The organism is Curtobacterium sp. MCBA15_013, assembly GCF_001865095.1.
In the GTDB taxonomy this organism is placed as follows: Bacteria; Actinomycetota; Actinomycetes; order Actinomycetales; family Microbacteriaceae; genus Curtobacterium.
In genome coordinates this window covers 2311-45245 of record NZ_MJGQ01000018.1, presented here as the reverse complement: position 1 = coordinate 45245, position 42935 = coordinate 2311, and the positions used below count along the sequence as shown (strand labels likewise).

The 42935-nt window shown below is 72.4% G+C and carries 39 protein-coding genes; 22 read left to right on the top strand and 17 right to left on the bottom strand.

Annotated elements, in window-relative coordinates:
* Positions 1 to 60: 60 nt before the first annotated feature.
* The 4 genes from BIV01_RS11715 (at position 61) to gap (ending at position 4062) form a co-directional block, all read left to right on the top strand.
* Positions 61 to 1251: a type III polyketide synthase gene (locus BIV01_RS11715; RefSeq protein ID WP_071302957.1), complete on the top strand. Its 1191-nt coding sequence runs from the start codon at positions 61 to 63 to the stop codon at positions 1249 to 1251.
* On the top strand, positions 1248 to 1970 hold the full coding sequence (locus BIV01_RS11710) for a methyltransferase domain-containing protein (RefSeq protein WP_083295014.1): 723 nt from the start codon (positions 1248 to 1250) through the stop codon (positions 1968 to 1970). The genes BIV01_RS11715 and BIV01_RS11710 overlap by 4 nt, the downstream gene beginning before the upstream one ends.
* A 28-nt stretch (positions 1971 to 1998) precedes the next feature.
* Positions 1999 to 2949, top strand: a complete 951-nt coding sequence (locus BIV01_RS11705; protein ID WP_071302956.1) for a GlxA family transcriptional regulator — start codon at positions 1999 to 2001, stop codon at positions 2947 to 2949.
* A 108-nt stretch (positions 2950 to 3057) separates the two neighbouring features.
* Positions 3058 to 4062: a type I glyceraldehyde-3-phosphate dehydrogenase gene (gene gap, locus BIV01_RS11700; protein ID WP_071295010.1), complete on the top strand. Its 1005-nt coding sequence runs from the start codon at positions 3058 to 3060 to the stop codon at positions 4060 to 4062.
* Between the two features lie 415 nt (positions 4063 to 4477).
* On the opposite strand, the gene BIV01_RS11695 is transcribed toward gap, so the two are convergent.
* The 7 genes from BIV01_RS11695 to BIV01_RS11665 form a co-directional block, all read right to left on the bottom strand.
* The gene (locus tag BIV01_RS11695; protein WP_254791825.1) at positions 4478 to 5578 is read right to left on the bottom strand and encodes an N-acetylglucosamine kinase; all 1101 of its coding nucleotides are present in this window, start codon (positions 5576 to 5578) and stop codon (positions 4478 to 4480) included.
* Positions 5566 to 6870: a 6-phospho-beta-glucosidase gene (locus BIV01_RS11690; RefSeq protein ID WP_071302955.1), complete on the bottom strand. Its 1305-nt coding sequence runs from the start codon at positions 6868 to 6870 to the stop codon at positions 5566 to 5568. Before BIV01_RS11690 ends, BIV01_RS11695 begins: the two co-directional genes overlap by 13 nt.
* A gap of 7 nt (positions 6871 to 6877) precedes the next feature.
* On the bottom strand, positions 6878 to 7771 hold the full coding sequence (locus BIV01_RS11685) for a carbohydrate ABC transporter permease (protein ID WP_071295012.1): 894 nt from the start codon (positions 7769 to 7771) through the stop codon (positions 6878 to 6880).
* Positions 7771 to 8817, bottom strand: a complete 1047-nt coding sequence (locus BIV01_RS11680) for a carbohydrate ABC transporter permease (protein ID WP_217637349.1) — start codon at positions 8815 to 8817, stop codon at positions 7771 to 7773. The genes BIV01_RS11685 and BIV01_RS11680 overlap by 1 nt, the downstream gene beginning before the upstream one ends.
* A 2-nt stretch (positions 8818 to 8819) precedes the next feature.
* Positions 8820 to 10178 carry an extracellular solute-binding protein gene (locus BIV01_RS11675; RefSeq protein ID WP_083403239.1) on the bottom strand — a complete coding sequence of 453 codons (1359 nt, stop codon included), beginning with the start codon at positions 10176 to 10178 and terminating at the stop codon, positions 8820 to 8822.
* A 158-nt stretch (positions 10179 to 10336) separates the two neighbouring features.
* Positions 10337 to 11578, bottom strand: a complete 1242-nt coding sequence (locus tag BIV01_RS11670; RefSeq protein WP_071302954.1) for an ROK family transcriptional regulator — start codon at positions 11576 to 11578, stop codon at positions 10337 to 10339.
* A gap of 142 nt (positions 11579 to 11720) precedes the next feature.
* Positions 11721 to 12770, bottom strand: coding sequence for an alcohol dehydrogenase catalytic domain-containing protein (locus BIV01_RS11665; RefSeq protein WP_071295014.1), 1050 nt, complete (start codon positions 12768 to 12770; stop codon positions 11721 to 11723).
* 80 nt (positions 12771 to 12850) lie between these two features.
* Between BIV01_RS11665 and BIV01_RS11660 the strand changes: the two genes are divergently transcribed.
* Positions 12851 to 13765 (top strand): DUF3097 domain-containing protein, encoded by a 915-nt coding sequence (locus BIV01_RS11660; protein ID WP_071295040.1) that lies wholly within the window; start codon positions 12851 to 12853, stop codon positions 13763 to 13765.
* A 194-nt stretch (positions 13766 to 13959) separates the two neighbouring features.
* Positions 13960 to 14610, top strand: coding sequence for a spermidine/putrescine ABC transporter substrate-binding protein (locus tag BIV01_RS11655; protein WP_070416650.1), 651 nt, complete (start codon positions 13960 to 13962; stop codon positions 14608 to 14610).
* A gap of 33 nt (positions 14611 to 14643) precedes the next feature.
* Here BIV01_RS11655 and BIV01_RS11650 read toward each other — a convergent pair whose 3' ends face one another.
* A complete protein-coding gene (locus tag BIV01_RS11650; protein ID WP_070416649.1) occupies positions 14644 to 15066 on the bottom strand; it encodes a DUF3054 domain-containing protein in 423 nt (140 codons plus the stop codon).
* Between the two features lie 170 nt (positions 15067 to 15236).
* Here BIV01_RS11650 and BIV01_RS11645 point away from each other — a divergent pair, with 170 nt between their 5' ends.
* Together BIV01_RS11645 and BIV01_RS19005 are read left to right on the top strand one after the other, a co-directional pair.
* Positions 15237 to 16139, top strand: a complete 903-nt coding sequence (locus BIV01_RS11645; protein ID WP_071302953.1) for a hypothetical protein — start codon at positions 15237 to 15239, stop codon at positions 16137 to 16139.
* A 179-nt stretch (positions 16140 to 16318) separates the two neighbouring features.
* Positions 16319 to 17911, top strand: coding sequence for an inositol monophosphatase family protein (locus BIV01_RS19005; protein ID WP_083413991.1), 1593 nt, complete (start codon positions 16319 to 16321; stop codon positions 17909 to 17911).
* Between the two features lie 80 nt (positions 17912 to 17991).
* Here the strand turns inward: BIV01_RS19005 and BIV01_RS11635 are convergent, their stop codons facing one another.
* Together BIV01_RS11635 and BIV01_RS11630 are read right to left on the bottom strand one after the other, a co-directional pair.
* A complete protein-coding gene (locus tag BIV01_RS11635; protein ID WP_071302952.1) occupies positions 17992 to 18396 on the bottom strand; it encodes a VOC family protein in 405 nt (134 codons plus the stop codon).
* 10 nt (positions 18397 to 18406) lie between these two features.
* Positions 18407 to 18787: a helix-turn-helix transcriptional regulator gene (locus tag BIV01_RS11630; protein ID WP_254791826.1), complete on the bottom strand. Its 381-nt coding sequence runs from the start codon at positions 18785 to 18787 to the stop codon at positions 18407 to 18409.
* 205 nt (positions 18788 to 18992) lie between these two features.
* Here BIV01_RS11630 and BIV01_RS11625 point away from each other — a divergent pair, with 205 nt between their 5' ends.
* The 3 genes from BIV01_RS11625 to BIV01_RS11615 are packed head-to-tail and all read left to right on the top strand — an operon-like array spanning position 18993 to position 21714.
* Positions 18993 to 19805: a hypothetical protein gene (locus tag BIV01_RS11625; RefSeq protein ID WP_071302950.1), complete on the top strand. Its 813-nt coding sequence runs from the start codon at positions 18993 to 18995 to the stop codon at positions 19803 to 19805.
* A gap of 56 nt (positions 19806 to 19861) precedes the next feature.
* Positions 19862 to 20863, top strand: coding sequence for an ATP-binding cassette domain-containing protein (locus BIV01_RS11620; protein ID WP_071302949.1), 1002 nt, complete (start codon positions 19862 to 19864; stop codon positions 20861 to 20863).
* On the top strand, positions 20860 to 21714 hold the full coding sequence (locus tag BIV01_RS11615; RefSeq protein ID WP_071302948.1) for an ABC transporter permease: 855 nt from the start codon (positions 20860 to 20862) through the stop codon (positions 21712 to 21714). The genes BIV01_RS11620 and BIV01_RS11615 overlap by 4 nt, the downstream gene beginning before the upstream one ends.
* Positions 21715 to 21717: 3 nt before the next feature.
* Here BIV01_RS11615 and BIV01_RS11610 read toward each other — a convergent pair whose 3' ends face one another.
* Positions 21718 to 22401, bottom strand: a complete 684-nt coding sequence (locus tag BIV01_RS11610; RefSeq protein ID WP_070416644.1) for a LuxR C-terminal-related transcriptional regulator — start codon at positions 22399 to 22401, stop codon at positions 21718 to 21720.
* Positions 22398 to 23627 (bottom strand): ATP-binding protein, encoded by a 1230-nt coding sequence (locus tag BIV01_RS11605; RefSeq protein ID WP_071302947.1) that lies wholly within the window; start codon positions 23625 to 23627, stop codon positions 22398 to 22400. Before BIV01_RS11605 ends, BIV01_RS11610 begins: the two co-directional genes overlap by 4 nt.
* Positions 23628 to 23741: 114 nt before the next feature.
* Here BIV01_RS11605 and BIV01_RS11600 point away from each other — a divergent pair, with 114 nt between their 5' ends.
* The 4 genes from BIV01_RS11600 to BIV01_RS11585 all read left to right on the top strand — a co-directional run bounded on the left by BIV01_RS11600 (position 23742) and on the right by BIV01_RS11585 (position 28542).
* Positions 23742 to 25166, top strand: coding sequence for a PspC domain-containing protein (locus BIV01_RS11600; RefSeq protein ID WP_071302946.1), 1425 nt, complete (start codon positions 23742 to 23744; stop codon positions 25164 to 25166).
* 11 nt (positions 25167 to 25177) lie between these two features.
* The gene (locus BIV01_RS11595; RefSeq protein WP_139199314.1) at positions 25178 to 25471 is read left to right on the top strand and encodes a hypothetical protein; all 294 of its coding nucleotides are present in this window, start codon (positions 25178 to 25180) and stop codon (positions 25469 to 25471) included.
* 104 nt (positions 25472 to 25575) lie between these two features.
* Positions 25576 to 27477: an amino acid transporter gene (locus tag BIV01_RS11590; protein ID WP_374115171.1), complete on the top strand. Its 1902-nt coding sequence runs from the start codon at positions 25576 to 25578 to the stop codon at positions 27475 to 27477.
* A gap of 306 nt (positions 27478 to 27783) precedes the next feature.
* The gene (locus BIV01_RS11585) at positions 27784 to 28542 is read left to right on the top strand and encodes an EamA family transporter (protein WP_071302944.1); all 759 of its coding nucleotides are present in this window, start codon (positions 27784 to 27786) and stop codon (positions 28540 to 28542) included.
* 44 nt (positions 28543 to 28586) lie between these two features.
* Here the strand turns inward: BIV01_RS11585 and BIV01_RS11580 are convergent, their stop codons facing one another.
* Positions 28587 to 30272 carry a long-chain-fatty-acid--CoA ligase gene (locus tag BIV01_RS11580; protein ID WP_071302943.1) on the bottom strand — a complete coding sequence of 562 codons (1686 nt, stop codon included), beginning with the start codon at positions 30270 to 30272 and terminating at the stop codon, positions 28587 to 28589.
* Positions 30273 to 30332: 60 nt separating this feature from the next.
* On the opposite strand from BIV01_RS11580, the gene BIV01_RS11575 reads away from it, so the two are divergent.
* Positions 30333 to 31265 carry an oxygenase MpaB family protein gene (locus tag BIV01_RS11575; protein ID WP_071295024.1) on the top strand — a complete coding sequence of 311 codons (933 nt, stop codon included), beginning with the start codon at positions 30333 to 30335 and terminating at the stop codon, positions 31263 to 31265.
* A gap of 57 nt (positions 31266 to 31322) precedes the next feature.
* Here the strand turns inward: BIV01_RS11575 and BIV01_RS11570 are convergent, their stop codons facing one another.
* The 4 genes from BIV01_RS11570 to BIV01_RS11555 form a co-directional block, all read right to left on the bottom strand.
* Entirely contained in the window at positions 31323 to 32249 is a 927-nt protein-coding gene (locus tag BIV01_RS11570; protein WP_071302942.1) for an aldo/keto reductase, read from the bottom strand.
* A gap of 110 nt (positions 32250 to 32359) precedes the next feature.
* Positions 32360 to 32926 carry a TIGR03086 family metal-binding protein gene (locus BIV01_RS11565; protein ID WP_070416636.1) on the bottom strand — a complete coding sequence of 189 codons (567 nt, stop codon included), beginning with the start codon at positions 32924 to 32926 and terminating at the stop codon, positions 32360 to 32362.
* 597 nt (positions 32927 to 33523) lie between these two features.
* Positions 33524 to 34084 (bottom strand): YceI family protein, encoded by a 561-nt coding sequence (locus BIV01_RS11560; RefSeq protein ID WP_070416635.1) that lies wholly within the window; start codon positions 34082 to 34084, stop codon positions 33524 to 33526.
* Between the two features lie 129 nt (positions 34085 to 34213).
* Positions 34214 to 35158, bottom strand: coding sequence for a hypothetical protein (locus BIV01_RS11555; protein ID WP_071302941.1), 945 nt, complete (start codon positions 35156 to 35158; stop codon positions 34214 to 34216).
* Positions 35159 to 35572: 414 nt separating this feature from the next.
* Between BIV01_RS11555 and BIV01_RS11550 the strand changes: the two genes are divergently transcribed.
* The 6 genes from BIV01_RS11550 to BIV01_RS11525 all read left to right on the top strand — a co-directional run bounded on the left by BIV01_RS11550 (position 35573) and on the right by BIV01_RS11525 (position 42890).
* Positions 35573 to 36577 (top strand): aldo/keto reductase family protein, encoded by a 1005-nt coding sequence (locus BIV01_RS11550; protein WP_071302940.1) that lies wholly within the window; start codon positions 35573 to 35575, stop codon positions 36575 to 36577.
* 205 nt (positions 36578 to 36782) lie between these two features.
* A complete protein-coding gene (locus BIV01_RS11545) occupies positions 36783 to 37280 on the top strand; it encodes a GtrA family protein (RefSeq protein WP_071295941.1) in 498 nt (165 codons plus the stop codon).
* Entirely contained in the window at positions 37277 to 38779 is a 1503-nt protein-coding gene (locus BIV01_RS11540) for a glycosyltransferase (RefSeq protein WP_071302939.1), read from the top strand. Before BIV01_RS11545 ends, BIV01_RS11540 begins: the two co-directional genes overlap by 4 nt.
* On the top strand, positions 38776 to 40770 hold the full coding sequence (locus tag BIV01_RS11535; protein WP_071302938.1) for an ArnT family glycosyltransferase: 1995 nt from the start codon (positions 38776 to 38778) through the stop codon (positions 40768 to 40770). The genes BIV01_RS11540 and BIV01_RS11535 overlap by 4 nt, the downstream gene beginning before the upstream one ends.
* A 53-nt stretch (positions 40771 to 40823) precedes the next feature.
* Positions 40824 to 41645, top strand: coding sequence for a DUF4397 domain-containing protein (locus tag BIV01_RS11530; protein ID WP_083295008.1), 822 nt, complete (start codon positions 40824 to 40826; stop codon positions 41643 to 41645).
* A 93-nt stretch (positions 41646 to 41738) separates the two neighbouring features.
* On the top strand, positions 41739 to 42890 hold the full coding sequence (locus BIV01_RS11525; protein WP_071302937.1) for a glycosyl hydrolase family 8: 1152 nt from the start codon (positions 41739 to 41741) through the stop codon (positions 42888 to 42890).
* Positions 42891 to 42935 lie beyond the last annotated feature (45 nt).

Genomic DNA, 42935 nt, shown 5'->3' with positions numbered 1-42935 from the left:
TGGCACCGCGCCTCCCGTCGATCCTGGGGACGCGTCAGCGACCCGGTGACAGGATGAGTCGTGTCCGCAACGATCCGCGCCATCGGTACCGCCGTCCCCGAGACGACACTCGAGCAGGCTGCGGTGCGCGACCTCTTCGCGTCGCAGCCCGACCTGGGCCGGCTCGGCAGGCGGCTCGTCCCCGCCGCGTTCGACGCCTCCGCCGTGGAGCACCGGCACACGGTGCTCGAGGAACTCGACAGCACGCGGCCGTCCGGTGCCTTCCGCGACGACCACGGCGTGCTGCGGTCCCCGTCGACCGGCACCCGGAACGACCGGTACCGCGAGCTCGCCCCGGCCCTGTTCGTGGCGGCCGCCCGCGACGCCGTGGACCGCGCGGGTGTGACACCCGAGTCGATCACCCACGTGGTGACCGTCTCGTGCACCGGGTTCACCCAGCCCGGCCCCGACCTCGACGTCGTCACCGAACTCGGCATCCCCCGCACGGTCTTCCGCCAGCACATCGGGTTCATGGGGTGCTGCGCGGCGTTCCCGGCGCTCCGCATCGCTGCGGCGTTCGCCGAGTCCGTGCCGTCCGCCGTGGTGCTCGTCGTCTGCGCCGAGCTCTGCACGCTGCACGTCCGGGCGAGCGACGACCCGGACCAGATCGTCGCCAACAGCGTCTTCGGGGACGGTGCGGCGGCGGCCGTGGTCACCGCCGACGGCGCCGGACTCCGCCTGGACGACTTCGCGACGACGGTCGTGCCCGAGGGTGCGTCCGAGATGGCGTGGAACATCGGCGACGAGGGCTTCGAGATGGTGCTCAGCACGGCCGTCCCGAAGCTCGTCGGTGCCACGGTCGCCGAGGCCGTCGCACCGCTGCTGTCCGCCGTGGGCTCCGCCGCCGTCGACGTTCCGACCTGGGCCGTGCACCCGGGCGGCCGCGCGATCCTCGACCGGACGCAGGTCGCCCTCGGGCTGCCGGACGCCGCCCTCTCGGCGAGCCGCGCCGTCCTCCGCGACCACGGGAACGTCTCGAGTGCCACCGTGCTCTTCGTGCTCCGCCAGGTGCTCGACGACGGCATCGACGACGGTGCCCCCGTCATCGCGCTCGCGTTCGGGCCGGGCCTGACGGTCGAGGCCGCCCGACTCACCGCCGTCGGCAGCACGCGACCGTCGATCCCGGCCCGCGAGCAGGACGAACCGGTCGAGGCGGCGGCGGCAGCAGCCCGCGACGACGCGGTCGAGACGGCGACCACGGGCGTCTCGTGAGCCGCACCGAGGGGATCGACCCGCGCCTCCCGGCCGTCGACCTGACCACGCGCGCACTGGACCTCCACGAACTCATGGACGACCCGGACTGCGACCCGCGCGCGCTCGCGCGGACGTTCCGGCGCTTCGCCGTGGTGAACGCACTCGTGAGCGGCTGGCGCTCCGCGTGGCGGACGCACGTCGCGCCGGCGCTCCCCGCGAACGGGCGGGGACGCGTGCTCGACCTCGGGTGCGGTGGCGGCGACCTCGCGCGGGCGCTCGTCCGGTGGGCCGCTGCCGACGGGTTCGACGTCGAGGTCGTCGGGGCCGACCCGGACGCGCGGGCGATCGACGCGGCGACCCGGTCCACCCCGCGCGGTGTCACCTTCCGGCAGCAGTCGAGCGCCGAGCTCATCGCCGCGGGGGAGCGGTTCGACGTCGTCGTGTCGAACCACGTGCTGCACCACCTCGGCGACGAGGAGCGGCGTGGGTTCCTCGCGGACTCCGAACAGCTGGCGACGAGCCGCAGCCTGCACTCGGACATCCGGCGGTCGCGCTCGGCCTACCGGGCGTACGCGGTCGGTTCGACGTTGGTCGCGGCCGGCACCTTCGTGCGGGTCGACGGGTTGCGCTCGATCCGGCGGAGCTTCACGCTGCCGGAACTCCAGGACGTCCTGCCCTCCGGGTGGCGGGCGGAGCGGGCAGCTCCGCACCGGGTCCTCGCGATCCGCGACGCCTGACGTCCCCGGAGGGCGCTAGCGTCGCTGCATGGCCACGCCCCACCTGCACCGCGTCGCGGTCCTCGTGCTCGACGGGGCGAAGCCGCTCGACGTCGGGATCCCGGCGCAGGTCTTCTCGAACCGCCCGAGCATGCCGTACGAGGTCCGGGTGTGCGGCCCCCGCGTGGGACGCATCGCCGGGGGAGACGGCCTCGCGTACGCGGTCGACCACGGGCTGGACGCCCTCGAGTGGGCCGAGACGGTCTTCGTGCCCGGGTACCGGTTCCCCGCGGACACACCACCCCCGGCCGACGTGGTGGCGGCGCTCGGGCAGGCGCACGAGCGGGGCGTCCGGATCGCGGCGATCTCCACCGGGGCGTTCGCCCTGGCCGCCGCCGGACTGCTCGACGGCCGCCGTGCGACCACGCACTGGCACTACACGCGGGTGCTCCGCGACCGGTACCCCGAGGTCGACGTGGACGAGGACGTGCTGTTCGTCGACGCCGGGTCCGTCCTGACGAGTGCGGGAGCGGCGAGCGGGATCGACCTGTGCCTGCACATCGTCCGGCAGGACCACGGGGTCGGGCTGTCGAACCACGTCGCACGGCGGCTCGTGAGTGCCCCGTACCGGAGCGGCGGGCAGGCGCAGTACGTCCCGCGGAGCATGCCCGAGCCCCTCGGGGACGTCTTCGCCGAGACGCGGGAGTGGGCGCTCCGGCACCTCGCCGACCCGCTGACGCTCGAGGTCCTCGCCCGGAACGCGACGGTCTCGCCTCGGACGTTCTCGCGGCGCTTCGTCGAGGACACCGGGTACACGCCGATGCAGTGGGTGCTCCGGGCTCGGGTCGACCTCGCACGGGAGCTGCTCGAGCGCTCGGACCTCGCCGTCGACCAGGTCGCCGAACGGGCGGGGCTCGGGTCGGACGCCAACCTGCGGACGCACTTCCGTCGGATCCTCGGGACCTCGCCGACCGAGTACCGGCGGACATTCCAGGACTGACCGCGTCGCCGCAGTGGTGGCGACATCCTTTCGAACGCTGGCTTCCCAGCCACTGGAGCCGCGCCTCCCGGGCCGTGAGCATGGACCGCGGAACGAAAGGAAGTCCACATGACCCGCATCGCGATCAACGGCTTCGGCCGCATCGGCCGCAACACCCTCCGAGCACTCCTCGCCCGGGGAGGCGACGACCTCGAAGTCGTCGCCGTCAACGACCTCACCGCACCCGAGACGCTCGCCCACCTGTTCCGGTACGACTCCGCGCTCGGCCCGTTCGCCGGGACCGTCGAGGTCGACGGGGACACCCTCGTCATCGACGGACGGCGCATCCGCGTCCTCGCGTCGCGCGAGCCGGCGGAGCTCCCGTGGGGCGACCTCGGCGTCGAGGTCGTGCTCGAGTCGACCGGCCGGTTCACCGCGCGCGACGCAGCGGCGGGACACCTGACCGCGGGAGCCCGCCGCGTCCTCATCAGCGCGCCCGCCACCGGTGCGGACGCCACCATCGCGTACGGCGTGAACTCCGACGTGTACGACCCGGCGGTGCACACCGTCGTCTCGAACGCCTCGTGCACGACGAACGCGCTCGCGCCGCTGGCGTCGGTGCTCGACGACCTCGCGGGCATCGAGCACGGGTTCATGACGACCGTGCACGCCTACACGCAGGAGCAGAACCTGCAGGACGGTCCGCACCGCGACCTGCGTCGGGCGCGCGCCGCCGGGGTGAACATCGTGCCGACGTCGACCGGGGCTGCCAAGGCCATCGGGCTCGTGCTGCCGCGGCTCGACGGCAAGCTGTCGGGTGACGCGATCCGGGTGCCGGTGCCGGTGGGGTCGATCGTCGAGCTGAACACCGTGGTGTCGCGGGACGTCACCGTCGAGGAGGTCAACGAGGCCTACCGCGCTGCCGCCGCCGGGCCGCTCGCGGGGGTGCTGGCGTTCACGGCGGACCCGCTCGTGTCGACGGACATCACGGGGCGGCCGGAGTCGAGCGTGTTCGACTCGCTGCTCACCCGTGTCGACGAGGGGCGGCACGTGAAGGTGGTCGCCTGGTACGACAACGAGTGGGGGTTCTCGAACCGGGTGGTCGACATGCTGGGGCTGCTGGCGCGCGCGTAGCGCGGCGCGGCGCGCGCGGCGCGCGCGGCGCGCGGCGCGCCCCGCGCGGCGGTCTCGCCGAGTCTCGGCTCGGCGGACAGTTTCGCGGCCCGGCGGCCCGCATCTCGTCCGCCCGGCCGAGTCTCGGGGCGCGCGACCACGGGATGGGCGCGAGCACGGTCGGACGGGAGGCGCGGTGCGGGCTGGCACCGCGCCTCCCGTCCGTGTGTGGGTGCGTTCCAGGCGCGGTGTGGGTCGTGCCGCGGAAGCGACAGCGCACAGGGTCCGCGCGATGATGCTGCCGCTGGAGCGACAGTGTGCCGCGATCGTCGTGCGGCACACTGTCGCTTTCGCGGGCGCGGCGCGGGCGCGGCGGCCGCGGGCGAGTGCGCGGGCGCGTGCGCGGGCGCGGCGGGCGCGCAGGCGCGCGGCCGCGTCAGCGGATCAGCGCCGTGGTGCTCGCGAAGGCGCGGGAGCGCACGGCCTGTCGGTAGCGGTCGAGCGCGGCGTCGTCGGCCCCGACGGACTCCAGCGCCGCCAACCCCGCCCCGAGCACGGGAGGATCGGTCACCCACGTCGGCACCGCTCCGGGCACCCGGGCAGCGAGGCCGTCGACGACGCCCTCGACGAGCAGGGCATCCCGCGCTGCGAGCACCCCGCCGCCGAGGACCACGGGCACCGGGCTCGCGGCCGAACCACCCAGACCGAGACGCTCGAGCGCGACCGCGGCGAGCAGGACGATCTCCTCGGCCTGCCGCGCGACGACGCCGGCGGCCACGGCGTCACCCGCGCCGGCGACCTCGAACAGCACCGGGCACAGCCGGTTGAACACCCGCTGGTCGAGGCGGCCGAAGTGGATCGCCTCGGTCACCTCGCGGACGCTGCGGAGGCCCAGTGCCGCCGGGACGGCCGTGACCAGGGCCGTCGCCGGTCCGCGACCGTCGTCTGCGCGGGCTGCGTGCCACAGCGCACGGTTGCCGAGGTACGCGCCGCCGCCCCAGTCGCCGGAGACGTCCCCGATGGCGGGGAACCGTGCGGTGGTGCCGTCGGCCCGGACCGCGAGCGCGTTGATGCCCGTGCCGCAGACGACCGCGGCGGCGTCCGGCGACAGCGTCCCCGCCCGCAGCAGTGCGAACAGGTCGTTGTCGAGGACGTGCGGCGCGCCGCCGTCGGCCTCCCAGTGCGCGAGCGCCTCGGTCGCCGCGACGAGTTCGTCGTGCAGGTCGAGCCCGGCCAGGTACACGTGCGTCGTCCGGATCCGACGGTCGCCGAGGTCGCCGACGACCCGCGCCCGGACGTCGTCGAGGATCGGCCCGGCGACGTCCCACCCGCGGGTCTGCGGGTTCGAGCCGGGGCCCCGTGCGTGCCCGACGATCGAACCGTCGAGTGCGATCGCGACGACGTCCGTCTTGCTGCCGCCGCCGTCGACGGCCAGGACGACGTCGCTCGGCGCCGGCGGGACGGGAGCGGGCGGACGGGTCGCTCGGGCGGTGCCGACGCCGCCCCCGGACGCTCCGGCTCCGTTCAGCCCGCCCACGTCAGCTGCTCCGATCGCGTCCACGGCAGGTGCTCCGCGTTCGCGGCCAGGAGCAGGTCGGTGAGCCGTTCGGCCTTGTCGACCTGCCCGACGAGCGGGTGCGCCCACATCGCGCGGAGCACGCGGTCGCGGCCTCCGTGCACGGCGGCGTCGAGGGCGAGGCGTTCGTACCCGGCGACGTGCGACACGAGTCCGACCATGTCGGCGTCGAGCGGCGCGACGGGCAACGGTGTGATCGCCGCGCGGGTGACCCGGGCCGGGACCTCGATCACGTGGTCGTCGGGGAGGAACGGGAACGTGCCGTCGTTGCGCACGTTGAGGACCTGCACGTCACCGCGGTCGCCGAGGATCGAGGAGAGCACGTCGATCGCCGCCTCGGAGTAGTAGGCGCCGCCGCGCTGCTCGAGCTCGGCGGGCTTCGTCACGACGGACTCGTCCGCGTACTTCGCGAGCAGGGCCCGCTCGGTCTCCATGACGGCCTCGGCACGGGTGGGCGCGTGCAGCTGTTCCTCGAGCACGACGTCGTGGCTGTAGAAGTAGCGCAGGTAGTACGAGGGCACGGCGTGCTGCAGTCGGATGAGGTCGGCCGGCATGTGCACGCTCTCCGCCATCCGGTCGAGGGCACCGGTGTCGGCACGGAGCAGGTCGGACAGGACGTCGCGCTCACCGGAGCCGTCCGTCACGTGGACGCCGCGCTCCCACGTCAGGTGGTTCAGACCGACGTGGTCGAGCCGGACGGCCGACGGAGCGACGTCGAACTCCTTCGCGAAGCGCCGCTGGAACCCGATCGCCACGTTGCAGAGCCCGACGGCCCGGTGCCCCGCTTCGAGCAGTGCTCGGGTGACGATGCCCACCGGGTTCGTGAAGTCGACGATCCACGCGTCCGGCTTGGCGTACCGCTTGACGAGCGACGCGTACTCGAGCACGACCGGCACGGTGCGGAGCGCCTTCGCGAACCCGCCGGGCCCGGTGGTCTCCTGCCCGATGCAGCAGGCCTCGTGCGGCCAGGTCTCGTCCTGGTGCCGGGCAGCCTGCCCGCCGATGCGGAGCTGGAACATGACGGCGTCGGCGTCCGAGACCCCGGCGACGACGTCGTCCGTGACGTGGATCGTGCCCGGATGGCCGGCGTGGGCGAACATCCGCTTCGCGACACCGCCGACGAGTTCGCGTCGGACGGGGTCGGGGTCGACGAGCCACAGCTCGTCGATGGGCAGCTGGTTGCGGAGCCGGGCGAAGCCGTCCACGAGTTCGGGGGTGTAGGTGGATCCGCCACCGATGACTGCGAGTTTCACTGTGGTGCTATCCCTTCACGCCGGTGAGCGCGATGCCCTCGACGAATGCCTTCTGTGCGAAGAAGAAGATGATGACGACGGGCACCATGACGACGACGGTCATCGCCATCGTCATCGACCAGTCGGTGCCGTGTTGGCCGCGGAACGTGGCCAGCCCGTACGCCACCGGCCAGGCGGCCTGGTTCTCGGAGGCGTACAGGAGCGGGCCGTAGTAGTCGTTCCACGAGTGGAAGAACATGAAGATCGCCGCCGACGCGATGCCCGGGCGGGCCATGGGGACGACCACGCGCCACAGCACGCCCCACTCGCTGCATCCGTCCATGCGAGCGGCGTCCCCGTACTCCTTCGGGATCGTCATGAAGAACTGACGGAGCAGGAAGATGCTGAACGCGTCGCCGAGCAGGTTCGGCAGGATGAGCGGCCAGAGCGTGCCGGTGAGGTGCAGCTCGGACCACATCACGTAGACCGGCACCGCGGTGACCTGCGGGGGCAGGAGCATCGCGACGATGATCACGGTGAAGATCAGGTTCGCGCCACGGAACTTGATCTGGGCGAGCGCGTACGCCGCCGGGACCGAGCTGACGAGCATGAACGCGGTGGCGAGCACGGCGTACATCGACGAGTTCCCGAACCACTGCACGAGCGGCAGTTCGGTGAACACCCGGCCGTAGTTCGAGAAGTCGAACGGGCGCGGCACGATCGACGCAGTGAGTGCCTGGTTGCTCGACATCAGCGACGTCAGGATGACGAACACGATCGGCGCGATGGTCAGGACGCCGAGCGCGACGAGTGCGGCGTGCTCGGCGATCCAGACCAGCAGGCTGCGGCGCGGACCGCGGGCGGAGCCGGACGCCGCACCGCGGGGAGCCCGGGCGAGCGGGGACTGGGACACGGCGGTCATCAGGACTCCTCGGGTCTGAAGACGGAGATGCGGCGCATCGTGAGGACGAGCACCACGGCGGTGACCACGAACAGCACCACGGCCATCGCGGACGCGTAGCCGAACTGGAAGTTCGCGAACCCGTGCTGGTAGAGCAGCTCGGTGTAGGTGAGCAGCGAGGTGCCCGGGTAGCCGAGCTGCGCCGCGGTGCCTCCGCCGATCGTGGCCTTGCCGCTGGCGACGCCCGACGCGACGGCGGCCTCGGTGAAGTACTGCAGGGCCGCGATCACCCCCGTGACGGCGGCGAACCCGATGACCGGCGCGATCGTCGGCAGCGTGATGTGCCGTACCTGCTGGACGCCGTTCGCCCCGTCGAGCGACGCGGCCTCGTACAGGTCGCGTGGCACGTCGAGGAGCGACGCCAGGAAGATGATCATGATGTCGCCCATCACCCAGACGCCCATGATCACGAGCGAGGGCTTCGACCACGCGGGGTCGTTGAACCAGAGCGGGCCGTCGATGCCGAACACCCGCAGGATCTGGTTCACGGGGCCGGTGCCGGGGTTGAAGAGGAACACGAACGCGACGACGCTCGCGACGGGCGGCACCAGGGCGGGCAGGTAGAACAGCGTCCGCCAGAACCCGGTCGCCGTCTTCGCGCGGCTGAGCAGTCCCGCCACGAGCAGCCCGCAGACGATCCGGACCGGCACGAGGATGACCACGAACCACAGCGTGTTCACGACCGCGGGGCCGATCTGCGGGTCCTGGGTGAAGAGGAACCGGTAGTTCAGCAACCCGACGAACTCGGGTTCCTGCAGCTGGTTGTAGCGCGTGAACGAGTAGAAGATCGACGCGACGAGCGGGTACGCGAAGAAGATCACGAGGCCCGCCAGGGCCGGGGCGAGCATCGTCAGCGCGACCAGGCGACGGCGGGACTCGGCGGAGCGGCGCCGACGTGGCCGGCTCCCGGGGGCCGTCGAACGCGACCCGGCGCTGGCCGGCGGCCGGGAGGCGCGGGTGGGCCGCGCCTCCAGGCTGCCGGTCTCAGGGGTGGTGACGTCGGTCATGGTCACGGACCAGCCAGCTGGTTGGCGTTGTCGATGTCCGAGTCGAGCTTCTTGAGCTTCGCGTCGAGGTCGCCGCCGTTCTGCTGGTACGCCTGCCAGAACTTCGTGAAGGTGCCGATGTAGGCGGCGCCGTCCGCGGTGCCCGGCGAGGTCATCGTGTCCTTGTCGCCCGCGACGTCGACGAAGGTCTTGTAGTTCTCGTCGACCTCGAGCTTCGGCGACTCGAGGGCCGAGGTGAGCGTCGGGATGTTCTTGAGCCCGTTGCCCATCGTGACCTGCGCGTCGGTGTTCGTGGAGAGGTACTTCAGCAGCGCCCAGGCCAGCTCGGGGTGCTTCGACCCCTTCGCGATGCCCGCCACGTTGCCCGCGATGTAGGTCGAACCGTAGTTGCCGAGGCCGTCCATCACCGGGGTCGGTGCGGTGCCGTAGTCGAGGTCCGGCTTCTGGTCCTTGATGAAGGCGGTCCGGTACTCGCCGTCGATCTGCATCGCGACCTGACCGGTCTGGAACGCGTTGTCGGCGGCGAACTCCTGGCCGAGCCCCGAGGTGAAGGCCTTCAGCTTGTCGTAGCCGATCTCGTCGACGAAGCCCTTCTGCCAGGTGATGAGCTTCTTCCAGGCGTCGGACGTGCCGATCACGCTGTTGCCCTTCGCGTCGAGCCACGATCCGTCGACCATCGGGGCCCAGTGCTCGGGGGAGTTCTCGTAGAAGTCGATGAGCGGGTTGAAGCCGAGCTGCTTGATCGACCCGTCGGCGTTGTACGTGGTGAGTTTCAGGGCGTCGGCCTTGAGCTCGTCGAGCGTCTTCGGCGGGGTCGTGATGCCCGCCTTCGCGAGCAGCGGCTTGTTGTACATCAGCGCACTGACGTCGGCGAGGGCCGGCAGGGTGCAGCGCGTGCCCTTGTACTGCGTGTACGACTGCACGGCCTTCGGGATGTCCGACAGGTCGACCTTGTCACGCTTGATGTAGGGCGACAGGTCGCGGAAGGCGCCCGAGGAGCAGAAGCTGCCCACGATGGCGGTCGAGTACGACAGGCCCACGTCGATGTTCTGGCCGGACGAGATCGCCTTCTGGAGCTTCTCGTCGTCCTGGCCGGCGTGGATGTCGACCGTGACGCCGGGGTTCTCCTTCTCGAAGCCGGCGACGGCGCTCTTCACGACGCCGGCTTCGCGCCCGGTGAAGAAGTGCCACAGGGACACGGTGCCCTTGAGCTCCTTCGGTGCGCTCTTCTCGATCGAGTCGGCGCTGCTGCCGGAGCTGCAGCCCGCGACGACGAGGGCGCCCACGGCGGCGACGGCCGTGGCGGTGACGATGCGGCGGAACGTCCGGCGGTGCGGGACGTTCGGTTGGGGGAGGGACACTGCGGTACTCGCTCTCTGGTCTCGCTCCGACGCGGTGCGGTCGCGGTGCCGCACGCCGGACGGATCCGGGCGTGCGACGTCGTTTCCGGGCGCGCCGAAGAGCCCTGGGACAGGGCCGGGTGATGGTGCCTCGAGTGGTGCGGGTGGGGTGGTGCTGGTCAGGGGCGCTCGGCCGGGTCCGGTGCGGGCACATCGTCGCTGATGCGCTCGAGCCGGTCCGCGAGCGCGGTGCGGACGACGTCGATGAGGACGTGCCGCGCACCGTGCAGGACGGGGGTGTCGGGGACGCCGGGGGCCTCGACGGCGGTGGACCAGCGCGTGCGGGTCCGGAGCCAGGCGGTCACGGCGGCGGCCAGGGCGGGTCCGCCCGCGATCCCGGTCGGGCCGTGCAGCACGACCGTCTCGGGATCGGCGACGGCGAGGGCGGGGAGCACGTTGTGCCCGACGCGCTCGCCGAGGGCGGTGGTGAACGGGTGCTGCTCGGGGAGCCCGGGCAGCTGCGGGAGCACCTGGCGCCAGTCGGCAGCGGTGCCGTCCGGTGCCGTGATCCCGTGTTCGGCGGCGAGTGCGATGATCGCGGACTCGGAGATGAGGTCCGCGACGATCGTGGCCGTCGGGTCGATGGAGCGTGCGTCTGCGGGCACGCCGAGGTAGCCGATCTCGCCGGCGGCACCGGACGCGCCGGTGTGCAGGTGGCCGCCGAGGTCGAGCGCCATGCCGAGGCCCTCGGCCATCCAGAACAGGGCGAACGACCCGGGGGTCCGTCCGGCGCCCATGTTCCGTTCGGCGATCGCCGCGAGGTTGGCGTCGTTCTCGATGACGACGCGGACCCCGAGTGCGGCGGAGAGCGTCGCGGCGACCCGGTCACGGGGCCAGCCGGGCAGGCCGTCGGTGAAGATGAGGGTGTCGGTCGCGTGGTCGACGCTCGCCTGGACCCCGATGCCCACCGCGGTGACGAGGTCCGGGTCGACGCCCGCGGCCGCTGCGGCCCGGGAGATCGCGGCGGCGACGATGTCGGCACCGGGCGCGCGCATCTCGGCCGGGGACATCGTGTGGGTCGCGACCGGGAAGGTGCGGCCGGCGGCGTCCACCACGGTGCTGCGGACGTCGACGAGCTGGACGTCGACCGCCACGCCGAGGTCGCGGTCGGTGATCGCTTCGTACACCACCGCGCTCGGGCCCCGGCGACCGGCCTGTGATGCGGTGCCGGCTTCGCGGATGAGGGCCGCCGCCTCGAGCCGCCGGATGATCTCGGCCGCGGTCGGCTTGCTGAGCCCGGTGCGCTGGGCGATCTCGTTGCGGGTGAGCGGCCCGTCGTCGAGCAGGAGCTCGAGTGCGGCCCGGTCGTTGAGGACACGCAGGAGGCCGGGCTGGCCGGGGGTGCGTCCTCGAGTGGTCATGTCGAGGACTGTAACGGACAACCTTCTTTACTGAAAGGTTTGTTTACCGATTCGAAACACGCGTTCCGCTCCGCGAAACGTGCGGAGCGGAACGAGCGGAGCGAAACGTGCGGCGCGGGACGTCTGACGTCGCGGCTGAGCGCTACGGGCGCAGCAGCACCTTGATCGCGCGACGCTCGTCCATCGCGCGGTACGCCTCCGCCGCCTCGTCGAGCGGGAGCTCGAGGTCGAAGACGCGGCCCGGCTCGATCGCACCCGAGAGCACGTCCGGCAGCAGCTCGGGGATGTACGTGCGCGCCGGGGCCATGCCGCCCGCGACGGTGATGTTCGTGTCGAAGAGGTACCGCGTGCCGATCGTCGGCACCCCGTGCGGGACCCCGACGAAGCCGAGGTTGCCGCCCGGGCGGACCGAGTGCAGTGCCTGGTCCATGCTCTCCTCGGTGCCGACGGCCTCGACCGCGCAGTCGGCCAGGTCGCCGTCGAGCAGCTCGCGGATCGCCGCGACGCCCTCCTCGCCACGCGCCTCGACGACGTCCATCGCGCCGAACTCGCGCGCGAGCGCCTGTCGGTCGGCGTGCCGGCTCATCGCGATGATCCGCTCGGCACCGAGCCGCTTCGAGGCGAGGACGGCGGACAGCCCGACCGCGCCGTCGCCCACCACGACGACCGTCTTGCCGGGGCCGACGGCTGCGGACACCGCGGCGTGGTGCCCGGTGGAGAAGACGTCCGACAGGGTGAGGAGCGAGGGGACGAGCGCCGGGTCGACCGGGCCCGGCACCGCGACGAGGGTCGCGGAGGCGTCCGGGATGCGGACGTACTCGGCCTGGGCGCCGCCGACCGGGTCGCCGTACGCGTCCTTCCCGCCGAAGCCGGACAGGTGGTCGCAACCGGTCGTCATGCCGTGGCGGCAGGCCTGGCACGTGCCGTCGTTCATGGTGAAGGGGGAGATGACGAAGTCGCCGACGTGCAGGTCCGTGACGGCGTCGCCCACCGCGACGACCTCGCCGACGAGCTCGTGGCCGATCGGACGCGGCTGCTTCGTCGGCGTGACGCCCCGGTACGGCCAGAGGTCCGACCCGCACACGCACGCCGCGACGACCTTGACCACGACGTCCTTCGGCGTGATGAGGTCGGGCTGGTCGCGGTCCTCGACACGGATGTCGTTCGGAGCGTGGATGATCGCAGCGCGCAAGGGTGTGCCTTCCGTCGAGATGGTGGGGTGTGCGGCCGGTCGACGTCGTCCGGGCCCGGGACGACAGTACCCTCGTGCGGGTGGACGACGACCGGTACGGCAGTGACGTGCTCTCGGGCGACTGGCGCTCGCGCGGGGTGCAGAAGGTGCGGCAGGTGCCGCTCGAGCGGGACATGGTCCTCGAGGACCCGACGACCGGCTGGGCCGGCGCCGTAGTGCGGCTCGAGGCCGGCAACGTGGAGCTCGAGGACTGGAAGGGGCGCACGCGGTCCTTCCCCTTCACCGGGCAGTTCCTGCTCGAGGGCGAGCTCGTCACGCTCGGCCGCCCGCAGGCACCGGTGGGGCGGTCTGCCGCCGCTGCACCGCCGGTCGGGAGGCGCGGCTCGGCCCCGGCGGTCCGGCACGCGTCCGACGGCGGTCGCCTCCGCACCGCGTCCGGATCGTTCGCCGTGGAGTCGCAGCGCGCCCGGGTGGCACTGCCCTCCCGGATCATGGTGGAGGGCAAGCACGACGCCGAACTCGTCGAGAAGGTCTGGGGAGCCGACCTCCGGGTCGAGGGCGTCGTCGTCGAGGAGCTCTCCGGCGTCGACAACCTGGCCGACGTGCTCGACGACTTCCGGCCCTCGCGCGACCGTCGTGTCGGCGTGCTCGTGGACCACCTCGTGCCGGGCTCGAAGGAGTCCCGCTTCGCCGACGCCGTGATGCGCGGGAAGTGGGGCGCGCACGTGCTCGTCGTCGGGCACCCGTTCGTCGACGTCTGGCAGTCGGTGAAGCCCGCCCGCGTCGGACTCCAGGCGTGGCCGACGATCCCGCGCTCGATCGAGTGGAAGAAGGGCATCTGCCAGGCGCTCGGGTGGCCCGCCGCCGAGCAGGCCGACATCGCCCGGGCCTGGCAGCGGATCCTCGGGCAGGTGCGGACGTTCGCCGACCTCGAGCCGCAGTTGCTCGGTCGTGTCGAGGAGCTCATCGACTTCGTGACCGAGCCGAAGGACTGACGACCCGGCGTCGCCCGGCGCCGCGCCGCCGTTCCGCAGTGTGCGAGGTTCCCCGCACGGTGGCACGCCCGTGGCCACGCACGCTGCGCGGAACCTCGCACAGTGCGGCGCGCACCTCGCACGGTGCGAGCCGCGCGATCTGCCCCGGCCCGGAAATCCGCGGCGATCCCGGGCGCGGCGCATACGCTTGGAGCATGGACGGCATCGACGGACGCGTGCGCAGCGCTGTCGAGGTCTGGCTGCGCTGGCTGCCCCGCTGGCAGATCGGCACCGCGCGGCCCCGGACACGCATCTGCCGCAAGTGCACCGGTTCGCCGATCGCCACCGCCGCGGGCTTCGGACCGGACGTGCCGCACGCCGTCCAGCACGCGTTGATCGGCCGCATCTCGACGATCATCGAGGACGCCGTCGACGACTACACCGCCAAGAACCTGCCCCTGCTGCAGCGCGAACTCGAGCGGGCCGCGGCACGCAAGCGTCACGCCGGGTACCAGCCGACCGAGGGCCTGCAGCCGGAGTTCCAGGGCCTCGACGTCGACCCGGAGCCGTCACCGGGGGAGCCGTTCCTCTTCACGCTCGGCGAGCTGACCGGCACGGGCGCGCACGAGCAGGCGCCACGCGAACCCTTGTCGGACGAGGCGAAGTCGGCGCTCCGTCACGAGATCGCCCTCTCCGACGAGTGCGCCCGTTCCACCGGCACGGCGGTCTGCCTGGCGCTCATCGACCACCGGCCGCGGATCGCCGAGGCGGTCGAACGACTCGTCGAGCCGCAGATCGAGGCCCTGGTGTCGGACATGTTCCGCGGGTTCGACGGGCCGGAGGCACCGCGCGCCGGGCTGTTCTGACCGGTGTGCGGTCGAGGCGGGCGCACCTGACGGTCAGCGCTCGGCCGACACCGCCCCGCGCTGCCGGCGTCGGTCGACGGCACCGATGACGAGTCGAGCGAGCCCGCGCCACCCGAGCAGGAACACCCCGAGCACGATCGTCGCGACGATCACGAACGAGATCGGTAGCGGGTTGCCGTCCACGTCGCCCTGGCCCGTCGCCACCCGGATCGCCAACCCGACGAAGACCGTGAGGACCCACACGACGACACCCGTGGGCCAGAAGCGCAGCGGGCGAGCCCACGCTCCGCTCGTCACGTAGGCGATCGCCCACCCGGCGAGGAACGGGTAGGCGGTGGTCCACAGCGCGAGTGCGGAGTTCGCCTCACCGTGCGAGGAGCGCCCGATCAGGGCGAACAGGACGATGAGCACGACGTCGATCACGGCTGCGAGCCAGCCCCAGGTGCGTTCGGTCACACCCCATTCTCGCAGTCGGCGATGGCCGGTGGTGGCCGTCGCCGGGCCTGTGGACAGGACACGTCGTCCACAGGTCTCCGCCATCTCACCGCACCGTGCGAGCGCACCGACACGATCGACCGATGACCGGGTCACCTTCATTCCCTGCCGTCCCAGACTGTCCCTGGACCGTGGTCAACGACGGCCACCCCGACACGGCCAGGGTCATCCGTGCGCGAGCCCGCGCCGGTGAGCTCCGACGGATCGCGCACGGTCGGTACGTCCCCGCCGACACGTGGGATCTGCTCCGACCGGAGCAGCGGCACCACGTCCTGGTCCGATCGCTGGTCGACCGCATCCGACCGCACTTCGTGGTGTCGCACCTGTCCGCCGCCGCCGTGCTCGGCGTACCGTTCCTCGGACCCTGGCCCGGACGCGTCCATCTCATCCGGCCGGGGACGGATGCACGCACGACCAGCGCCACCTTCGTCGTGCACGCCGACTTCGACCCCGAGATGCTCGGCACTTGGCAGTTCCGGAGGGACGACCTCCGAGTGACGGACCACGATCGGACCGCTGTCGACCTCGCCGGGTCCCTGCCGTTCCTCGACGGTGTGGTGGCGCTCGACCGGCTCCTGCGACTCGGCGCCGATGCGCGGACGGTGCAGGACGGCATCGAGCGCCGTTCCGTCCGAGGACGTCGGCGTGCACTGCGCTCGCTGGAGTTCGCTGACACGGGAGCGGACACACCGGGGGAGTCCGTCGCGCGGGTCCGGCTCGACGAGTACGGAGCGCCCACTCCGGTCACGCAGCACCGTTTCCGGGAGCGCGGGCACCCCGACATCGTCGTCGACCTCTGGTTGCCGGACATCGGGGTCGTGATCGAGTTCGACGGGGAGGTCAAGTACCGGGACCGCGGCATGCGCGCCGGGGCCTCCGCCGAGGACGTCGTGATCGCGGAGAAGTACCGCGAGGACCGCCTGCGTGCGTTCGACGAGGTCCGCCAGGTCATCCGGCTGGACTGGCGTGACCTCTGGAACGAGGCGTCGTTCCGTGGCAAGCTCCGTCGGGCGCACGTCCCGATGCGCCACTGACACGCACCGTGCGAGGGTGTCGGACGGACGGCGCGAGGTTCCGTGCAGTGTGCGAGGGCGCGCGCATCCCACAGTGCGCGGAACCTCGCACACTGCGGCCAGCGCGCGCGCCGCCCACGCGCACGCCGCGTTCACGCGCACGTCACCTCCGGTTCGCCGGCGTCCGGCACGATCGGCGGATGACGTCGACCGCGCAGGCACCGACGGGCCGGATGGTCGCCACCGATGCAGCCCCGGACGCCCGGCGCACCGTGCGCGCACCACGCCTCGTCGCCCACCGGGGTGCGCCGCGCGTCCGGCGCGAGAACACCCTGCCCGCCATCGCCGTCGCCGAGGCCCTCGGCGCGGACACCATCGAGGTCGACGTCCGCCGCACCGCCGACGGCGTCGCCGTGCTGCTCCACGACGAGACCCTCGGCCGGATGTGGGGCGACGCCCGACGCGTGTCCGAGGTGGACTGGTGCGACGTCGCCCGGCTCGGGAACGGCCTCGACCGGATCCCGCGACTCGACGCCGCACTCGAACGGCTCGATGGCTGCCGGACCTCGCTGCTCGTCGACCTGACCGACCCGGAGGACGCCCTCGTCGCCGCGCGGACCGTCGCGGCGCACCGGGGGAGCACCGGCGTCGCGTGGTGCGGCGCGCCTGAGGCGATGGCGGCGGTCCGCGAGGTCCTCCCGGACGCCGACGTCTGGCTCGCGTGGGAGTCGCTCGAGGCGCCGACCGCGGAGGACCTGGCGCCGCTCGCGCCCTCGACGCTGAACCTCGACGTCGCGTTCCTCACCCCGCGCACCGTCCGGGCCGCGCACGACCTCGGCCTCGTCGTGTCGGTGTGGACCGTGGACGACCCCGAGCCGGCCGTGTGGGCAGCGATGTCGGGCGTCGACTCGATCACCACGAACGACGTCGCGGCCGTCCGGGCAGCGCTCGCCGCGGCGGAACGGGACGGCTGGCCGGAGCGGGACCGCGAGCCGACCGAGACCGAGGTGGCCTCCCGCGCCGAGGCACTGGCGCACCGGATCGCCCACGAGGTGATCGCCTTCACCCGCGAGCACCCCGTCGGCGAGGTCACCACGAAGGCGCACCCCGCCGACCTCGTCACCGACGTCGACCGACTCGTCGAACAGCACGTGCGCTCCCGGGTACGGACGGCGTTCCCCACGCACGGGTTCACCGGCGAGGAGTACGGCGAGGCCCCCGGCGACCGGCACCGCTGGTACCTCGACCCGGTCGACGGGACGACGAACCTCGCGAACGGGGTGCCGTGGACCTCGATGTCGCTCTGCCTCACCCGCGGCGGTCGTCCGCTCGTCGGCGTCGTCGCCGATCCGTGGCGTGGTGAGGTGCTCGAGGCCCGGAGCGGTCGCGGCGCCACCCTCCGTGACCGGACGCTGCGCCTCGACGACGCCCCACGCGCCCTCGCCGGAGCCGTCGTCGGCACCGAGCTCGACGGACACCGGCCGTGGCCTGGGTTCGGCGCGTTCCTCGACGCCCTCGCGGCCCGCTCGTGCACGCTGCGGGTGCAGGGGTCCGGCACGCTGACGATCGCGCAGGTCGCGGCCGGGCGGGGGATCGGCGGGTGCGTGTCGGCGTTCGACCCGATCGACCACGGTGCTGCGGTGTTGCTCGTGCACGAGGCCGGCGGCGTCGTGCTCACCCGGGAGGGCCCCGTCGACGGGTTCCCGCCGGCGGGTGAGCCGTTCCTGGTGGCGCACCCGGGTGCGGCTGACGAACTGCACGCCGTGTGGACGGCAGCGCTCGCCGCCGTCTGAGCGTCACCCCTGTGGGCCTGGAGGCGCGGTGCGGGCCCGACCCGCGCCTCCAGGCCCACAGGTGGGCGCGTGACGGGCCGTCAGGCCTGCGCGATCCGCACCATGTTGCCCGCGGGGTCGCGGACGGCCGCGTCGCGGACGCCCCAGAACTGGTCGGTGGGCTCCTGCAGGACTTCGGCGTCGGGACTCGCCGTGATCCGGTCGAACGTGGCGTCGAGGTCGGACACACGGAGCTGCAGCATGGCGAGGCCGCCCTTGGCGAGGAGCGCGGCGATCGCGTCGCCGTCCTCCTGCGACCGACCGGCGTGCGGCTCGGACAGGACGAGCTCGAGGTCGGCGTGGTCGTCGCTCGCGAGGGTCACCCACCGGAACCCGCCGTTCTCGACGGTGTTGCGGACGGTGAAGCCGAGGACGTCGCCGTAGAAGGCGACGGCGGCGTCGATGTCGTCGGCGAGCACGTGCACGCCGCTGATCTGGATGCTCATGGCAGCGAGACTAGGACCGCCCGGTCGCCCCGCGCTTCTCGGATCCTGCTCGAACGGGTCGGGTGACGACCATGGCGTGACAGCTCCACACGCCGGCGAGGGCATCGTGATCGGCGGCACGGTACTGCGACGGGGTCATCCCGACGAGCTCGGTGAAGCGCGACGAGAACGATCCGAGGCTCGTCGCGCCGACGGCGAGGCAGACCTCGGTCACGCTGAGCCCGGTGCTCCGGAAGAGCGCCTGTGCCCGTTCGATGCGCCGGGTCATCAGGTACGCGTACGGGGTCTCGCCGTAGGCGGCGCGGAACCGGCGGCCGAAGTGGGCGGGCGACATGAAGGCGCCGGCGGCGAGCGACGGGACGTCGAGGGGTTCGGCGTAGGCGCGGTCCATCCGGCTGCGGGCGCGCCGGAGCCGTCGGAGTTCGTCGAGGTCCGCGGTCACGCAGGCCATCCTGCACCGCCGGCTCTCGGGTGACTCTGTGCGGGCGTTCAGTCAGTGGTCGCCGGCGCTCCCTAGGGTGGCAGTCCACGGCACCGCTCCACGGCGGTCCGCACTGCTCCGCCGACGGCGGGGCGCACCCGAAGGAGCATCGACCATGGGATTCCTCGACCGCCTGCTCGGACGTCCGGAGCGCGACCAGAACGGCGCCGCGCAGCAGAACCAGTGGGGACAGCCGCTGCAGCCGCAGCAGCAGGGGTACCGCTACGGCCAGCAGTCATACCACCAGCCCGCGCCCACAGGAGCGCCGGCGGCCGGCGGCCAGTACGGCACGCCGCAGTGGGGCGGCGGCGGCCCGACCGGTGGCCAGCAGGCGTCGACCGACGACGAGCGTGCGGTCGAGCGCTACCGCTACCTGCTCCGCACGGCCCCGCCGGAGCGCATCGAGGAGGTCCACGCCGAGGCCTTCGCGAAGCTCACGGACGAGCAGCGCCGGATGGTCTACGACGAGTTCACCCGGTCCGCGCCGGACGGCGAGGCCCCGCGCGGCGACGACCCGCGCTCCCTGGCCCAGGCCGCGACGCGCTCGGAGATCCGGCAGCCCGGGTTCATGGAGCGCTCGCTCGGCGGTGTCGGGAACGGTCGCGGCGGGATGTTCGGCGGTGCCGGGCAGCGCTCCGGTCCCTCGTTCGGCAGCATGATCGGCGCCTCGATCCTCGGGACGGTCGCCGGCTACGTGATCGGTTCGGCCATCATGAGCGCCTTCCTGCCGGACCCCGGATCGTTCGACGGCGGTACCGATGCTGCGGGTGACGGTGGTTCGGAGGACACTGGTGCCGACTCCGGTGACGGAGGCGCGTCCGACAGCGGCGCGTCCGACGGCGGCGGGTTCGAGAGTGCGGGCTGGGGCGACAGCGGATCCGACTTCGGCGGTGGCTTCAGCGACTTCGGTGGTGACTTCGACGTGTAGCGCGTCACGGTCGGCACCGACCGTCTGATATGTTCCATGCTCGACAAGGGAGCGACATGGCCATCATCGAAGCCTCCGGGCTGACCAAGACGTACCGATCGAAGTCCGGTCCCGTGCACGCACTGGCCGGGCTCGACCTGGTGGTGCCGCAGGGCACCGTCAAGGCGCTGCTCGGGCCGAACGGTGCCGGCAAGACCACCACGGTGAAGGTGCTGACCACGCTCATCACGCCGGACAGCGGCACGGCGACGATCGACGGCATCGACGTCATCGCCGACCCGCAGGCCACCCGGCGTTCCATCGGGGTCTCGGGCCAGTACGCCGCGGTCGACGAGAACCTGACCGGGTTCGAGAACCTCGAGATGATCGGGCGGCTGTACCACCTCGGTCGTCGGACGGCGCGGGAACGGGCGCGCGAGCTCATCGACGTCTTCGACCTGGCCGAGGCCGGGGACCGCCCCGTGAAGGGCTTCTCCGGCGGCATGCGGCGGCGGATCGACCTCGCCGGCGCGCTCGTGATGAACCCCCGCGTGCTGTTCCTCGACGAACCGACCACCGGGCTCGACCCGCGCAGCCGGCTCGCGCTCTGGGGCATCATCGAGGGGCTCGTGGCCGAGGGCACGACGGTGCTGCTCACCACGCAGTACCTCGAAGAAGCCGACCAGTTGGCCGACGACATCGCGGTGATCGACGGTGGGACCGTCATCGCCGAGGGCACCTCCGACCACCTCAAGGCCCAGGTCGGCGGCCACCGGGTCGTCGTCACGCTGGTGGACCAGGCCGATGCGGACGCCGCCACGACCGTCCTCCGTCGCTACGGCGTCGGCGAGGTCGAGGCCTCCGGCGACGGCCGGACCCACGCCATCGCGGTCGAGGCCGGACCCTCGGCCCTCCAGCGGGTGCTCGCCGACCTCGGTGACGCCGGCATCGAGCTGCACGACGCCGGCATGCGACGCCCCACCCTCGACGACGTGTTCCTCCGGCTCACCGGCCACGCGGCGTCGGACGACGATGCGGTCGACCCGGCCGCCACGAAGCAGAAGGAGGCGGCACGATGACCGCCACCACACCCGCCACGGCACTCGGCCGGCAGCTGCCCGTCGTCGTCACGGCGCCCGCGGCGGTCTGGTTCGAGGACGGCTGGACGGTCACGAAGCGGAACCTCATCAAGATCAAGCGGTCGCCGGACATGCTCGTGTTCGCGGTGCTGCAGCCGATCATGTTCGTCCTGCTCTTCAGCCAGGTCTACGGCGGCGCGATCCAGGTGCAGGGGACCGACTACACGCAGTTCCTGATGGCGGGGATCTTCGCCCAGACGGTCGTGTTCGGCGCGACGTTCTCCGGCTCGGCGATGGCGCAGGACCTCAAGGAAGGGCTGATCGACCGGTTCCGCACGCTCCCGATGTCGGCGTCCGCGGTGCTCGTCGGCCGGACGAACTCCGACCTGGTGCTGAACGGGATCTCGATGGCGATCATGATGCTCACCGGGCTCGCGGTCGGGTGGCGGGTGAACTCGTCGCCGCTGGAGTTCCTCGCCGGCATCGCACTGCTGCTGCTCTTCAGCTACGCGTTCAGCTGGGTGATGGCGCTGCTCGGCATGAGCGTCAAGACGCCCGAGGTCATCAACAACGCCTCGTTCATGATCCTGTTCCCGCTGACGTTCATCTCCAACGCCTTCGTCCCGAGCGACACGCTGCCGCTCGTGCTGCGGGTCTTCGCGGAGTGGAACCCGGTGTCGTCGCTCGTGCAGGCCGCCCGCGAGCTGTTCGGCAACGTCGGCTCTGCACCGGTGCCGGACATCTGGACGATGCAGCACCCGATCGTGACGGTGCTGATCGGGATCGCGGTGATGCTGGTGGTGTTCGTGCCGTGGTCGGTGAACAAGTACACGCGCATCAGCTCGAAGTAGTGCTCAGAGGAGCTTCCGCTGGAGCGCCCACGCCGTGAGCTCGTGCCGGTTCGACAGCTGCAGCTTCCGCAGGACCTTCGACACGTGCGTCTCGACGGTCTTCACCGAGATGAACAGGTCCGCGGCGACCTCCTTGTAGGCGTACCCGCGGGCGATGAGCCGCATCACCTCCTGCTCGCGCGCCGACAGGCGGTCGAGTTCCGTGTCGACCTGCGCGGTCTCGCCGCTCACGGCGCCGAACGCGTCCAGCACGAAACCGGCCAGCCGCGGCGAGAACACCGCGTCCCCCTCGGCCACGCGGTCGATCGCCTCGGCGACGTCGGCCTCCGACGAGCTCTTGGTGATGTACCCGCGCGCTCCCGCCCGGATCACCCGCACCACGTCGTCCGCCGCGTCCGAGACGCTCAGCGCGAGGAACCGTGTGTCCGGGTGGCCCGGGGCGGCGCGTGCGATCACCTCGGCGCCACCACCGCCCGCACCGCCGGGCAGGTGGACGTCGAGCAGGACGACGCGCGGTCGGGTCGCGGCGACGAGGTCGACGGCCTCGTCGACGGTCGCGGCCTCACCGACGACCAGGAGGCGCGGCGGCAGCCCGGCGCGCACGCCGGCCCGGAAGATGGAGTGGTCGTCCACGATGGCGACGGTGAGCGGTGCGGCCTGCGGCTGCGCGGTGGGGTCGTCGGTCACGGGTGCTCCTCGGTCGGCCGGTCGGGGGCGGTCAGGGGGAGGACCAGACGGACCTCGGTGCCGGTGCGTCCCGGCCCCGGCGCGATCGTCGCGGTGCCACCGATGCGCTGCATCCGGCCGACGATCGATTCGCGGACGCCGTAGCGGCCCTCCGGGACGGCCGCGGGGTCGAAGCCCGGCCCGCGGTCGCCGATGGTGACCTCCACGCGGTCGTGGGCGGTCTCGGCGTACACCCGGACGGTCCCACCGGCGTGCCGAGCGGCGTTGAGCATCGCCTCGCGGGCGGCCGCGACGATGCCCTCGGGCAGGTCGGCCCGCGCCGGACCGATCGCGATCACCTCGACCTGCGCCGGGTACTCGGTCTCGATCTCGACCGCGGTCGCCCGGAGCTGGGCCCCGAGGTCGGCGGTCGGCTCGGCCTGCTCGGCGAACAGCCACGACCGGAGTTCGCGCTCCTGGGCCCGCGCGAGCCGTGCGGCGTCGGAGCCCGGCTCGGCCCGCTGCTGGATGAGCGCCAGGGTCTGCAGGACGGAGTCGTGCAGGTGCGCCGCGATCTCGGCCCGCTCGACGTCCCGCACACGGGCGGCGCGCTCCTCGGCGAGGTCGCGGACGAGCCGGACCACCCAGGGCGCGACCACGACGGCGACGCCGAGCAGCACCGCGGTCGCGGCGGTGAGGACCGTCCAGACGTTCGGGTGCGTGCTCGAGGTGAAGAAGAGCAGGATGCCGAGCACGACGAGCACGAGCGCGCCGAGGGCCCGGACGACGAGGGCGGAGGACCCCGCGGCGCGGACGTTCCGGAGGGCGTCGAGTTGCCGCCACGCGAGTGCCGCTCCGGTGGCGACGACGATCGCCGGCACGATGAACGCGAGCGGGACGTCGGCGCCCAGGCGTGAGGCGACCATCGCGCCGCCCGCCGTCAGCAGCGCGATGCCGAGCAGGATCTCCACGACCGGCGCCCGGCGCGCGTGCTCGTCCGGCGCGGCCTCGGCCTCCGCTGCGGGACGGGTCAGCACCGCCCGCAGGGACGTCGGCATCGCCGGACCCTGGCTCGGCGTCGTCGCCCAGAGCCAGGCGTAGAGCAGGACACCGGCCCCGCCGCACACCGCCAGCACCGCGGTCGCGAGCCGCACCGCGCCGACGGGCAGCCCGGTGTGGGCAGCGAACCCACCGCACACGCCACCGACGACCCGGAGGGCCGGGCGGGACATCGTGGCGGTCGGCATGGGCCAATCCTGGCACCCCGGGTCCGCCGACCGCGGGCTCCGGGGCGGGGATCAGGGGACGATCAGGGTGAACCCCGATGGTGCCGACCGTCGGCGGCCACGATGCTGGTGGCCATGACACAACAGGACACCGGCGGCCCCGCGTCGGCGACACGGTTCTTCGACTGGATCCGGGGCATCCACGTCACCCGGTCCGACGACCGCTGGCTCGCCGGCGTGTGCGGCGCCGTCGCCGAGCGCACCGGGCTCGACCCGCTCGTGGTGCGGGGCGTCGCGATCGTCGTGGCGCTCCTCGGCGGCCCGGTGTTCCTCGCCTACGCGGCGGGGTGGGCGCTGCTGCCGGACTCGTCCGGACGCATCCACGTCGAGCGGATGGTCCGCGGGGTGCTCGACCCGGCGCTCATCGCCATCGGCGTCCTCGTGGTCCTGACCTTCGTCCCCGCCGTCCAGGGCATCTGGTGGCAGGGTGTCCCGGTGGCGTGGGGGATGCCCGGCTGGCTCTCGGCCACGCTCGGGACCGCGTGGACGATCGCCCTCGTGGGGTGCGCGGTGTGGCTCGTGGTGGTCCTGGCGCGCCGGGGCTCGCAGCCGGCGGCCGGTGAGCCGGCGGCGGCCGGTGAGCAGGCGGCGCACGGCGAGCCGGCGGAGCCGGGCACGCGCCGCGACTTCTGGACGAGTGCCGACGACCCCGCGCCGACGACGTGGGCGGCGACGGGCGCGACGACGGTGGGTGGACCCGACCACGTCGCTCCCGGCGGGTCCGCGGCGGGGGCGAGCAGCGCCTCCTGGCAGTGGGACACGACCTCCGCGGCGGACCGACACCGTCAGCACACCGAGCGGATGCGCGCGGAACGGCAGCGGCAGGCGGAACGGCGAGCGGAGCGAGCCGAACGGCTCCCCGGCGCCGGGTACGTCGCCGTGAGTCTGGGCCTCGCCCTCGTCGTCGGAGCCGGCGTCGCGGTGTGGGCGCAGCAGACCGACCTGCCCGTGCCGGTGCTCGGGATCGCCGCCGCGGTCGCCGTGCTCGCCGTGGCGACCGTCGTGGCCGGCGTGCGCGGACGGGAGAGCGGTGGCCTCGGGCTGTTCTCGACCATCGGGGTCGTCGCGCTCGTCGTGACGGGGGTGCTGCCGACCGGCACGCAGGTCACGGTCGTCGGCGGGACCACCTGGCGGGTGGACGACGTGCGGCCGGGCACCGAGCGGAACTACGCGATGGTGGTCGGTGGGCCGACGCTGGACCTCCGCGGGCTCGACGAGACCGACGGCGGCGGGACGGTGAACCTCTGGCTCGGAGCCGGGGGAGCCGAGGTCCAGCTGCCGACCGACGCTCCCGTCCGGGTCCGGGTGAGCGGCGTCGGGTACGGCGTCGAGCTCCGTCCGGACGACGACGCGGACGACAGCCTCGGTGGCGCGCTCGGCACGACGACCGTCGAGAACCGGGCAGCGCGATCGGCGGACGCCGCCGAGACCACGACCGTGCACGTGTGGGTCATCGGCGGTGGCGTCGACGTGCCGCGCGCCGTGACCGTCGACCAGTGAGGAACGAGACGATGACGAACGACGAGACCACCCCGTACGACCGGACCACCCCGGACGACCCGACCACCTCGACCACCCCGTTCGACGGGGCCCCGGCACCCGCTCGCCGCCCGCGCCGAGCACCCCGTTTCGGCACGGTCTTCTGGGGGGTCGTCCTCCTCGTGTTCGCCGCCGCGATGGCCGTGAGCGCCCTGCCGTGGTTCACCGTCGACCCGATGACGCTCCTGCTCGGGGCCTGCCTGACCGCCGGGGTCCTGCTCGTGGTGGCCGGTGTCGCGGCGGTGATCGCGAGACCACGGCGCTAGGACGGCCTACGATCGTGTCCGTGACCGCGACAGACGCCGAGCGGGCCGCGGAACGCGACGCGACCGAGCCTCCCCTCGACCGAAGCACCCGTGTGCGTCGCTGGATGCTGCACGGGGCCGACCAGGGCGCCTCGCACCAGGGCCCGCACCAGGTCGAGGTGGAGAAGACCCACTCGTGGTGGCGCGTCATGTGCCTCACGGGCGTCGACTACTTCTCGACGCTCGGGTACCAGCCCGCGATCGCCGCGCTCGCCGCCGGGCTCCTGTCGCCGATCGCGACGATCGTGCTCGTGCTCGTCACGCTGTTCGGCGCCCTGCCGGTGTACCGCCGGGTCGCGCAGGACAGCTTCCGGGGTGCCGGCTCGATCATGATGCTCGAGAAGCTCCTGCCCTGGTGGGCCGGCAAGCTCTTCGTGCTCGTGCTCCTCGGGTTCGCGGTGACGGACTTCATGATCACGATGACGCTGTCCGCGGCGGACGCGACGGCGCACATCGCCGAGAACCCCTTCACGCCGCACTGGTTCACCGAGATCCCGGTGCCGCTCACGCTCGCACTGCTGCTCCTGCTCGGGGTGGTGTTCCTCCGCGGCTTCAAGGAGGCGATCGGCATCGCGGTCGCCCTCGTCGCGGTGTACCTGCTGCTCAACGCGGTCGTCGTCGGGGTGTCCCTGTGGCACGTGTTCGAGAACCCGATGGTCGCGAGCGACTGGTGGAGCGGCCTCACGGCGCAGCACAGCAACCCCCTCGTGATGATCGGCATCGCCCTCATCGTCTTCCCGAAGCTCGCGCTGGGCCTGTCCGGCTTCGAGACCGGCGTCGCGGTGATGCCGCAGGTGCGCGGCGACGCGTCCGACGACACGAGCGCCCGACCCGAGGGCCGGATCCGCGGGACGAAGCGCCTGCTCACCGTCGCCGCGGTCATCATGAGCTCGTTCCTCATCACCTCGTCGATCGTCACCACCTTCCTCATCCCGCAGCAGGAGTTCCAGCCGGGCGGCGGCGCGAACGGCCGGGCGCTGGCGTACCTGGCGCACGAGTACCTCGGTGGCGTGTTCGGCTCCGTGTACGACTTCTCGACGGTCGCGATCCTGTGGTTCGCCGGTGCGAGTGCGATGGCGGGTCTGCTCAACCTCGTGCCCCGGTTCCTGCCCCGCTACGGCATGGCACCGCAGTGGGCGCGGGCGACCCGGCCGCTCGTCATCATCTTCACGCTCATCGCCTTCGTGATCACGATCATCTTCCAGGCGAACGTCGACGCGCAGGGCGGCGCCTACGCCACGGGCGTGCTCGTCCTCATCACGAGCGCCGCGGTCGCGGTGACCCTGTCGGCCCGACGGAAGCAGCAGAAGAAGCGCACGATCGGGTTCGGCATCATCGCCGTGGTGTTCGTCTACACGACGGTCGCGAACGTCATCGAGCGGCCGGACGGCGTCCGGATCGCCGCGATCTTCATCATCGCGATCGTGGTGGTCTCGCTGGTCTCCCGCGTCCGCCGGTCGTTCGAGCTCCGTGCGTCGTCGATCGAGCTCGACGCCACCGCCCGGCAGTTCATCGAGGCCGACGCCGACCAGTTCAGCTCGGTCTGCATCATCGCGAACGAACCGGGTGCCGGCACGGCCGAGGCGTACCGGTCGAAGGGGCGCGAGGAACGCCGCGACTCCGGCATCCCCGCCCGTGTGCCGACGATGTTCCTCGAGGTCCTGCCCGCCGATTCCTCCGACTTCGAGGAGGACCTCGTCGTCGAGGGCCACGTCATCCACGGGCACCGCGTGCTCAAGGTCCGGTCGGGCAACGTGCCGAACACGATCGCGTCGACGCTCCTCGCGATCCGGGACATCGCCGGCGTCGTCCCGAGCATCTACTTCGAGTGGAACGAGGGCAGCCCGATCCGCAACGCCATCCGCTTCGTGTTCACCGGCGTCGGTGACGTCGCGCCCGTGACGCGCGAGGTGCTGCGCGAGGCGGAGCCCGACGTGAACCGCCGACCGAGCGTCCACGTGTCGTGACGGGCGGGGCGGACGCGAGCCGCGCCTCCGGGCCCGTCGGCGGACTCGCGGCGGTCCTCGTCGCCGCGGCCGTGTGGGGGACCACCGGCACCGCGACGCACTTCGCGCCCGGGGTCCCCGCGTTCGTGTTCGGGGCCGTGACGTTCGGCCTCGGCGGGATCGTCCTCGCCCTCGGCGCCGGTCGCGGCACGCTCCGCGCGGTCGCCGAGCCGTCGCTGGGCGCTGCTCGGCGCGGCGTCGCTCGTCGTCTACGCGGTCGCGTTCTACGCGGCTCTCGCCGACGCGGGCGTCGCGCTGGGCACGACGGTGGCCATCGGGTCGTCGCCCGTGTTCGCGGGGCTCGTCGAGTGGGTGGCGGACGGGAGGCGCGTCACGCGCAAGTGGGTCGTCGCCACCCTGGTGAGCGTGGTCGGGATGGTCGTCGTGACGCTCGCGCGGTCCTCCGAGCATGCGGGCGCGTCGGGTGGTTCCGATCGGGGCGGGACGCTCGTGCTCGGGCTCGGGAGTGCGCTGCTCGCCGGTCTGACGTACGCGCTGTACTCGTGGGCGGTCGCGCGGGGCATGCGTGCGGTGTCCGTTCCCGTCGCGCTGCCCGGCGGTGTGTCCGTGGCGGATCGTGCCTCGCTGCTGGCTCGCGGGTCCCTGCCGGCTCGTGCGTCCATGCCGGCTCGTGCGTCGCTGCCGGGTCGCGCTTCCCCGCCGGCTCGCGCGTCCCTGCCGGGTGAGCGCGGACTCGTCGGTGCGGTGTTCGGGCTTGCGGCGGTCCCGCTCGTGGTGCTCGCCGTCGTGGGCGGGCAGGCGTCGCTCGGGGTCGCGGCGAACTGGCCGGTGTTCCTGTACCTGGCACTCGTGCCGACGGTGCTCGGGCACTCGCTGTACGCCGTCGGGCTGCGGTCCGTGAGCGCCTCGGTCGCGACGCTGTTGTCGCTGTTCGAGCCCGTCGTGGCCGCGGTGCTCGCCGTGCTCGTGGTGGGGGAGCACCTCGGTGCCGGAGGCTGGGTCGGCATCGGGCTGGTGGTCGTCGGGCTGGCGGTCCTGGCCGTGCCGGAGCGGACGCGCGCCTAGCGGTGCGGGTGCGCCGCCAGGGGCGCGCCGCCAGGGGTTCGCCGCTACTCGCCGAGGATCTGGTCGCGCACCTTCCGCCGCAGCACCTTGCCGATCATCGAGCGCGGCAGGTCCTCGACCACGACCACCCGGCGGGGCACCTTGTACGCGGCGAGGTGCTCGCGCGACCACGCCCGCAGGGCATCGGCGTCGAACGTCGCGGGGTCCTTCGGCACGACGGCCGCGACGACCTGCTCGTTGCCGCCCTGGGTGATCCCGACGACCGCGACCTCGCGCACGCTCGGGTGCTTGAGCAGGGCGTCCTCGACCTCGGTCGGGGAGACGTTGAACCCGCCGGTGATGATGAGCTCCTTGAGGCGGTCCACGATCCGGACGTACCCGTCGGCGTCGATCGCCACGATGTCACCGGTCCGGAACCAGCCGTCCGGCGTGAAGACCTCGTCGGTGGCCTCGGCCTTGCCCCAGTACCCGCGGAACACCTGGGGCCCGCGGACCTGGAGCTCGCCCGGCTCGTCGGTCCCGAGGACCTTCGTCGGGTCGTCCGGGTCGGCAACCCGCGCCTCGGTCGAGGACAGCGGCAGGCCGATCGACCCGAGGCGCCGGGCCGGGGACACCGGGTTCGCGAGCAGGACGGGGGAGCACTCGGACAGGCCGTAGCCCTCGACGAGGTAGCCGCCGGTGCGGGCCTCCCACGGCTCGACGACCTCCTTCGAGAGCGCCATCGCCCCGGAGATGCCGATCTCGATCCCCTCGAGCGAGACCTTCGCGGAGTCCGCCGCGTGCTGCAGCCGCGCGTAGATCGGGGGCACGGCCGGCAGGAACGTCGGCGGGTGCTTCTTCATCGCGGCGAGCACGAGTGCCGGGTCGAACGTCGGGAACAGCACGAGCCGCGAGGCCATGCTCATCGCGAAGGTCAGGCAGAGCGTCAGGCCGTAGGCGTGGAACATCGGCAGGACCGCGTAGACCACGCTGCCGTCACCGGGCTGGATCTGCGGGACCCACGCCCGGGCCTGTGCGGCGTTCGCGATGAGGTTGCCGTGCGACAGCACCGCACCCTTCGGCACGCCCGTCGTGCCGGACGTGTACTGGATCAGGGCGACGTCGTCGGTGGCGGGGCGGGGGTGGCGCTTCGACAGCTTCCGGTTCGACACGAGGTCGTCCCACGGCGTCGTGCCGCGCACCGTGGTGGTCAGCTTCGCCCGGGACTCGCGGGCCTTCGCGACCGGCAGCGACAGCGCGATCCGGGTCCCGCGCGGCATCGCGCGGGTGAGGTCGACCGAGACGATCGCGTCGAGCTTCACGTCCGAGGGGAAGTCCTGCAGCGTCGCCACCGACTTGTCCCACGCGATCGCGACCTTCGCGCCGTGGTCCTCGAACTGGTGGCGGAGCTCGCGCGGCGTGTACAGCGGGTTGTGTTCGACGACGACGGCGCCGAGGCGGAGCACGGCGTAGAAGGCCACGATGTGCTGCGGGCAGTTCGGCAGCACGATCGCCACCCGGTCGCCCGCGGTCACCCCGAGCTTGCGGAGGCCGTTCGCCGCCCGGAGGATCTGCTCCTCGAGCTCGGCGTACGTCGTCGTCCGCTTGAAGAACTCGAGTGCGACCTTCTTCGGGAAGCGCCTGGCGGACCCCTCCACGATGTCGTACAGGGAGCCGGTCGGCTCGTCGATGTCGTGCGGGACCCCCGGGGCGTACGAGGCAAGCCAGGGACGAGGCGTGTCGATGCTCACGCCGACCAACCTAGCGGGCCACCCGAGCGCGTTGTCAGGGGCACGACGGACAATGGCGTCATGCCCTCTGTCGCCGATGCCTTCCGATCCCGTCTCAACGACACGTTCACCGGTGGTGCGACGGAGCGCCCGGCCTGGATCGACGAGCTCGAACAGGGCACCGACGCCGGGTTCTTCGGGCCCGGCTCCGCCACCTGGTCGGTGCACGGTGGGAAGCAGACGATCCTCGCGGGTGTCCGCGCCCTGCTCGTCCAGGCGCTCCACCCCGGGGCGCTCGCCGGCGTCGCCGACCACTCCCGCTACCGCGAGGACCCGTTCGGCCGCCTCGCCGGCACCATCCGCTGGATCTACACGGTCTCGCACGGCGACACCACGGCGGCCCGGTCCGCGAGCGCCTGGGTCCGGAAGCTCCACGAGCGCGTCCGTGGCGAGTACGTCGACGGCCACGGGGTCACGAAGCCGTACGCCGCGAACGACCCGGACCTCGCCCGGTGGGTGCACCTCGCGTTCACCGACGCCTTCCTCCGCAGCGCGCAGCTGTGGGGCGAACCCATCCCCGGCGGCGCCGACGCCTACGTCCGCGAGTGGGCGATCGCCGGCCGGTTGATGGGCGTCGAGGACGCCCCCGAGTCCGACGCCGAGCTCCGCGCCCAGATGAACGGGTACCTCGACCGCGGGGAACTCGTCGCGACCGCACGGACGCTCGACGTCGTTCGGTTCATCAAGGACCCGCCGCTCGCACGCCTGCTGCGCCCCGGGTACCGGGCGCTCTTCGACGGCGCGGTCGTCTCCCTCGATCCGCGGCACCGCTCGATGCTCGGGCTGCGGACGCCTGCGGTCGGGCCGGTGGAGTTCCCGGTCCGGCGGACGGCGGGCGTGGTGCTCGACGGGATCGGTGCCGTGCTCGGGCACCAGCCGGGGACGGAGCGCGCGGCGCTCGTGCGGATCGCGCGGCTGGGCGGCGAGCGGCGGATTCCGGACGCGACCGTCTGACGGCCAGGAGGCGCGGTGCCAGCTGGCACCGCGCCTCCCGTCCGTCTGGTGGGTGCGTCAGAAACCGGACGGCACCCGGGGCGTGTACGCGGATTCGAAACGGGTGACCTCGTCGTCCGTGAGCTCGATCGTCGTCGCAGCGACCGCGTCGTCGATGTGGTGCTCCTTCGTCGCGCCGACGATCGGGGCGGAGACCGCCGGCTGTCGCATCACCCACGCGAGGGCGATCTGCGCCATGCTCGCGTCGTGCGCCTCGGCGACCTGCTGCACCGTGTCGACGATCGCGCGGTTGGCGTCCTCGTCCTGGCGGTACAGGGTCTTGCCGAACTCGTCGGTGTCGGCCCTGCTGCCGGACCCCTGCGCGTCCCAGGGGCGGGTGAGCTTGCCGCGGGCGAGCGGGCTCCACGGGATCACACCGACGCCGGTGTGGGCGCAGAAGGGGTGCATCTCGCGCTCCTCCTCGCGTTCGAGGAGGTTGTACTGGTCCTGCATGCTGACGAACCGCGTCCAGCCGTTCCGTTCCGCGATGTGCTGCATCTCGGCGAACTGCCACGCCCACATGCTGCTCGCGCCGATGTAGCGCGCCTTGCCCGACTTCACGACGTCGTGGAGGGCCTCCATCGTCTCCTCGACCGGGGTGTGCGGGTCGAAACGGTGGATCTGGTACAGGTCGACGTAGTCCGTGCCGAGGCGGGTCAGCGAGGCGTCGATCTCGTGCATGATCGCCGCCCGCGAGAGCCCTGCGCCGTTGGGGCCCGGGCGCATGCGGTTGAAGACCTTGGTGAAGACCTGGACCTCCTCGCGCGGGGCGAGTTCCTTGAGGAGGGTGCCGGTGATCTCCTCGGAGCTGCCCGCGGAGTAGACGTTCGCGGTGTCGAACGTGGTGATGCCCTGGTCGTAGGCGCGGCGGACGAAGGGGCGGGCCTCGTCGATGCCGACGCTCCACTCGTGGGCGCCCTTGTCGGGGTCGCCGTAGGACATCATGCCGAGGATGACGGAGCTGATCTGGAGGCCGGAGGCGCCGAGGCGGGTGGTCGGGGTTACCGGGCGGGTGGTTTCGGGGGTTGCCGGGCTTGTCGAGCGGGCGGTTTCGGTCATGCTGCCACCCTGGCATCGCGCCCTGTGACCGCGAGGAGGCGGACCTGCAGCGGCGCGTCCTCGTCGACGTCGACCGGTGCGGCGTAGAGCCCGGTCGCGGCGAGGTCCTCGATCTGCGGCTCGAAGTGCTCCCACACGGCCTGCACGAGTTCGTCCGGGAGGGTCTCGTCGCTGCCGGTCGCCCGCGCGAGGTCCCACGTGTGGATCGTGATGTCGCTGGTCTGCTCGGTGAGGTACTGCCCCGCCGGGACGACGTCCGTGGCGAGGTGCACCGGCGTGTCAGCGGGCGTTCTCTGCCACGCCTCGATGGCTTCGGCCGCGAACTTCGCCCACTCGGCCGCGAGGTCGGAGCCGACCGCTTCGAGATCCGCTTCGGCCTGGGCGTAGTCGCACCCCGTCAGGAGCTTCGGGATCCACCGCTGCTCCTCGACGACGTGTCGGACGAGGTCTCGGGTGGTCCATTCGGAGTCGGGGGTCGACGCGTCCCAGTCCGTGACGGCGGCGACGCGGCGGCCGAACTCGGCTGCCGCGAGCGCCTGCAGCGCGATCCAGTCGGTGGCCATGGTGGTGCTCCTGTTCGTGGGTCCTGCGGGTGCGGGGTGCGGGGTGCGGGGTGCTGCGTGTTGGTGGGTGTTCGACGATCGGCCCGGAGGCGGGTTCCCGTGTGTTCCCCTGCAACCTTCCAGCTCGGGTTCCGATTCCCCGCGGCGGTCGCCCGGTGCCGGTCGGCGGACGCTGCGGTCTCACGCTACTGCGCGCAGTCGCCGGGCGAGCGGGCGAAATGTGCGGGGGTGCCACGTCCGTCGGTGCCGAATCCGCCCGATCGGCGCGGGTGGCGCGCGCGACCAGAGACGCCGGCGCGCGCCACGGAGCCGATCGCATGGCGGTCGCGGCGAGCGGGCGGAAGCTGGCGGGCGCTTGCCGCGAACCGCGCGTACTTCGCCCGCTCGACGGCGGGACGCGCGAGCGACCGGCCCAGCGAGAAGACCACGCGCGCCCAAGCCCCCCCCCAAGCCCCCCGCCCCCCCCGCAACGACGAACGGCCCGACTCCGTGGGGGAGGAGCCGGGCCGTTCGCTTCGGGTACTGCAGTGTGCTGCGGTTCGATGTCCCTCAGGTCACGCGCAACGCGACGACCTTCGGGTCAGGAGGGACGAGGTGTCAGGCCGCCTGGAGGACGAACTGCACGTCGAGGTTGATCGTCACGTCGTTGCCGAGCGTGAAGCCACCGGCCTCGAGCGCAGCGTTCCAGTTCACGCCGAACTCGGTGCGGTCGATCTTGGTCGTGGCCTCGGCGCCGAACTTGACCTGGCCGTAGCCGTCGGTCGTGAAGCCGCCGAGCTCGGCCTTGAGGACGACCGGCTTGGTGACGCCACGCAGGGTCAGGTCGCCGGCGATGTGCAGGTCGTCGCCCTTCGCCTCGATGCTCGTCGAGCGGAAGGTGAGCTGCGGGTGCTCCTCGGTGAGGAAGAAGTCGCTCGTCTTGAGGTGCTGGTCGCGCTGCTCCTGGCCGGTGTTGATCGACGCGACGTCGATGTTCGCCTCGACGGTCGACTCGAGCGGGTTCTCGGCGGTGACGACGGTGGCGTCGAAGGTCTCGAACTTGCCCTTGACCTTGCTGATCGCGAGGTGGCGGACCGAGAACGTGACCTCGGAGTGGGTGGGGTCGATCTTCCAGGTACCGGTCTGGTAGCCGGGGATGGTCGAGGCGGTGAGCGTCATGGTGACTCCTTCGAAGCGTGTGGACTGCGTTCCCGAGCAGGCGTCGGGCGGAACCACGATTCCATGCGCCTGCATCGAAGTTGATGCTAGCCCATTCTGCACGTGTTTGGTTGAAGCGTCAACCAATGTTCATCTCGGTGACGCTGGACGGCGTGTCGGACGTGGGTCGTGCCTCCCGGTCGAGACGCCGTCGAGGAGGCGACGGACGCGCGCCACGAGCGCCTCGATCGCCGGTCCCACGTCGTCCGCGGTGGCGCGCAGCAGCCACCAGCCGGCGTCCTTCAGGTGTTCACCCCGCGTGATGTCCTTGCGGAACGTGCGATCGTCGGTGCGGTGGAGGTCGCTCTCGTACTCGATCGCGACACGGGCGCCCGGGTACGCGAGATCGACGCACGCGATCCACCGACCGTCCACCACGACGTCGTGGTTCAGGACGGGTTGCGGCAGACCACGCCTCGTGAGGGCGAGCCGGAGCCGGGTCTCGCCGGGCGAACGTGATCCTTGGCGCATCTCGGCGAGGGCTGCTCGGACGCGACGGATGCCCCTCGCTCCGCGGTAGCGACGAGCTGCGGCGACCAGTTCGGCGTGGTCGCACCACCCGAGCCAGCCGATGATCGCGTCGCCGACCACGATGAGTTCGTCGCGGCTCAGGAGGGTCGCGAGCGCGACGAACGTGTCGGCTGGGTGGGTCAGCGACGCGGTGCCCGAGTGGACCACCTGGAGTCTGCCGCGGCGGGCGCGGTGCCCGATCGTCCCGCGGACACGGAGCGCCTGGTCCGTCCCGATCGTCGTCACGTGGACGCGGGGATCGCGCTCGAGCCGGCGCGGGAGCGGGAAGCCGAGGATCGCTGCGGCGGTCGTGTGGCTGAACGCCTGGTCCGGGCGCAGGCGCGGCTGCACCGCTCGTGCGCGCTCGTCGTGCGTCTGCGGACGGGTCCAGGCGCGGATGCCGTGGAACGGGCGGAGGAACGCTCGTGATCGGAGTCGGCCGACGCTGACGCCGCGGTGCAGGGCTTCGCGCACGCGGAACGGTCGGCCGCGGAGGGCCATCGGGAAGGTCGCGTCGACGTGCATGCGGCCAGCGTGGCCGCCGGTGGCACCGTGCGAGTGGCGTCCGCTCTGATCTGTGGACGGCTGGCGCAAGCGACCATCTGTGGACGGATGGCCGGCTCGAGGGCGGCTCGGGAGGCGCGGCGCGAGCGGGTGAAATGGCCCCGGTCCCAGCGCGGTCCCGTGGGTATTCCGCCCGCTCGCGCATCCCCGCCGCCGGCGCATCCGAAGGGCTCGGGAGGCGCGGCGCGAGCGGGCGAAATGGCCCCGGTCCCAGCGTGGTCCCGTGGGTATACCGCCCGCTCGCGCATCCCCTCCCGCTCGCCCACCCCGCACCCCACCCCCACGCGCGCAGCGCCGCGCGCGCAGCGCAGCCCCCCGCACCCAGGTACTCGCACGGCCCCTCACGGGGCGGGGAAGCCCGCTAGCGTCGGGAGCATGGAATTCAGGTACCTGGGCAACTCCGGACTCAAGATCTCCGAGATCACCTACGGCAACTGGCTGACGCACGGCTCGCAGGTCGAGAACGACGTCGCCACCCAGTGCGTGCGGGCAGCGCTCGACGCCGGCATCACCACGTTCGACACCGCGGACACGTACGCGAACACTGCCGCCGAGACCGTCCTCGGCGAGGCGCTGCAGGCCGAGCGCCGTCAGTCGCTGGAGATCTTCACGAAGGTCTACTGGCCGACCGGGCCGAAGGGGCACAACGACGTCGGCCTCAGCCGCAAGCACATCATGGAGTCGATCGACGGGTCGCTCGAGCGCCTCCAGACCGACTACGTCGACCTCTACCAGGCACACCGGTTCGATTACGAGACGCCGCTCGAGGAGACGATGATGGCGTTCGCCGACGTCGTCCGGCAGGGCAAGGCGCTCTACATCGGCGTGAGCGAGTGGAACGCCGAGCAGATCCGCGCCGGTGCCGCGCTCGCGAAGGAGCTGGGCTTCCAGCTCATCTCGAACCAGCCGCAGTACTCGGCGCTCTGGCGGGTCATCGAGGGCGAGGTCGTCCCGACGTCCGAGGAGCTCGGCATCTCGCAGATCGTCTGGTCCCCGATCGCGCAGGGTGTGCTGACGGGGAAGTACCAGCCCGGTCAGCCGCTGCCCGAGGGCTCCCGCGCCACCGACGAGAAGGGCGGCGCCGACATGATCAAGCGGTTCATGCGCGACGAGGTCCTCGAAGCCGTCCAGCGCCTTCAGCCCGTCGCCGACCAGGCCGGCCTGACCCTGGCGCAGCTCGCCATCGCGTGGACGCTCCAGAACGAGAACGTCGCGAGTGCGATCGTCGGCGCGTCCCGTCCGGAGCAGGTCACCGACAACGTGCAGGCCGCGGGCGTGCGCCTGGACGCCGACGCCCTCGCGGCGATCGACGCAGCCCTGGGGGACATCCCGGAGCGCGACGCGTCGAAGACCGTCAGCCCGGCGTCGCGCCCCGCGTAGACGCGACCACCCTTCCGACCTGGAGGCGCGGTGCCAGCTGGCACCGCGCCTCCAGTCCGTCGTGGGGGCGCGTCCACCGCGACCCGCATGTGAACAGCGGGTGTCGCGAAACTGGCAGACCCCTCCGTAAGCCTGTACCCCACCCAAACCGCCTCGAGAAGCCCCCCGAATCGGGGGCATGACCCGAACCGATACCCCCGTTGTGGTGCCATCCGCAACCGGCGCGGTACCCGTCCCTCCGCGCGCGGCCGTCGCGCGTCTGGTGGTGCTCGCGCGGCAACTCGTCTCCTTCGGCAGCATCGGCGCCGTCTGCTTCGTCATCGACCTCGGCGTCTACAACCTCCTCCGCGCGACCGTGATGCCCGACGGGCCCATCGCCGCGAAGATCGTCTCCGCCGTCGTGTCCACGGCCGTCGCCTGGATCGGCAACCGGTTCATCACGTTCCGGGCCGAGCGGCAGACCGGCCGCCGCGAGACCCTCCGGGAGGGCCTCCTGTTCGCGGTCACCAACCTCATCGGCCTCGGCATCGCCGCCGCGTGCCTCTTCGTCTCGCACTACGTCCTCGGTTTCACCTCCACCCTCGCCGACAACGTCGCCGGCAACGGGGTGGGTCTCGTGCTCGGCACCGCGTTCCGGTTCGCCGCGTACAAGGCCCTCGTCTTCCGTTCCACCGACGCTCACGCGAAGGAGCTCGCCGAATGACCATCTCCGCCACGCTGTGGACGGCCGCAGGGCCGCTGCTCCAGCCGAACGAGGGGACGGCTCCGTCGAGCGTCCCGAACCGCGGCACGACCGACGTCCCGACAGGAGGCTCGGGGCAGCTCCCGCAGGCCGCCTGGTCGGTCGGCGAGTGGGTCGGGTACTCGGCCCTCATCGCGATCTCCGTGCTGCTCACGATCATCGCGCTCACCACGCTGTGGTGGATGCTGCACGCCTGGCGCTCGCGCGACGCGCTCAAGTCGACGAGCTTCAGCCAGACCCCGCGCCCGGCGGCGCACCGGTTCACGCTGCTGGTCCCCGGCCGCCACGAGCAGGACGTCATGGGGGAGACGCTCGACATGCTCGCGAAGCAGGACCACCCGGACTTCGAGATCATCGCGATCGTCGGCGAGGACGACCCCGAGACGGACGCCGTCGTGCGTGCCGCCGCGGCCCGGCACCCCGGGCTCATCACGGTCGTCGTCGACGACACCGCGCCGAAGAACAAGCCGAAGGCGATGAACCTCGCGCTCCAGTACGCGACGGGCGACATCGTCGGGGTGTTCGACGCCGAGGACGAGGTCTACCCGCGGCTGCTCTCCCTGGTCGACTCGCGCTTCCAGGAGACCGACGCCGACGTCGTGCAGGGCGGCGTGCAGCTGATGAACTTCAAGTCGAGCTGGTGGTCGCTCCGGAACGTGCTCGAGTACTACTTCTGGTTCCGCTCGCGCCTGCACTTCCACGCCGGGTCGAAGTTCATCCCGCTCGGCGGCAACACCGTCTTCGTGACGAAGGAACGCCTGGACTGGTCGAACGGCTGGGACGCGCACTGCCTCGCCGAGGACTGCGAGCTCGGCGTCCGACTGTCCGCCGACGGTGCCAAGGTCGTCGTCGCCTACAGCCCCGAGGCCGTCACCCGCGAGGAGACCCCGCCCACCTTCGCCTCCCTGCTCAAGCAGCGGACCCGGTGGAACCAGGGCTTCCTGCAGGTGCTCGGCAAGGGGGAGTGGAAGAAGCTCCCGTCGTTCCGCCAGCGGTTCTTCGCCCGCTACATGCTGACGATGCCGTTCATCCAGGCGGCCACCGGGCTGCTCATCCCGCTCAGCGTCCTGATGATCCTGTTCGTCAAGGTGCCGACGGCGATCGCCCTCGTGTCGTTCGTGCCCGTCGCCCCGACGCTCATGCTGCTCGCCGTCGAGGTCGTCGGCCTCAACGAGTTCGGTCGGCTCTACAAGGAGAAGGTCCGGATCCGCGACTACGTGAAGCTCGTGCTCGGTCTCGTGCCGTACCAGATCTTCCTCGCCGCAGCGGCGGTCCGGGCCGTGGTCCGGCACGCCAAGGGGCAGAACGGGTGGGAGAAGACCGAGCACACCGGGCAGCACCGCACGGCCGGGCAGTCGGCCGAGGTCGTCGGCTTCGCGAACGCCGTGACCACCGATCGGGCGGACGACCGCTCGGACGACCGTGAACTCGTCGCGTCGACCACCGGAGGCACCCGATGACCGCCAGCATCACCGACACCACCGGCATCCCGATCCGGGGCGCCGTCGCCCGCCAGCGCTCCGGCGTCGGCGCCTGGTTCCGCCGGCACGCCGCGAGCCTCGGCTGGCTCCTCCCCGTCCTCGCCGTGACCGTCGTCGTGCAGTCGTGGAACATGTCCGGCACGCCCCAGCGGATCGACGACGAGGGCACGTACACCGCCCAGGCCTGGGCGATCACGCACCTCGGCGAGATCACCCACTACACGTACTGGTACGACCACCCGCCGCTGGGCTGGATCCAGATCGCCGGGTACACCTCGCTGACCGCGGCGTTCGCGCGCTACCCGTTCGCCGTCGGGGCCGGGCGCGAGGCGATGGTGTTCTTCGCCGCCGTGTCGAGCATCCTGCTGTTCGTCCTCGCCCGCCGACTCGGCGCCGGCCGTGCCACCGCGGCGGTCGCGGGCCTCGTGTTCGCCCTGTCGCCCCTGGCCCTGCAGTACCACCGCACGGTCTACATCGACAACGTCGCGACGCCGTGGCTCCTCGCCGCGTTCGTCCTCGTGCTCAGCCGTCGCCAGCAGCTCGCCGGCTTCGCGGGTGCCGCTGCGTGCCTCGGCATCGCGGTGCTCTCGAAGGAGACGTACCTGCTCGCCCTGCCGTTCCTCATCTGGATCGCGGTGCGCCGGGCCGACCGGAGCACCCGCCGGTACACGCTCAGCGTCGCCGGGGCCGTGCTCGCCGTGATCGGTGGCGGCTACCTGCTGCTCGCCGCGGTGAAGGGCGAGCTCCTGCCCGGCACCGGTCGGGTCAGCCTCTTCGAGGGCATCACCTACCAGCTCGGTTCCCGGGCGGCCAGCGGATCGGTGTTCGACGCGGGGAGCCTCGCGAACGAGGCCGCCGCGCAGTGGTGGGCGCTCGACCCGGTGTTCATCGTGCTCGGCTCGGCCGCAGCGTTCGTCGGGCTGTTCCTCCGCCGGGTGCGCCCGATCGCGGCGATGCTCGTGTTCCTGCTGCTCATGATGTTCCGCCCGAACGGGTACCTGCCCGTGCCGTACGTGATCATGCTCATCCCGTTCGCCGCGCTCCTCGTCGCCTCCACCGCCGAACGTGCCGTCCTCACCGTGCTCGGCCGCCTGCGCGGGACCTCGGGGACCGATGCGCGGGCCGTCGTCCGCCGGGGCCTCGGCACCACGTGGGCGGTCGTGACGTCCGCGGCACTCCTCGTCGCCCTCCCGCTCTGGGGCACGCAGCTGCGCGGCTTCGTGCTCGGCAACCTCGACCTGCCGATGCAGCAGGCCGAGCAGTGGGTCGGCGACAACGTCCCGAAGTCCTCGCGGCTGCTCGTGGACGACGCCATGTGGGTCGACCTCGTGCAGGACGGCTTCGCCCGGAACAACGTCATCTGGTACTACAAGCTCGACACCGACGCCGCGGTCGAACGCCAGTCGCCGAACGGCTGGAAGGACTCGGACTACGTCGTCACGACTGACTCCATGCGCACCGGCGGCAACTCGTCGTCGGACATCCGCCAGGCGATCGAGAACTCGACGACCGTCGCCGCGTTCGGCACCGGGAACCAGCGGGTCGACGTCCGACGCATCCACGCCGAGGGGTCGACGGCCGCCGAGGCCGCCATCACCCGCGCGACCGACCTCCGGAAGACGATGGGGACCGAGCTCGCCTCGAACCCGGCGCTCTTCGCCGACGAGGGCACCAAGTCGCAGTTCCGCGCCGGACAGGTGGACTCGCGGGCGATGATCGCGCTCGGGCAGGTCCTCGCCGACGGGTTCGTCGAGGTCGACCGGTTCACGCCGGTGTCCGGCGAGACCGGGCAGCCCTTCCGGCGGGTCGTCCTGGAGGCCCCCGGCAACGCCGAGGCGTCCCGCGTCGAGGCCACCCTCGACGCCATGGCCAGCGGGTTCCGACCCGACTCGGTCGAGCGGGACGGGTCGCGCCTGACCGTCGTCTACGCCCCCGCCGACCCGACCACGACCGCGACGAGCGCCTCGTGACCGCCGCCGCACACACGCACCAGACCCGAACCACGACCAGAAGGAGCACCACCATGCCCGCACCTCGTCGCACCCTCCTCGTCGGCGCCCTCGCCACGAGCCTCGTCGCCGCAGCCGTCGGCCTCGCGCCGCAAGCAGCGACCGCCGCCACACCCGCCGCCACCTCGAGCGACCAGGGCTGGCTCCGCGTCGGCCACCTCTCCCCGGACACGAAGGGCGTCGACGTCGAGCTGTCGAGCCTGGCCGGCGGCAAGACGGTCTTCGAGCTCGACGACGTCACCTACGGCCAGGTCAGCCCGTACCAGGAGCTCCCGGTCGGCACCTACGTCCTGTCGATGCGCGCCGCCGACGCCCCCGACTCGACCCCCGTGATCTCCACCGACGTCACGGTCGACAAGGGCGACGCGAGCACCGTCGTCGCCTACGGAAAGAACTCCGGGCTCAAGACGACCGCGTTCACCGACGACCTCCAGCAGCCCGGTGACGGCAAGGCGAAGCTCCGGCTCGTGCAGGCCGCGACCACCGCGAAGTCGGTCGACGTGAGCACCTCCGAGGGGACCGCCGTCGCCGAGGACGCCGCGTTCGGCACCGCCACGAAGTACGCCACCGTCGACGCCGGCAAGTGGACGCTCGACGTCTCGGGCAGCGGGCAGCGGGGCACGGCGAAGGTCGACCTCGCGGGCAACACCGTCTCGACGCTGTTCGTGCTCGACGACAGCAAGGGCGACCTCACGGTCGTGCCCGTCACGGACGCGGCAGCCACGGCGTCCACGCCGTCCGGCGGGGTGCAGACCGGCGGTGGCGGCGCGGCCGCCGACCCGGTCGAGCAGGCCACCCACGAGCTGATCGCGACGCTCCGCTCGCTGTTCCGCTGACGCCGGAGCGGAGGCGCGGATCGCCGCAGCGGATCCGCCCGCGTGATCCGCGCCTCCCGTCCCACACCGCACCCAGTCAGGAAGGCAGGCCGCATGACCCGCAGGACCTGGATCCCCGTGACCGCCGCAGCCGCGGTGCTCGTCGCGCTCGGCATCGCGCTCGTCGCGGTGCGCCCGTGGGGCGCCCCGCAGCCCGAGGCCGGAGGTGCGTCGACCCCGACGTCCTCGGCGGCGCCGGACGCAGCGCGCTCGCCGGAGCAGCTGCGGACGGACTTCCTCGACCGGTACGTGCAGGACGGCCGCGTCGTCCGCACCGACCAGGGCGGCGACACCGTCAGCGAGGGGCAGGCCTACGGGCTCCTGATCGCCTACGCGAACGGCGACCGTGACCGCTTCGGCGAGATCTGGACGTGGACGAAGCGGCACCTGCTCACCGACGACCACCTGCTCGCGTGGCGGTGGACGCCGGACGACGGCATCGCCGACGGGCAATCCGCGAGCGACGCCGACCTCGACGCCGCCAGGGCACTCGTGCTCGCCGGGTCCTCGTGGGACGAGTCCCGGTACACCACGGCGGGGAAGACCATGGCGTCCGCGATCCTCGAGCACGAGACCGCCACGACCGAGCTCGGGACGATCCTGCTGCCCGGGCCGTGGGCCGACTCCGAGCCGTACCGGTACGACGCCTCGTACGCGTCGCCGGCGGCGTACGACGTGCTGGCGAAGGCGACCGGCGACGACCGCTGGGAGGCGCTCGGCTCCGGGTCGCGAGCGGTCACGCGGGCCGTGCTCGCCGGGTCCGACCTGCCGAGTGACTGGTCCCAGGTGCACGCCGACGGCACGGTCGACCCGATGCCCGCGACCGGTGGCGACGACCGGGTGCTGTACGGGTACGACGCGATGCGGCTGCCGCTCCGGTACGCCGAGGCCTGCGCCGCGCAGGACCGGTCCCTGGCCGGGTCGATCGCGCCGACGCTCCGGCGGCAGACGCAGTTGGCGGCACAGCTCGACCTCGGCGGGACGGCCGTGACGGGTGACACGAACGCGCTGGCGTACGTGGCGCGGGCTGCGGCGGAGCAGGCCTCCGGGCAGTCTGCAGCGGCGGCGACGGACCTGCGCCGGGCGGACCGGACGGCTGCGACGACGCCGACGTACTACGGGGACGCGTGGGCGGCGCTCGGCGCGACGATGCTCACGTCCGACGTGCTCGGTGGGTGCGCGACGCGTGCCGGGGGTGCGTCGTGAGCGGGCGGCGGCGGGCCGGAGCGCGCGGGGACGCGCCCGAGACTC

Coding starts and splice junctions, on each gene's coding strand:
- BIV01_RS11530 (WP_083295008.1), top strand. CDS start 40,824: ATGCCCGCACCTCGTCGCACCCTCCTCGTCGGCGCCCTCGCCACGAGC.
- BIV01_RS11570 (WP_071302942.1), bottom strand. CDS start 32,249: ATGATGTCCTACGGCGACCCCGACAAGGGCGCCCACGAGTGGAGCGTC.
- BIV01_RS11590 (WP_374115171.1), top strand. CDS start 25,576: ATGCTGCACGGGGCCGACCAGGGCGCCTCGCACCAGGGCCCGCACCAG.
- BIV01_RS11625 (WP_071302950.1), top strand. CDS start 18,993: ATGGGATTCCTCGACCGCCTGCTCGGACGTCCGGAGCGCGACCAGAAC.
- BIV01_RS11670 (WP_071302954.1), bottom strand. CDS start 11,578: ATGACCACTCGAGGACGCACCCCCGGCCAGCCCGGCCTCCTGCGTGTC.
- BIV01_RS11550 (WP_071302940.1), top strand. CDS start 35,573: ATGGAATTCAGGTACCTGGGCAACTCCGGACTCAAGATCTCCGAGATC.
- BIV01_RS11680 (WP_217637349.1), bottom strand. CDS start 8,817: ATGACCGACGTCACCACCCCTGAGACCGGCAGCCTGGAGGCGCGGCCC.
- BIV01_RS11605 (WP_071302947.1), bottom strand. CDS start 23,627: ATGCCGACCGCCACGATGTCCCGCCCGGCCCTCCGGGTCGTCGGTGGC.
- BIV01_RS19005 (WP_083413991.1), top strand. CDS start 16,319: ATGACGTCGACCGCGCAGGCACCGACGGGCCGGATGGTCGCCACCGAT.
- gap (WP_071295010.1), top strand. CDS start 3,058: ATGACCCGCATCGCGATCAACGGCTTCGGCCGCATCGGCCGCAACACC.
- BIV01_RS11575 (WP_071295024.1), top strand. CDS start 30,333: ATGCCCTCTGTCGCCGATGCCTTCCGATCCCGTCTCAACGACACGTTC.
- BIV01_RS11525 (WP_071302937.1), top strand. CDS start 41,739: ATGACCCGCAGGACCTGGATCCCCGTGACCGCCGCAGCCGCGGTGCTC.
- BIV01_RS11535 (WP_071302938.1), top strand. CDS start 38,776: ATGACCGCCAGCATCACCGACACCACCGGCATCCCGATCCGGGGCGCC.
- BIV01_RS11565 (WP_070416636.1), bottom strand. CDS start 32,926: ATGGCCACCGACTGGATCGCGCTGCAGGCGCTCGCGGCAGCCGAGTTC.
- BIV01_RS11685 (WP_071295012.1), bottom strand. CDS start 7,771: ATGACCGCCGTGTCCCAGTCCCCGCTCGCCCGGGCTCCCCGCGGTGCG.
- BIV01_RS11630 (WP_254791826.1), bottom strand. CDS start 18,787: ATGGACCGCGCCTACGCCGAACCCCTCGACGTCCCGTCGCTCGCCGCC.
- BIV01_RS11560 (WP_070416635.1), bottom strand. CDS start 34,084: ATGACGCTCACCGCCTCGACCATCCCCGGCTACCAGACCGGTACCTGG.
- BIV01_RS11615 (WP_071302948.1), top strand. CDS start 20,860: ATGACCGCCACCACACCCGCCACGGCACTCGGCCGGCAGCTGCCCGTC.
- BIV01_RS11595 (WP_139199314.1), top strand. CDS start 25,178: ATGACGAACGACGAGACCACCCCGTACGACCGGACCACCCCGGACGAC.
- BIV01_RS11555 (WP_071302941.1), bottom strand. CDS start 35,158: ATGCACGTCGACGCGACCTTCCCGATGGCCCTCCGCGGCCGACCGTTC.
- BIV01_RS11635 (WP_071302952.1), bottom strand. CDS start 18,396: ATGAGCATCCAGATCAGCGGCGTGCACGTGCTCGCCGACGACATCGAC.
- BIV01_RS11540 (WP_071302939.1), top strand. CDS start 37,277: ATGACCATCTCCGCCACGCTGTGGACGGCCGCAGGGCCGCTGCTCCAG.
- BIV01_RS11655 (WP_070416650.1), top strand. CDS start 13,960: ATGGACGGCATCGACGGACGCGTGCGCAGCGCTGTCGAGGTCTGGCTG.
- BIV01_RS11620 (WP_071302949.1), top strand. CDS start 19,862: ATGGCCATCATCGAAGCCTCCGGGCTGACCAAGACGTACCGATCGAAG.
- BIV01_RS11600 (WP_071302946.1), top strand. CDS start 23,742: ATGACACAACAGGACACCGGCGGCCCCGCGTCGGCGACACGGTTCTTC.
- BIV01_RS11705 (WP_071302956.1), top strand. CDS start 1,999: ATGGCCACGCCCCACCTGCACCGCGTCGCGGTCCTCGTGCTCGACGGG.